This window comes from Candidatus Filomicrobium marinum (assembly GCF_000981545.1).
In the GTDB taxonomy this organism is placed as follows: Bacteria; Pseudomonadota; Alphaproteobacteria; order Rhizobiales; family Hyphomicrobiaceae; genus Filomicrobium; species Filomicrobium insigne.
Genome location: NZ_LN829119.1, coordinates 3376775 through 3432042, shown reverse-complemented (window position 1 = coordinate 3432042; position 55268 = coordinate 3376775). Strand labels below are relative to the sequence as shown.

At 58.1% G+C, this 55268-nt stretch carries 59 protein-coding genes (2 of these 59 running past the window's edge); 43 read left to right on the top strand and 16 right to left on the bottom strand.

Annotation, left to right across the window (positions count from 1 at the left end):
- A protein-coding gene (metC, locus tag YBN1229_RS16065) for a cystathionine beta-lyase (protein ID WP_046480294.1) crosses the window boundary here: on the bottom strand, positions 1 to 551 show its beginning. It extends 643 nt beyond the left edge of the window; only the first 551 of its 1194 coding nucleotides appear in the window; its start codon is at positions 549 to 551; the stop codon falls past the left edge of the window.
- Between the two features lie 311 nt (positions 552 to 862).
- Here metC and YBN1229_RS16060 point away from each other — a divergent pair, with 311 nt between their 5' ends.
- Both YBN1229_RS16060 and YBN1229_RS16055 read left to right on the top strand, forming a co-directional pair.
- Complete coding sequence (locus YBN1229_RS16060) at positions 863 to 1909, top strand: amino acid ABC transporter substrate-binding protein (RefSeq protein ID WP_244464901.1); 1047 nt, start codon at positions 863 to 865, stop codon at positions 1907 to 1909.
- Positions 1910 to 1927: 18 nt separating this feature from the next.
- On the top strand, positions 1928 to 2614 hold the full coding sequence (locus YBN1229_RS16055; RefSeq protein ID WP_052744012.1) for a hypothetical protein: 687 nt from the start codon (positions 1928 to 1930) through the stop codon (positions 2612 to 2614).
- Between the two features lie 46 nt (positions 2615 to 2660).
- Here the strand turns inward: YBN1229_RS16055 and YBN1229_RS16050 are convergent, their stop codons facing one another.
- Together YBN1229_RS16050 and YBN1229_RS16045 are read right to left on the bottom strand one after the other, a co-directional pair.
- Positions 2661 to 3677 carry a hypothetical protein gene (locus tag YBN1229_RS16050; RefSeq protein WP_052744011.1) on the bottom strand — a complete coding sequence of 339 codons (1017 nt, stop codon included), beginning with the start codon at positions 3675 to 3677 and terminating at the stop codon, positions 2661 to 2663.
- 99 nt (positions 3678 to 3776) lie between these two features.
- Positions 3777 to 5780 (bottom strand): vWA domain-containing protein, encoded by a 2004-nt coding sequence (locus tag YBN1229_RS16045; RefSeq protein WP_082101176.1) that lies wholly within the window; start codon positions 5778 to 5780, stop codon positions 3777 to 3779.
- Between the two features lie 107 nt (positions 5781 to 5887).
- Here YBN1229_RS16045 and YBN1229_RS16040 point away from each other — a divergent pair, with 107 nt between their 5' ends.
- The gene (locus YBN1229_RS16040; RefSeq protein WP_046480298.1) at positions 5888 to 6475 is read left to right on the top strand and encodes a nitroreductase family protein; all 588 of its coding nucleotides are present in this window, start codon (positions 5888 to 5890) and stop codon (positions 6473 to 6475) included.
- A gap of 48 nt (positions 6476 to 6523) precedes the next feature.
- Here the strand turns inward: YBN1229_RS16040 and YBN1229_RS16035 are convergent, their stop codons facing one another.
- A complete protein-coding gene (locus YBN1229_RS16035) occupies positions 6524 to 7306 on the bottom strand; it encodes an NAD kinase (RefSeq protein WP_046478334.1) in 783 nt (260 codons plus the stop codon).
- Positions 7307 to 7365: 59 nt separating this feature from the next.
- On the opposite strand from YBN1229_RS16035, the gene cutA reads away from it, so the two are divergent.
- On the top strand, positions 7366 to 7695 hold the full coding sequence (gene cutA, locus YBN1229_RS16030; protein WP_046478335.1) for a divalent-cation tolerance protein CutA: 330 nt from the start codon (positions 7366 to 7368) through the stop codon (positions 7693 to 7695).
- 34 nt (positions 7696 to 7729) lie between these two features.
- Here the strand turns inward: cutA and YBN1229_RS16025 are convergent, their stop codons facing one another.
- Complete coding sequence (locus tag YBN1229_RS16025) at positions 7730 to 8791, bottom strand: trypsin inhibitor-like cysteine-rich domain-containing protein (RefSeq protein ID WP_046478336.1); 1062 nt, start codon at positions 8789 to 8791, stop codon at positions 7730 to 7732.
- A gap of 796 nt (positions 8792 to 9587) precedes the next feature.
- Between YBN1229_RS16025 and YBN1229_RS16020 the strand changes: the two genes are divergently transcribed.
- Positions 9588 to 10808 (top strand): hypothetical protein, encoded by a 1221-nt coding sequence (locus tag YBN1229_RS16020; protein WP_046478337.1) that lies wholly within the window; start codon positions 9588 to 9590, stop codon positions 10806 to 10808.
- A 142-nt stretch (positions 10809 to 10950) separates the two neighbouring features.
- On the opposite strand, the gene YBN1229_RS16015 is transcribed toward YBN1229_RS16020, so the two are convergent.
- The gene (locus tag YBN1229_RS16015) at positions 10951 to 13068 is read right to left on the bottom strand and encodes a S9 family peptidase (RefSeq protein WP_046478338.1); all 2118 of its coding nucleotides are present in this window, start codon (positions 13066 to 13068) and stop codon (positions 10951 to 10953) included.
- A gap of 510 nt (positions 13069 to 13578) precedes the next feature.
- Here YBN1229_RS16015 and YBN1229_RS16010 point away from each other — a divergent pair.
- Positions 13579 to 13986, top strand: coding sequence for a MucR family transcriptional regulator (locus YBN1229_RS16010; RefSeq protein WP_046478339.1), 408 nt, complete (start codon positions 13579 to 13581; stop codon positions 13984 to 13986).
- Positions 13987 to 14026: 40 nt separating this feature from the next.
- Here the strand turns inward: YBN1229_RS16010 and YBN1229_RS18760 are convergent, their stop codons facing one another.
- Positions 14027 to 14383, bottom strand: coding sequence for a hypothetical protein (locus YBN1229_RS18760; protein ID WP_046478340.1), 357 nt, complete (start codon positions 14381 to 14383; stop codon positions 14027 to 14029).
- A gap of 219 nt (positions 14384 to 14602) precedes the next feature.
- On the opposite strand from YBN1229_RS18760, the gene YBN1229_RS16000 reads away from it, so the two are divergent.
- Together YBN1229_RS16000 and YBN1229_RS15995 are read left to right on the top strand one after the other, a co-directional pair.
- Entirely contained in the window at positions 14603 to 15028 is a 426-nt protein-coding gene (locus YBN1229_RS16000) for a helix-turn-helix domain-containing protein (RefSeq protein WP_244464902.1), read from the top strand.
- A gap of 29 nt (positions 15029 to 15057) precedes the next feature.
- Entirely contained in the window at positions 15058 to 15909 is an 852-nt protein-coding gene (locus YBN1229_RS15995; protein WP_244464903.1) for a DUF6456 domain-containing protein, read from the top strand.
- 22 nt (positions 15910 to 15931) lie between these two features.
- Here YBN1229_RS15995 and YBN1229_RS15990 read toward each other — a convergent pair whose 3' ends face one another.
- Positions 15932 to 16342, bottom strand: coding sequence for a SufE family protein (locus YBN1229_RS15990; RefSeq protein ID WP_046478341.1), 411 nt, complete (start codon positions 16340 to 16342; stop codon positions 15932 to 15934).
- Between the two features lie 302 nt (positions 16343 to 16644).
- On the opposite strand from YBN1229_RS15990, the gene YBN1229_RS15985 reads away from it, so the two are divergent.
- The 6 genes from YBN1229_RS15985 to YBN1229_RS19200 all read left to right on the top strand — a co-directional run bounded on the left by YBN1229_RS15985 (position 16645) and on the right by YBN1229_RS19200 (position 21233).
- Positions 16645 to 17067, top strand: a complete 423-nt coding sequence (locus YBN1229_RS15985; protein WP_046478342.1) for a YciI family protein — start codon at positions 16645 to 16647, stop codon at positions 17065 to 17067.
- Between the two features lie 77 nt (positions 17068 to 17144).
- Positions 17145 to 17552 (top strand): VOC family protein, encoded by a 408-nt coding sequence (locus YBN1229_RS15980; protein ID WP_046480301.1) that lies wholly within the window; start codon positions 17145 to 17147, stop codon positions 17550 to 17552.
- A gap of 296 nt (positions 17553 to 17848) precedes the next feature.
- The gene (locus YBN1229_RS15975; RefSeq protein WP_046478343.1) at positions 17849 to 18814 is read left to right on the top strand and encodes an ABC-three component system protein; all 966 of its coding nucleotides are present in this window, start codon (positions 17849 to 17851) and stop codon (positions 18812 to 18814) included.
- Positions 18798 to 19046, top strand: coding sequence for an ABC-three component system middle component 8 (locus YBN1229_RS15970; RefSeq protein WP_046478344.1), 249 nt, complete (start codon positions 18798 to 18800; stop codon positions 19044 to 19046). Before YBN1229_RS15975 ends, YBN1229_RS15970 begins: the two co-directional genes overlap by 17 nt.
- Before the next feature lie 148 nt (positions 19047 to 19194).
- On the top strand, positions 19195 to 20823 hold the full coding sequence (locus YBN1229_RS15965) for a DUF2326 domain-containing protein (protein WP_244464904.1): 1629 nt from the start codon (positions 19195 to 19197) through the stop codon (positions 20821 to 20823).
- 125 nt (positions 20824 to 20948) lie between these two features.
- The gene (locus YBN1229_RS19200) at positions 20949 to 21233 is read left to right on the top strand and encodes a DoxX family protein (RefSeq protein ID WP_244464905.1); all 285 of its coding nucleotides are present in this window, start codon (positions 20949 to 20951) and stop codon (positions 21231 to 21233) included.
- Positions 21234 to 21978: 745 nt separating this feature from the next.
- Here the strand turns inward: YBN1229_RS19200 and YBN1229_RS15955 are convergent.
- The 4 genes from YBN1229_RS15955 to YBN1229_RS15940 form a co-directional block, all read right to left on the bottom strand.
- Positions 21979 to 22263, bottom strand: a complete 285-nt coding sequence (locus tag YBN1229_RS15955; protein WP_046478346.1) for a SelT/SelW/SelH family protein — start codon at positions 22261 to 22263, stop codon at positions 21979 to 21981.
- 9 nt (positions 22264 to 22272) lie between these two features.
- The gene (locus YBN1229_RS15950) at positions 22273 to 22767 is read right to left on the bottom strand and encodes an AAC(3)-I family aminoglycoside N-acetyltransferase (RefSeq protein ID WP_046478347.1); all 495 of its coding nucleotides are present in this window, start codon (positions 22765 to 22767) and stop codon (positions 22273 to 22275) included.
- A 41-nt stretch (positions 22768 to 22808) separates the two neighbouring features.
- Positions 22809 to 23099 (bottom strand): hypothetical protein, encoded by a 291-nt coding sequence (locus YBN1229_RS15945; protein ID WP_046478348.1) that lies wholly within the window; start codon positions 23097 to 23099, stop codon positions 22809 to 22811.
- 255 nt (positions 23100 to 23354) lie between these two features.
- Entirely contained in the window at positions 23355 to 23984 is a 630-nt protein-coding gene (locus tag YBN1229_RS15940) for a TetR/AcrR family transcriptional regulator (RefSeq protein ID WP_046478349.1), read from the bottom strand.
- Positions 23985 to 24112: 128 nt separating this feature from the next.
- Here YBN1229_RS15940 and YBN1229_RS15935 point away from each other — a divergent pair, with 128 nt between their 5' ends.
- The 4 genes from YBN1229_RS15935 (at position 24113) to YBN1229_RS15920 (ending at position 28862) form a co-directional block, all read left to right on the top strand.
- A complete protein-coding gene (locus YBN1229_RS15935) occupies positions 24113 to 25411 on the top strand; it encodes an HlyD family secretion protein (protein WP_082101175.1) in 1299 nt (432 codons plus the stop codon).
- Positions 25412 to 25436: 25 nt separating this feature from the next.
- The gene (locus YBN1229_RS15930) at positions 25437 to 27008 is read left to right on the top strand and encodes a DHA2 family efflux MFS transporter permease subunit (RefSeq protein WP_046478350.1); all 1572 of its coding nucleotides are present in this window, start codon (positions 25437 to 25439) and stop codon (positions 27006 to 27008) included.
- Positions 27009 to 27179: 171 nt separating this feature from the next.
- Positions 27180 to 27533 carry a YciI family protein gene (locus YBN1229_RS15925; RefSeq protein WP_046478351.1) on the top strand — a complete coding sequence of 118 codons (354 nt, stop codon included), beginning with the start codon at positions 27180 to 27182 and terminating at the stop codon, positions 27531 to 27533.
- Positions 27534 to 27599: 66 nt separating this feature from the next.
- The gene (locus YBN1229_RS15920; protein WP_046478352.1) at positions 27600 to 28862 is read left to right on the top strand and encodes an RNA polymerase sigma factor; all 1263 of its coding nucleotides are present in this window, start codon (positions 27600 to 27602) and stop codon (positions 28860 to 28862) included.
- A gap of 13 nt (positions 28863 to 28875) precedes the next feature.
- Here YBN1229_RS15920 and YBN1229_RS15915 read toward each other — a convergent pair whose 3' ends face one another.
- Entirely contained in the window at positions 28876 to 29232 is a 357-nt protein-coding gene (locus tag YBN1229_RS15915) for a hypothetical protein (protein WP_046478353.1), read from the bottom strand.
- A gap of 322 nt (positions 29233 to 29554) precedes the next feature.
- On the opposite strand from YBN1229_RS15915, the gene YBN1229_RS15910 reads away from it, so the two are divergent.
- Together YBN1229_RS15910 and YBN1229_RS15905 are read left to right on the top strand one after the other, a co-directional pair.
- Entirely contained in the window at positions 29555 to 30238 is a 684-nt protein-coding gene (locus YBN1229_RS15910; RefSeq protein WP_152024989.1) for a peptidoglycan-binding domain-containing protein, read from the top strand.
- Between the two features lie 26 nt (positions 30239 to 30264).
- Positions 30265 to 30612, top strand: a complete 348-nt coding sequence (locus YBN1229_RS15905) for a DUF1491 family protein (protein WP_046478355.1) — start codon at positions 30265 to 30267, stop codon at positions 30610 to 30612.
- A 380-nt stretch (positions 30613 to 30992) separates the two neighbouring features.
- Here the strand turns inward: YBN1229_RS15905 and YBN1229_RS15895 are convergent, their stop codons facing one another.
- The 3 genes from YBN1229_RS15895 to YBN1229_RS15885 all read right to left on the bottom strand — a co-directional run bounded on the left by YBN1229_RS15895 (position 30993) and on the right by YBN1229_RS15885 (position 34532).
- Positions 30993 to 31577, bottom strand: coding sequence for a DUF1254 domain-containing protein (locus YBN1229_RS15895; RefSeq protein ID WP_046478357.1), 585 nt, complete (start codon positions 31575 to 31577; stop codon positions 30993 to 30995).
- Between the two features lie 2 nt (positions 31578 to 31579).
- The gene (locus tag YBN1229_RS15890) at positions 31580 to 32203 is read right to left on the bottom strand and encodes a DUF1214 domain-containing protein (RefSeq protein ID WP_052744009.1); all 624 of its coding nucleotides are present in this window, start codon (positions 32201 to 32203) and stop codon (positions 31580 to 31582) included.
- 106 nt (positions 32204 to 32309) lie between these two features.
- Positions 32310 to 34532, bottom strand: a complete 2223-nt coding sequence (locus YBN1229_RS15885) for a transglycosylase domain-containing protein (protein ID WP_076605318.1) — start codon at positions 34530 to 34532, stop codon at positions 32310 to 32312.
- 180 nt (positions 34533 to 34712) lie between these two features.
- Here YBN1229_RS15885 and YBN1229_RS15880 point away from each other — a divergent pair, with 180 nt between their 5' ends.
- From YBN1229_RS15880 to ccmE, 23 genes are all read left to right on the top strand, one after another.
- Positions 34713 to 35159, top strand: a complete 447-nt coding sequence (locus YBN1229_RS15880) for a YcgN family cysteine cluster protein (RefSeq protein WP_046478358.1) — start codon at positions 34713 to 34715, stop codon at positions 35157 to 35159.
- Between the two features lie 139 nt (positions 35160 to 35298).
- Positions 35299 to 35850, top strand: a complete 552-nt coding sequence (locus YBN1229_RS15875; protein ID WP_046478359.1) for a hypothetical protein — start codon at positions 35299 to 35301, stop codon at positions 35848 to 35850.
- The gene (locus tag YBN1229_RS15870) at positions 35804 to 37108 is read left to right on the top strand and encodes a DNA-packaging protein (protein WP_046478360.1); all 1305 of its coding nucleotides are present in this window, start codon (positions 35804 to 35806) and stop codon (positions 37106 to 37108) included. The genes YBN1229_RS15875 and YBN1229_RS15870 overlap by 47 nt, the downstream gene beginning before the upstream one ends.
- Before the next feature lie 48 nt (positions 37109 to 37156).
- Complete coding sequence (locus YBN1229_RS15865) at positions 37157 to 38353, top strand: phage portal protein (RefSeq protein ID WP_244465067.1); 1197 nt, start codon at positions 37157 to 37159, stop codon at positions 38351 to 38353.
- Complete coding sequence (locus tag YBN1229_RS15860) at positions 38331 to 39044, top strand: HK97 family phage prohead protease (protein ID WP_244464906.1); 714 nt, start codon at positions 38331 to 38333, stop codon at positions 39042 to 39044. Before YBN1229_RS15865 ends, YBN1229_RS15860 begins: the two co-directional genes overlap by 23 nt.
- A 26-nt stretch (positions 39045 to 39070) precedes the next feature.
- On the top strand, positions 39071 to 40294 hold the full coding sequence (locus YBN1229_RS15855) for a phage major capsid protein (RefSeq protein ID WP_046478361.1): 1224 nt from the start codon (positions 39071 to 39073) through the stop codon (positions 40292 to 40294).
- Positions 40295 to 40516: 222 nt separating this feature from the next.
- The gene (locus YBN1229_RS15850) at positions 40517 to 41092 is read left to right on the top strand and encodes a head-tail connector protein (RefSeq protein ID WP_046478362.1); all 576 of its coding nucleotides are present in this window, start codon (positions 40517 to 40519) and stop codon (positions 41090 to 41092) included.
- A complete protein-coding gene (locus YBN1229_RS15845) occupies positions 41089 to 41427 on the top strand; it encodes a phage head closure protein (protein WP_046478363.1) in 339 nt (112 codons plus the stop codon). Before YBN1229_RS15850 ends, YBN1229_RS15845 begins: the two co-directional genes overlap by 4 nt.
- A 151-nt stretch (positions 41428 to 41578) precedes the next feature.
- On the top strand, positions 41579 to 41989 hold the full coding sequence (locus tag YBN1229_RS15840) for a DUF3168 domain-containing protein (protein ID WP_046478364.1): 411 nt from the start codon (positions 41579 to 41581) through the stop codon (positions 41987 to 41989).
- A 118-nt stretch (positions 41990 to 42107) separates the two neighbouring features.
- Positions 42108 to 42521, top strand: a complete 414-nt coding sequence (locus YBN1229_RS15835; RefSeq protein WP_046478365.1) for a phage major tail protein, TP901-1 family — start codon at positions 42108 to 42110, stop codon at positions 42519 to 42521.
- Between the two features lie 19 nt (positions 42522 to 42540).
- Positions 42541 to 42933: a gene transfer agent family protein gene (locus YBN1229_RS15830; RefSeq protein ID WP_046478366.1), complete on the top strand. Its 393-nt coding sequence runs from the start codon at positions 42541 to 42543 to the stop codon at positions 42931 to 42933.
- Positions 42933 to 43106 carry a phage tail assembly chaperone gene (locus tag YBN1229_RS15825; RefSeq protein ID WP_076605319.1) on the top strand — a complete coding sequence of 58 codons (174 nt, stop codon included), beginning with the start codon at positions 42933 to 42935 and terminating at the stop codon, positions 43104 to 43106. The genes YBN1229_RS15830 and YBN1229_RS15825 overlap by 1 nt, the downstream gene beginning before the upstream one ends.
- 3 nt (positions 43107 to 43109) lie before the next feature.
- Entirely contained in the window at positions 43110 to 43694 is a 585-nt protein-coding gene (locus YBN1229_RS15820; RefSeq protein ID WP_046478367.1) for a phage tail tape measure protein, read from the top strand.
- Positions 43695 to 43713: 19 nt separating this feature from the next.
- Positions 43714 to 44352: a DUF2460 domain-containing protein gene (locus YBN1229_RS15815; RefSeq protein ID WP_046478368.1), complete on the top strand. Its 639-nt coding sequence runs from the start codon at positions 43714 to 43716 to the stop codon at positions 44350 to 44352.
- Complete coding sequence (locus tag YBN1229_RS15810) at positions 44349 to 45221, top strand: DUF2163 domain-containing protein (protein WP_046478369.1); 873 nt, start codon at positions 44349 to 44351, stop codon at positions 45219 to 45221. Before YBN1229_RS15815 ends, YBN1229_RS15810 begins: the two co-directional genes overlap by 4 nt.
- A 14-nt stretch (positions 45222 to 45235) precedes the next feature.
- Positions 45236 to 45712 (top strand): peptidase P60, encoded by a 477-nt coding sequence (locus YBN1229_RS15805; protein ID WP_244464907.1) that lies wholly within the window; start codon positions 45236 to 45238, stop codon positions 45710 to 45712.
- 2 nt (positions 45713 to 45714) lie between these two features.
- Positions 45715 to 49614, top strand: coding sequence for a baseplate multidomain protein megatron (locus YBN1229_RS15800; protein WP_046478370.1), 3900 nt, complete (start codon positions 45715 to 45717; stop codon positions 49612 to 49614).
- A 29-nt stretch (positions 49615 to 49643) separates the two neighbouring features.
- Positions 49644 to 50972 (top strand): TIGR02594 family protein, encoded by a 1329-nt coding sequence (locus tag YBN1229_RS15795; RefSeq protein WP_046478371.1) that lies wholly within the window; start codon positions 49644 to 49646, stop codon positions 50970 to 50972.
- A 121-nt stretch (positions 50973 to 51093) separates the two neighbouring features.
- Positions 51094 to 51768: a response regulator transcription factor gene (locus tag YBN1229_RS15790; RefSeq protein WP_046478372.1), complete on the top strand. Its 675-nt coding sequence runs from the start codon at positions 51094 to 51096 to the stop codon at positions 51766 to 51768.
- Complete coding sequence (locus YBN1229_RS15785) at positions 51758 to 53143, top strand: sensor histidine kinase (protein WP_046478373.1); 1386 nt, start codon at positions 51758 to 51760, stop codon at positions 53141 to 53143. Before YBN1229_RS15790 ends, YBN1229_RS15785 begins: the two co-directional genes overlap by 11 nt.
- Positions 53144 to 53331: 188 nt before the next feature.
- Positions 53332 to 53841, top strand: coding sequence for an RT0821/Lpp0805 family surface protein (locus YBN1229_RS15780; protein WP_082101174.1), 510 nt, complete (start codon positions 53332 to 53334; stop codon positions 53839 to 53841).
- 108 nt (positions 53842 to 53949) lie between these two features.
- Positions 53950 to 55149 (top strand): c-type cytochrome biogenesis protein CcmI, encoded by a 1200-nt coding sequence (ccmI, locus tag YBN1229_RS15775; protein WP_046478374.1) that lies wholly within the window; start codon positions 53950 to 53952, stop codon positions 55147 to 55149.
- Positions 55150 to 55167: 18 nt separating this feature from the next.
- Positions 55168 to 55268 carry the beginning of a cytochrome c maturation protein CcmE gene (gene ccmE, locus YBN1229_RS15770; RefSeq protein WP_046478375.1) on the top strand. 358 nt of this gene lie beyond the right edge of the window, so only the first 101 of its 459 coding nucleotides appear in the window; the start codon lies at positions 55168 to 55170; its stop codon lies beyond the right edge, outside the window.

Here is a 55268-nt window from a genome sequence, read left to right as displayed (position 1 = left end):
ACGTGCCAAAGGTTGTGCGTGCGCGCTATTTCGGAGATTGCCGGGATGTCCTGAACCTCGAAGGTTTGCGATCCTGGGCTTTCCGTGAAAACGACGCGGGTCTGCGGGGTGATGAGCGCAGCAAGGTCGGATCCAATGCACGGATCGTAGTAGGTTGTTGTCACTCCCAGGCGGGCCAGAACCGTGTCACAGAAATGGCGCGTGGGTTGGTAGACACTATCCGTTATAAGGACGTGGTCACCGGCTTCGACAAAAGCCAACAGACTGGTGGTGACAGCCTGAAGCCCCGACGCGGTAAGAAAGGTCGCATCCCCGCCTTCAAGCTTGCAGATAGCCTCTTGAAGTGCGGACACTGTCGGCGTGCCACGGCGACCGTAGGTGTAAGGCTGATCGCGCGCCGTCAAAGCATCCAGCGTTGGAAAGACCACGGTGGAGCCCCGATACACGGGCGGATTCACAAAGCCGTAGCTGGCAGATGGATCGCGTCCGGAATGTACTGCCTCGGTTGACGATTTGTGACGCGTGGATGCAGGTTTGGTTGGTTTTGACATGGGCTCTTCGATCATGAGGTATGTCCAGCCAGTGAACCAGCACGCGTCAAAGGTCAAGGCTTGACCTTAGCTGGGCAACGGTAGAAGACGTTGACGGGGGAGAGCCCGTGAGGTGCGGGCTTGGGACGTTTGGTTTGAGGTGCGAAGCAATTCTGCATTTTCACCCGAGGGTCCGAATTGAAGTTTGAACCGGCTCACCTTAGTGCGCGGGGGGCGCATTGAGGGGATGCGGAGACGTTTGAGTGCACGTGCCACGGGTAGGTGCTGTTCGCGTCTGTCGTAGCGCCGGTGATGTTCTGGGGAACTTGCATTTGACAAGTTGGGTATTGGCTCAGTTGTCCCGCGCCTTTTACGCGGCCTTGACGTTGGGAGTGCTTGCGGCTTCGCCAGGCGCTGTGGTGAACGCGGCGACGACGCTCGATGCCGTCAAGGCGCGTGGTCACGTTGTCTGCGGCGTGCGCGCTGATGTGGTTGGATTTTCGCAAGTCGACGCCCGCGGCAGATGGTCTGGGTTAGAGGTTGATTTCTGTCGCGCGCTTGCTGCCGCGGCGCTGGGCTCGAAGGATGCCATCGAATTTTGGGCTGTTTCCAATTCTGAGCGCTATCGTCTGTTGTCCCGAGGGGAGATAGATGTGCTGGCGGGCGGTGCTGATTTTACGCTGAGCCGGGACACGGAACTGGGTGTACGCTTTGTCGATACGCTCTTTCATGACGGCACCATGTTTATGGTGCGCCGCTCGCAAAATATCTTCAGCGCTCTTGAGTTATCAGGTGCATCCGTCTGTGTGCTTGAAGGAGCTCGCGGGAAAGCAGAGGTCGCTGAATTTTTCGAGATGCGCGGCATGCGCTATCAACCCGTTGCTTCAAACAGTTGGACGGATGTCGTCAACGCTTACCTTTCTGGTTCGTGCAACGCGATTGCTGGCGAAATGTCCATCTTGGCTGCGGCTCGGATGAAGTTTCCAGTCCCACAAGAGCACGCGATCCTGCCAGACTCCATTTCCAAGGAGCCGATTGGGCCAGCGGTGCGACAGGGAGATGAAAGATGGTTCAGTATCGTGCGCTGGACCTTAATGGCATTGATCCGCGCGGAAGAATTGGGCGTTACAAGCAAGAACGCAGAAGCTAAGCTTTCCAGTACGCGTCCAAGCGTGCGACGTTTGCTGGGGGTGAACTTCAATTTCGGCCAGGCGATGGGGCTTAACGCGGACTGGGCCTATCAAGCTATCCTGCAGGTCGGGAACTACGGGGAATTGTTTGAGCGTAATCTCGGGAGCCGGTCGCCTCTGCGTTTGGAGCGTGGACTTAACAAGCTCTGGGCAGAGGGCGGTCTTATGTATGCTATGCCGTTGAGGTAGGCGTTTGGGAGACGAGGGATGAACCCTCTTGTGTCGATCGACGGGCCCGTCGGATGGGCAATTGTCGCATCGCCGCTCGCCGTATTGGCGATCATTGCGCTCACCTCCCTATGGGCAGGTTGGAGCGGACGAAAGGACGCTTCTATCGATTTTGATTCACACGAACGACACGCTGTCGCGCCGTTGACCTCGCCCGTTGCGGAGACAGTTAAGCGGGTTGCGGACTTTGCTCCTAAGCCGGGCGCAGCTTCCGCAGGGACAGACGCTGTCGTGTTTGAGCCCGAGGCGTCCGATGTGGCGGATGTGGGCGGCGCAGCTGTTGATCATGCCGCGCCTCAGCGTAACCAAGTTCAAGCTGATATTGCCGCGGCTGGGCGCGTCGGTGATCCGGGGCCGTTGGCAGCGCTTTATCTCTCCCTCGCTCTGTTGGATCGGGAGGCAGGAGATGAAGCGGGTGCAGCGGCTTCTTTGCGGCAATCAGTCGTTTTTGCAAGCCAAGCCAACAATCCAGAGGTCCACGCACGGGCACGTTTGGAGCTTGGCGATATTGCGCACCGTGCCGGGGATCTGACCATGGCGTGTGAGCATTGGCAAATGGCGCGCAGCCTTTTTGAGCTTGCCGAGTTGGCCGATGAGAAGGTGGACGTGGATGCGCGCATGCAGCGGAATGGCTGCCCTACAGATTGGGTCCTGACTGACTTCTGAGAGGGTGCTGTGGGCCCTAGGGTAAGCTGGTAGAGCGGCTTTCCGGTTACTGCATCAGGACTTCGATGCGCGCCATCTGTCCATCTTCGACCTGAAATTGTTGCTCGAAGATACGGCCGGCGTGATTTGCCGTAACTTTATAGGTTCCAGGCGCAAGGATATGGGTTGGAAGAGCGCCGACGCTGCGCTTGATGACTTCGCCTTCCGGGGTTGCGATCGTCCATTGTGTGGCAGGCTGAGCTTCGCCGCCTGGACGCGTTACCAGACCTAGCGTCACCTTTGCTGCGGCGTGGGATAGGGTGGCTTCCGTCAGTTTTCCCGCCTCCACGGTCACATCTGTTGCGATAACGGCGTTGCTGTCTCCGTACGTCGAAATAATGTGATAAATGCCGGCATTGAGACGGATGATGACGTTGGGTGTTGCTCCGCTCATGACGAGGTTTCGTTCGCCAAGCTGGTTTCGTTCGCCCTCATATATATCGAAGGACACAGTATTTTCCGTGGCGTTTTTGTCGGCGACGCGCGCTTGAACTCGCAGTCCACCTGCGTTGATGATGAACCTCTCAGTGGCGGTATCGCCTCCTTTGAAGGTCAGATTCCGAGTTAAATTCGCTCGACCGAAGGCTGCATTTACGATGTACTTGCCAGGTTTGAGCTGAAGCGACGGTCTGGCGGTGCGGTGCGTTTCAATCAGTTTCGGAGACACTTGCCAGTCGCCCGGGTCTTCGAATATGCGCCACGTTACGCCTTTGTCGATGTACTGCCCGTCGGCCGTTAACATCGCGACGAAGCGGACCTGTGCGACGTTATCTAAAGCATCGTTTTCGTCGTTCGAGGCTTCCGCCGGCGCCGGTGCGCTGCGCTTGATGATCGTTGTGTTTGTCGAAGATTGATCGGCCGGATCTGGTTGGTCGACGCTGATACCTGCGCCCCATTCATTGGGCTGCTCCATGGAAGGAGCGTTTTGCGCCAACGCCTGTGAACTGGCGGCGATGGCGCTGATAACGGCAGCGCCGCCCCACTTGCGGGCGGTGAGGAGGATGTGGCGGAGAGAGTTCGTCATAACGGTGGTCCGGGTTCGTCCGCGGATAAGCTGTTGCGGCTATAATAGTGCATACAGGCGGAAATCGGGACGCGGCAACTTTCGACAGTGGGGTCTTTGTTATTGCTCACTTAGTTTCGCGATAAGCGATTGGCCGTTGGCCAGTTCCACTGTGCCCTTCAATGTGCGGTCCCGGAGTTCGCAGCGTACCTCGTAGCGGCCCGGTGCCAAAAGCGCGCGTGGCGTATGTTGACTAGTGCGCCAGACGATCTGGCCGGAGGCTGAGCGGATTTCCCAGAAACGGTTTGTTGCTACGACTCCGGCGCCTTCAGCTATACGGAGCCGCAACTCGGCAGCTTGTGCCGCCAATGTGACGGATTTGTTCGTTCCGGGGGCGAGTTCGATGTCCTGCGTTACACTGACGTTGCGTGCGCCAATTTCAGCGACAATCCGGTAGCGTCCGGGCGGAAGGGTGAACTGTGGTGTCCGTTCCCAGCTCATTGCGACCTCTTGTGCGTAAGGTCCCTGCGAGAGAACTCGGTATACGATTGGGAATTCGCCGTTGCTAGGTCCCAGCGAGACATTTGCGACAACCTGCAAGCGTGCAGCATCTAAGATAATTGCGCGCTCCACAGTGCTCCCCGCACCAACGGCGATCTGGTCATACTTCTCGTAGAGACCGGAGCGGACCTTGACGTAATACGTCCCTGCCGGAACGGCCAGGATCGGTGAACTTGCCGCCGTGCGCAGCACCTCGCGACGGCCGCCGGGTGTATTGGGGTCATCGACGGATAAGTAATACGTCAAGTTGTCCGTTACCGGGGCCCCGCTGGCAGAAACCGCGCTTAGATGAAGCTGGCCTGCGCTTAGGTCCAGATTCACCGCTTCTATCTCGGCAGTTTTAATGGCGATGTCCCGTGTCACCCGACTTAATCCGCTCTCTGCCGTGATGCGATAATTGCCTGCGGGCAGCACAAATTCGCTCGATGGAGAAGGAATGACCATCAGCGGAGATGGTTTTGCTGCGCCGTTTGCTGCCGGCTCTGAGAGCCCCGCGACGCTTACGAGCACTGGAATCTTGGAAGTTTGATTGTTGCCAATTCGGGTTGCGACACGGGCGATACCTGCGGAAAAGCTGATCGTTACAGCTGTTGGTCCCTTTTCAGCGACTTCAGCGGTTTGGGTTGCCTTTGCCCGACCGAGGGCGGCTTCTACGATATATTTGCCTGCTGGTAACGGCACCGCGAATTGCGTTTCCAAAATGTCGAGAACGGGCTTCGATTTGTCATCTTCGCGAAAAATGCGCCAGTGGACGGGCTTGTCGACAGCTTGCGTGTCACCCAAAGTGGCTGAGACGACCAAATGCGGCGGGGCATCGGCGGGTATTTCCGGCAGCTTTTGCTTGGGTGTTTCTGGCTCTGCCCCCTTGCGTCGTGCGGGCGAGGGCGCGGGAACTCCGCTCGTCATAGCTAACGCTATGGCCTGATCAATCGCGCCACGCACTTCGGACAACGAGCGTACCGGGAAAACTTTGCCGCCCGTTGCTTCTGGAATACATGAAACTGCCGCCGTTTCGGTCGCATCGAGACCGAGAGAGACGAGATGAATGGGCATGCCGGGGTGGGCCGCCGCAATTCTTTGTGCAATCGTACAAGTATCCTGGCGGCAGTTGTCCGGACCGTCGTGTATCACGACCAGACTGGCACGGCGTCCAGGTTCAACTTCCTCTGCAGCACGCGACAGGGCATCGGCCAGAGGGCCCTTGCCACGCGGATTGAGACTGTTGATAGGTGCGATTGTCCGGTCTCTCGGACGAACGTCGGGCGGCAAAACCACATCGACCCCGTTACAGCCCCGGCCGAAGGTAACGAGCCCGGTTCGGGCGTTGAGATCCAGGGCCGGCAGCGCTTGGAGGAGAGCGTCACGTGCAGCGGCGTATTTGGCCTGCGATCCGCCAGGCAGCTGTCCCCACATTGATCCGGAACTGTCGAAAAGGATGATCAGCGTCGGGCCCGCGTCCGTTGTCTCGGCTGCGGTGACGGTTTGCCGAGCTGCAAATACTGCCAGAAGCAGCATGAGCAGGATGGAACGCCCTAGGGCTATGGAGAATCGCGCAGGTCTCATGGCGGAGATTGTAGCGGTTCGCGTTTGCGGAAGCGAGACAGCCCATTTAGGAGAGCATGCTCAAGGTAGAGCTTTGTCGCATCGATACGTTCAAGGACAAATACACAATGACGATAACACCGGATGCCGAGTTGCTGAATTTTTTGCGGACGCGCCGTTCAGCGAAGCCGGCAATGTTGATGGAACCCGGCCCCAGTGATGCGCAGCTTACGCAGATTCTGGAAATTGGCGCGCGGGTGCCGGATCACAAGAAATTGGCACCATGGCGTTTTATCGTTTTTGCCGGTGGTGCGCGCGGACAGGCGGGAGATGTGTTCGCGCAAGCATGTGTCGCGGAAGAAAGCGAGCCGCCGAGCGAAACTCGTATTATCTTTGAGCGGCAGCGCTTTGAACGGGCGCCCGTCGTGATTGCCGTCGTGTCCCGAGCCCAGAATATACCTGCTGTGCCGGAATGGGAGCAGGTTCTGTCGGCTGGAGCTTCCGCCTACAACTTATGCCTTGCCGCAAATGCCATGGGATTTGCGACAGCATGGATTACGGAGTGGGTTGCTTACAGCCCCATGGTCCGTGAGGCTTTTGGCATCGGGGCGGATGAGCGGATCGCCGGCTTCGTCTATATCGGCACCGCACAAGAGCGTCAGGCAGATCGTGATCGCCCGCTGCTGAGCGAACACGTTACGTACTGGCGCGCCTGATGGTGAGATGGGACGGGCCTCGTCGGGAATGAGCGAGGCCTCCTGTCGTCAATATCGGAATTGTTCAGCCAGAATTCGTTCGTCGAGGTCGTGGCCGGGATCGAACATCATCAGCAACTCGACATGATGCGCTTGTTCGATCTCGACGCGTTGGACGTCGCGAGTTTCGAAATGGTCGGCGACCGCACTGACCGGGCGTTTGTTTGGCTCAACAACTTCGATGACGATACGGGCGCTATTGGGCAGAAGGGCCCCGCGCCAGCGACGCGGTCGGAACGGACTGATCGGCGTTAACGCCAGCAAAGGCGCATTGATCGGCAAGATCGGGCCATAGGCTGACAGGTTGTAGGCTGTCGATCCGGCTGGCGTTGCAATCAGTACGCCATCACAGATCAATTCCTGCATGCGTACTTTACCGTCGACCGAAATGCGCAACTTGGCGGCCTGGTGTGTTTGACGGAAGAGGGAGACCTCATTGATTGCTAAGCTTTTGTGAGCTTTGCCGTTGCAATCGTAGGCGTGCATTGCGAGTGGGTGAATGCGTGAAATGCGCGCCGTGCGCAGCCGATCGGGAAGGTCGTCTTCCTGATATTCGTTCATCAGGAAACCAACCGAACCGCGATTCATACCGTAGATTGGAATGCGGCTGTTCATGTAGCGGTGCAGCGTTTGTAGCATCAAGCCGTCGCCTCCGAGGGCGACGATGGCGTCTGCGTCAGTCGGCGGCGAGTTGCCGTAGCGGTGAGCGAGCCGACGTAACGCATCGCGGGCCTCCGGCACACCAGAGGCGACGAAGGCAATACGTTCGAAGGTTTTGGCAGATTTGGACATCAGTCTGCTCGCGTAGGCCCCGATCAGATGGTTAAAAGAGGCAAGGAGGCTCGGTTGAGATGAGCGAGGTTGAAAAGATGGTCATGATCTACTCGACCTTTCCCGATACGGCTACCGCGAAGGACGTTGGCGGAAAGCTCGTCGATCATGGACTAGCGGCCTGCGTCAACATAATACCGCAGATGACGTCTATTTATCGTTGGGAGGGGGCGCTTACGACCGATTCCGAAGCGATTATGCTGATAAAAACACGGGCAGCATTGGCGGCGAAGGTGATTGCGGCTGTTGAGGTCGAGCATCCTTATGACACCCCCGCACTCCTGGTGTTCGAAGTCACGCATGGTGCACAGGGATATTTGGATTGGCTTGCGTCGCAGACGCAAGCCTAGTTGATGCTTGTTGCTGGGAAACCACACGCGAGTTTTAGAAAACGTCGCCGAAGGCTTGACGCATCAGCCGCTTTTGGCGGGTCTCCTTACTATAGCGCCGTCGGCTCGAGTGTTTTTTCGTGACGGTCACCGGCCGCTCGATCTCCACCGGCTGGTCGACGGGGTCTGCTACTGCGACTGCTGTCGCGGTACGTAGCTCAGGCCCACTGTCTTTTGGTGCCGGCATGATCTGGGGGAGTGCTGCACCACCGTCTGCCACTCCCTGCGTGACTGTTCCGCTGATTGGTCCTCCGACTGACATACGACCAGGAGGAGCTTCACGTGCTTCTGAGACGGATATCAGAGGTGGCAAATTGTTATAGCCGCTTGTCTCCACGTCGGCCTGCCATCCTGTTGTTGTCGAACGCTGCGCTAAACGTGGCGGGGCGAAAAGATTCGGACTGCTGTGCGACGTGTCCTGAGCGAATACCGTGTTGGGGACGCACTGGCCGTTCGCATTTTCAACCAGACCAGGGTCGCAACCTTCAGCGCATGTGTTTGCTGGATGGGCCTTTAACAGCGCGAGAAGTATTTCGTTGGGTTCTTCGATCGGGAGGGACGCGTTCACCTTGCGGACGAAGGCTTGCATGGCTCGTTTCGATGCTGGGCCCCAATCGCCGTCGAGATAGCCGTAATAACATCCGACACGCTTTAGTTCTTCTTGTACTTCGACAATACGCGTGAAACGCGCGTGCGGCGATGAATGGATTGCGTATGTCGTTCCGGTTTCTATCAATGTCGCCGGCGTAGTGGCCGCGATTCCTGTTGCGGGGCGGACAAGATTGCGGCGTGCGACCACAGTCGGTGGACCGTTATTTTCTGCAGAGATTACGCCGTTCTCTGCTGCGTCGTTCGAGCTTTGCGCAAACAAGGGCGAAGACGGCGAAAAGGAGCGCAGTTGGCGTTGAGCAGGCGCGCCCGTGCTGGAGGAGACGGGCGTTATAATTCTCGAGAGCTGACCGAGACGGACGTGGTCTTCCATCGCGTCAGGGAAAAATGAGTAGGCGCCAATGCCTAGCCCCGCTGCCAGCAAGAATAACCCAAACAGACTACGCATAACTAAGAACCCTGTACTGTGCGCCCGGTCGCTCCAGGTGAACGTGCGCGCGCCGTCGCGGTTCCGAATCCAACCGCTGCCTAAACCTCCTCAAATTCCCCGGACGTGATCCGCTTCAGAATAGTGCGTTCCCTGCCTGTTCGCTAGTCCTGATTGACTGGGCGGGGCGCAGATTGGGTCACGAATTGCTGAGCGATTGAGGCAGATGAAATTGCAGGCGGGGGGATTGCGTACCGAGATCAGCCCTCTTGTTGCATGCTTGCTACATTGGGGCCTTGTGGGCAGTGTGCTTCACCAAGTGTGGATGAATGGTGAGTCTTTTGGTGCTCTGTTGTTGATAGTTTGCTGGTGGGCCAGAGAATTGCGAAATTGGTGAATTTTGCGTGGTCGTTTGGCTCGCCATCTACGAAGCTGATTCTCTTAACAATAAGCTACGAATCGCGTAGTCCTCGGCGGAGAGGGGCATTCGTATTGCGTTAATTTCAAGTATCTCCCGCTCAGTTGAAAAACGTTCCACAGGTTGAATCAAGCGGCGATCGCTCCTGTGGATTGATGATCAAGAGAGGGAGTGTCCAGGTTCTAGTGCGTCTGCAAAGTCACGCTTCGATCTGCCTGCCGGTCACTATTTGGGGATGGTGCCGGGCGCTCACGGAAAGATCTGATGCGCGGTGATGTTTTTGACGCCGGTTCCGCGTGTTTCTGGATTGCCTGCAAGCCTCTTCTGCAGGACGCGTGCACGAGGCTGGATAGTTATTGTTTCGCGTCACACGCCAGCCCTACTGAGGGAAAGAGGGCTATGAGGCATGCTCTAGGGGTATTAGGAATTCTTGCCGCCGGTGTATTGTTGGCGGTATCAGCCGCCATGAATTGGCGGTTTGGCTTGAGTCTCGGTAGGACCGAGCTTGATGGCCAGATATATGGAGCGGCCAGCGCCGCCGCAGACTGTCTAAAGGCGCTGGTGCCATTTTTTCTGTTCGCCGCAATAAAAAACAAGGCGTGGAGCCAGGCGGCCGCGTCGCTCGTCGTGTGGACTGTCGTCACGGCGTATTCGCTCACTTCGGCGTTTGGTCATGCTGCTCTTAACCGCTTCGATGTTGCGGGTGAGCGCGCTCACGAGAAAACGCTGTATGAAAATTTGAGCGCTGATCTCGCGCGTGCCAAGGAGCAGCTCGGCTGGGTGCCGCAGCATCGCCCCGCTGGAACGGTTCAGGCCGAGATTGATGCTGCGAAGAATGAGCGACGTTGGGCTTCGACCAGCGGCTGTACGGATGTTACGGCTTCTAAGAGTCGAACCTTCTGTGAAGGCTATCACGCTCTTGTCTCGGAGTTGGCTTCAGCCGAGCAGGCATCTGTGCTTGAGACTCGCATTGCTGAAGTGCAAACCCAGCTTGGGAAGGTAGATAGCTCAAAGGCAATGACAGAGGCGGATCCGCAGGCTGCGGTGATTGCTAAGATTACGGGTTTCGATGTCGATAAGATCCAGCTTGCGATGACCTTGTTCATTGCTCTGCTGCTCGAGATCGGTTCCGGTTTCGGTATGTACATTGCCTTTAGTCAGTGGCGTCTCTACGAACGCCAAAGCCCGGCCGCGCCAATCTTGGCATCGGCCAGCACCGCCGCGGCAGCGGTGGCGGTCCCGAACCCAGCTGTGGTTCCGGTGCCCGTTGCGATTGAAAAGCCGCGTTCCGGCGCAAACGACAACATCAACAAGTCGATTGTGCCTCAGAGACTCGTTGCTCCAGAAAACGATGTGGAGCGCTTTTATAAGGAACGGATAGAAACACAGGATGGATCGAGCCTTACTGCAACTGCACTTTATGAAGACTACTGTGCTTGGTGTGAAGAACAGCAAAAGGAGCCTCTAGCACTTCCAACTTTCGGCCGAGATTTTGGAGAGTTGGGTATTCAGAAAGCGAAGATTGCAGGACGAGTCCGGTATATTGGTATCGCGTTACGCTCCGGAGCAGCGCTCGAGGAGGTTAAGAATACGCCGGCCTTCAAGGTACAGGCAGCCTGAGATCCAGGCATTCGGAGGGGCCCCGCAAGGGGCCTTTTCTTTTTTTACGAACGATCTTCAAGTTGCGAAAAAAGGGCAGTCCTGGGACTGCCCTTTTTTGTGGTTTGGATGGCTGCCGCTTTCGCGCATGAGCGCCTGAAATTTAGCTGACGGCGGTTTCGGTTTTGCCGGCGATCAACAATGCGAACGCATAATCGTGGGCTGTTTCTTTGAGTGCCGTGAAACGACCTGATGCTCCACTATGGCCAGCCTCCATGTTGATACGTAATAGGACCAGCTTGTCGGATGTATTGTGTTCCCGCAGCCTTGCGATCCATTTGGCAGGCTCCCAGTACGTGACGCGAGGATCTGTCAGTCCGGTATAGGCGAGGATGTGTGGATAGGGCTGGTCCTTCACGTTGTCGTAGGGGCTGTAGGAGCGGATGATTTCGAACTGCTCAGGGCTTTTCAGCGGATTGCCCCATTCCAGCCATTCAGGCGGGGTGAGCGGAAGTGTTGCGTCGAGCATCGTGTTTAGAACGTCGACAAAGGGCACGTCGGCGATAATGCCGAGAAACAGGTCTGGTGCCATGTTTGCGACGGCTCCCATGAGCATGCCTCCGGCGGACCCGCCGTTGGCAACTATGCGTCCGCGTTTGGTGAAGCCCTCACTGACCAAATGCTCTCCGGCCGCGATGAAATCCTTGAAGGTATTTGTCTTCTTTTCGAGCTTTCCGTCCGTGTACCAGCGATAGCCTTTTTCCTTGCCCCCACGAATATGGGCGATGGCATAGACAAAGCCTCGATCAACAAGTGACAAGCGCGTCGTGGAGAACGACGCCGGGATCGAAATCCCGTAAGAGCCATAGCCGTACAGAAGTGCGGGCGCGGAGCCGTCAAGCGGGGTGTCCTTGTGATACAGGAGGGAGACTGGAACTGTTTCCCCATTGGCAGTTGGCGCTTGCAGGCGTCGTGTCACGTAGTTGGCAGGGTTGTGGCCGCTGGGCACTTCCTGGCGTTTGCGCAATGTGCGTGCGCGGCTTTCCATATCGTAGTCATAGACCTCGGCGGGGGTGGTCATGGAGGAATACGTAAAGCGGATTGCCGTTGTGTCGTATTCGTAGCCGTGTGACAGGCCGAGCGCGTAGGCTTCTTCATCGAACGATATTTCATGCTCTGAGCTATCGTCGAATTTGGAGATGACGATACGCGGCAGGCCGTCTTCCCGTTCAAGCCGGACCAGATGATTTTTGTAGGCAACGGCCTCGATGATAAGGCGCCCAGGGCGATGCGGGATGATTTCGCGCCAGTTCTCTTGCCCAGGATTGTTGACGGGAGCCTCAACGATCCGGAAGTCTACCGCGTCGCCCGAATTGGTCAGGATTACAAGCGCATCATTGTGGTGCTCGATGCTATATTCATGGCCGGCTTGACGGGGAGCAACCAAGCGCGGTTCTGTGCTGGGATTGTCGGCGTCGATTAGGTAGACTTCGCTCGTTTGGTGATCGTGTGCGTCGATCAGAATGAAACGGGAAGACTGGGTCTTGCCGATTCCGACATAAAAGGCGCTGTCTGGCTCATGGTAGACTCGTACGTCGTCCGCGTGGGGTGTCCCTATAACGTGGCGGTAGACGGACAACGGACGGTGATTTTCATCAAGGCGCACATAGACGATCGTGTTGGAGTCGTTTGTCCAAACGAAATCGCCTCGCGTGTCGGGAATCACGTCTTCAAGATCTTGGCCCGTATCGAGGTCGCGAATACGGATCGTGTAAAGTTCCGAGCCCTTCTCGTCGACAGCATAGGCAAGGCGTTTGTGATCGGGGCTATGCTGGCTTCCGCCTAAACTCCAGTACGGCTTATCTTTCGCGAGCTCGTTTCCATCCAGCAGGATAGTGACGTCGCCGCCCTCACGGGGCTGGCGGCAAAGTTGCGGATATTGTCCCCCTGTGACGAAACGGTATGAGTAAGCCCATGATCCGTCGGGTGTGGGAACAGTGCTGTCATCCTCCTTGATCCGAGCCTTCATTTCGTCAAACAGCTCGGATTGTAACGTAGCGGTACTCGCAAGCGCGGCGTTGGTGTATTCGTTTTCGGCTTCGAGATGAGCTCGAATGGCGGAATCGAGCCTATCTGGTGCCCGCATCACTTCCTGCCAGTTTTCTGCCCGCAACCACGAATACTCGTCCTCGATCGTGATCCCGTGATGGGTAGCGGCAGTTGATTTGCGTGTGGCGCGCGGCGGCTTAATGCCGGTGGGCCGGAGGGAGTGAGCGGTCATGTTGGATGGCTCCGGTACGTGCTTTGTCGGATGCGGGTTAGCCGGTTGTTGTAACGGGGCGTAGCGGTTTGGGCCAGGGTGGGCGACGGAATTGAGCGAGTTGATATCCAACCACGAGGGTTTCGAAAGAGGGAAATTAAGTTTTCGACGATTGTGGCTAAGTATTTGATGTTAACTTGGTGGCGCAATGTCGCGCCTGGCTGAGGGCAACGTCAGTCATGAAAAACGGGGCAGTGTTGATGAATTCGTGAGGGGAGATTCACTGGTTTTGTAGTTCTCAGGTCATCGACGACTTGGTTTTTAGTTGACAATGGGGTTCCGCTATGACCAAGAAGGTGGCTCTTGGGATCTGTCGCGGAGACGCTCCAATTCTAGAACTCTTATAGAGTCTGTTTAGGCATTGCTAGCGTCTTAACGACAAAGACTGGCGAGATTTGTGGTATTGACTTGAAGTAAATTGCCGGGACGGCGCGCGAACTGTTCGCCTAACCCGCAATAGAGAGGACTGTTATGGAGAACTCTTCGCAGCCGGAACTCGTCGAACTGACCGCAAGAATCGTTTCGGCGTTCGTGAGCAACAATACCGTGGTCGCCACCGATGTCCCGCATTTGATCAGCGAGACGCACTTGGCTTTGAGCCGTGCTTCGGGTGGCGTGACCCCTCCGGAGCGGGAAGAGCTGCGACCCAAGGTGCCGGTCAAGAAGTCTGTTATGCCGGATCACATCATTTGTTTGGAAGACGGCAAGAAATTCAAATCCCTCAAGCGGCATTTGCGAACCCACTACAATCTGTCGCCGGAGGAATATCGCGAGAAGTGGGGTTTGCCGCACGATTATCCGATGGTCGCGCCGAACTACGCAAAGGCGCGCTCGGATCTGGCCAAGAAGATGGGTCTGGGCACGCGTCGCGAGAAGTAAACTGCAATATTGCGCGGGCCTTTAGAGTCCGCGATGCAAGTTAACGATCAGGAAGCGGTCTCGTGTTGAAGCGGGGCCGTTTTTCTTTGGTCTGAGGTCGTTGCCTGAGGTTGGCCGCATTATGCGCGGCGGCGAGGGTGCGATAGGCCGCGAGTAGTTCGGCATGCCGCGCTAAGTCATAAGCCCAGTGGCCGGCTATCCCGCGCTGCCGTTCAGCCCGAAGTGCTTTGCGAAGCTGGCGAAGCAATCGATCCATTGCCGCTGGGTCGTCGCCACTTGCGACGTCATAAGGCCAGACGGCGATGAGGCGCCGTAAACTCTCAAGAGTGCCCTGGACGATAGACGGGTTAGCTCGAGGGTGGACGGCGTGGATCGGGGGCGCTGTGTTGGGTGGCATTTTCAACTTTTCGGCTTTTGGAGCAGAGCTGAAATTGTCACCGATCCGTTGATGAGTGTGGACTAATATAACGGAATTACATGCGCTCCTGTGCATAGATTATGTTTTCTTATGTGAATACATGTGATTTTTCGACTTATCCCCATCACCTAGATATCCTCTAGGCTGTATATATCACATCAATTGGCCCGATTACTTCAAGGTTTCCGAGTCATTACCATGGTGATGAACAGTATGATGGATGTTGGGTTTCATTACTTGCCGTCACTTGTTGAGAGCGGAGCTCCCCCGCCGGGGCCAGCGCCTTACTGCGAGGCTGTCATGAAGACCCGGCGATGCGTCATCGAAGTCGCGGTGAGCCAAGTGTTCGGCGTTGCGCTTTCCGATCTGCGAGGGGTTACGCGTGGCCGCGCGAAAGTGGCGTTGGCGCGTCAGGTGGCGATGTATCTGGCTCACGTGGTTTGCGGCATGAGCCTCACGCAGGTGGGGCGAACTTTTGAGCGCGACCGCACGACCGTTGCCCATGCGTGCGGGCTGGTTGAGGATCGCCGTGACGATCCGAGCTTCGATCGCATCCTGGAGCTTCTGGAGCGTGTCACCGTTGCCGTGACGTCGCCGCGATTTGATCCTGCCGTGAATCTTTGACCTCCTTTCGTCAGTAAAAAGAGGTGCTGATGGCTGAGAATGCCAGAGAGCTTCCGCGTGATGCCTCGACGCGCCGAGCGCTGAAAAAGCTTTCATTGCGGACTGCGCTCGCAGAGGAAACGGATGATGGGGGCGTCACCATCCTCGCGGAGCGGGACGGTCAGGATGGTCTGACGGCTTGCGGCGAGATCCAACCGGATCTGTGGGCGAACTTCGTCCGTCGCGGCTGGGTTGTCCGCGAGACGGAGGGACGATGGCGCCTTGCCAATGCCGGCCGAATTCATCTCAAGAGACTTATGAGCAGGGGAGAGGGGCTCTCTGATCTGACAGCTGCTTCGCATCCACCTAAGACTTCGGGGGGAGGGCGTGCCCGGCCGGAGATGAACTTGGCGGAAAGTCCGCTGGCGTGGCTGCGCCGGCGCACCGACCGGCACGGGCAACCGTTGATTTCTCAGGCGCAGTTTGAAGCGGGTGAGCGTCTGCGGGCAGATTTTGAACGTGGGAGTATGGGCGCTCGGGTTACGGCCAACTGGAGCAGTACCGGTGGTGTGACGCCGGGTTCGGTTGGGCCTGACCGAGAGATCGCGCTGCGCGGGCATGCGCTTGCCGCGCGCGAGCGTGTTCGGGCGGCGTTATCGGCAACAGGGCCGGAGCTTTCTGGAATTCTGGTTGACGTTTGTTGTCACCTGAAGGGGCTTGCCGATGTCGAGCGTGGTGCGGGGTGGCCGCAACGCACGGCCAAGGTTGTGCTGCTGCTCGCACTGACGACGCTTGCCCGGCATTACGGAATGATCGGCCAAGCGGACGGGCATATGGGCGGCGACCGCATCCGGCACTGGGGTGCCGCTGACTTCCGACCCGAGGGTGATGTTGCGGGTTAGCTCGACAAGACGCGTGCCGCTATTACGTGCTGGCGGCGGCGAGTTGAGCGTCGGCGCGGATGCGCTCCACCATGGATGAGAACCCGTTGGAGCGCTGCGGGGTGAGGTGTTCTTTCAGCCCTAAGTCGGCGAAGACCGCGCGGGCATCGGTTTTCAGAATGTGGTCCGGCGTCTGGTTCTGATAGATGGCGAACAGGATTGCGATGAGGCCGCGCACGATGTGGGCATCGCTATCGCCGATGATCTGCAGGCGGCCATCTTCCGTCGTGGTTGCGAGCCAGACCTGGCTGGCGCAGCCGCGGACCTTGTTTGTGTCCGTCTTCAGCTCCGGGCTCATTTCCGGCAGCGCCTTGCCCAGCTCGATGACGTAGCGGTAGCGGTCTTCCCAATCGTCGAGAAGGGCAAAGTCGTCACTGATTTCGGCAAGGGTCATGGGCTGCAATCAAATTTTTCGGGATTTCAGGACTACGGCGCGACGCTGCTCGATGCGCGGTGCGCCGTACGGTGTTCACGCTTTAGATAATGTGTTTGGGCGTGCGGAGCAATGAATCGCCCATTTTGCCTTCTCTCCGGCGTGCCAGGCCGCCGCTTCAGCCCCGATTTTACGGGGCGAAGTCCCACTCTCGACCTCTTTTTCAAAAAAAATTCCACCGGGATGTCGATTTGGTCGTTTCCCGTTCGTCGTATGAGCAGGACGGCCAGTGGGGCTGCCTTGGATCATAAGGAGACGAGACAATGCGTGTGATGGTTTTTGTGAAGGCGACGACGGACAGCGAAGAAGGCGTCATGCCGCCGGCGGAATTGCTCGTCGAGATGGGCAAGTACAACGAAGAGCTGGTCAATGCCGGCATTATGCTGGCGGGCGATGGTCTCAAGCCCTCATCGCAAGGAAAGCGGGTCGCGTTTGACGGGCCGGGGCGCACCGTGATCGACGGGCCGTTCGCGGAGACGCGCGAGTTGGTCGCCGGGTACTGGATGTGGGACGTCAAGGACATGGCCGAGGCCGTGGAGTGGGTGAAGCGCTGCCCCAATCCGATGATGGGCCCGAGCGAGATCGAGATCCGCCCGGTTTACGAGATGGCCGACTTCAACGAGATCATGACGCCCGAAGCGGAGGCGGTGCACGACCGGGTTCGAGACAAGCTGGAGGGCAAGTGAGACGGATCTGATCCAGGAGCGCGGCCTCTCCGGCCGCGCTCGCTACGAGATGAACCCATAACGAAGGGATGCCCGAAATGCCCAAGATGATCTTCCTCAATCTGCCGGTGAAAGACCTCGCCGCCGCGACCCGCTTTTATGAAGCGATCGGATGCACGAAGAACGACCAGTTCAGCGATGAGAACGCGTCGTCCATGATGTGGTCGGACGCAATCGTGTTTCATCTGCTGACGCACGACTATTTCTCGACGTTCGCGCATAAGCCGATTGCCGATGCGCACAGAAGTGTCGGCATGCTGATCGCCTTGTCGTGTGGCCGGCGCTCGGATGTGGACGAGATGGTGGACGCTGCCGCGGCGGCGGGTGGCACGGCCGATCCGCGTGAACCTCAAGACATGGGCTTCATGTACGTGCGCAGCTTTGTCGATCTCGACGGGCACGTGTTCGAGCCGGCGTGGATGGATATGTCGGCGATGGGTCAGTGAAGGGAGTGCGCGGAGCGGGTGCGGTTGAGATGGCCGCGCCGCTCGGAAGATTGGTGGTGGGAAGGGGTGAGCGTATCAGACAAGAGCATTGTGTGGCAAAACCGCACCGTTTCAATTAGCAATATCGATGCCACGATGCCTGTCCCGTTGGTGAAAAGCCGTTGTGGGTTGAGGTTCTAGATCCCCGCTTCGATAACTCTCCATACCCAAAAGGCCATTGTTCCGTAAACGTACAGGCATGGGCCAGTTTGCGCTTGTACGTTAGACTTCGGCCGGGACCGACGGGGGGAGGCTTTATGAAATACGCCTACGAGGATCTTAGTGATAAGCAGTTTGAACAACTTGTCCTGTTCATATGCCAAAGCCTCCTTGGCGTGGGAGTTCAAGGCTTCTCGGATGGTCGTGATGGCGGACGTGATGCCAAATTCGTCGGTACGGCTGAACGCCATCCAAGCAAAAGTTCACCTTGGACCGGAACAACGATCATTCAGGCGAAACACACTAACGGATATAATCGCCATTTTGCTGAAACCGATTTCTTTAATCCAAAATCCGAGAAAACTATCCTGGGCAAGGAAATTCTCAGAATTCGTACCCTGCGCAATTCTAATGAGCTGGACAACTACATGCTGTTCGCAAATCGGCGCCTCGCAGGCGGAATAGAAGCAAAAATCAGGGGCCACATCTCCAACTCTTGCGATATGTCGGTTGAATGTATTGCACTTTACGGAGTCGAACAGCTTGAGATTTTTCTGAGGACTTTCCCCGAAATTCCAGAAAAGGTTCAACTCGATCCAATCGACTCTCCGTTGATTGTAAGTCCCAATGATCTTGCGGAGGTTGTGCAGGCTATCGCCCAGTCCCAGCATGAGCTTGCCAAGGCGGTGGATGACCCGCCAACCGAGCGGGTTTCGTATGCCGACAAGAACGCTGTTAACGACATGACGGCTGACTATGCCAAATTCCAACAGAGAAAGTATCTCAAAGAGACTCAGCAGATTGCTACCTTCTTGGCGGCTCCAGAAAATGTCGAATTGTTGGAGTTGTACAATTCCGTTGTTGATGAGTTCCAGTCGAAGATAATAGCGAAACGCAAGGACTACCAGAACTTCGATGAAGTGATGGAGTACTTGATAGATCTCTTGTACGCTCGCGATCCTATTCTGCGACAGAAGCACCACAAGCGGATCACCAGGGCCGTTCTTTTTTACATGTACTGGAACTGCGACATTGGGAAGGTGCCTGATGTTGCGGCCAACTAAGCACTCCCATCCGGATCGCACGGTGCTCAACGTAGCGCTGGTTCTCCTGGCGCGTCTACGCAGCAAGAGGGTGGAGGATTATGATGCGCTTCGTACATACGCCAAAGCAAAGGTTCTGGGCGGTGAGGTGCTCTTTCTCCCGGCACTGAACTTTCTCTACGTCATGGGTGTTGTCGAATACAGACCTAAGACTGATGCGTTCGAGTATGTAGGTCCCAATGAAGCTGTCTAAGCTCTACTCGAACAAGCCCGTGGTATTCCGGCCGATCACCTTTGTGACCGGCGTTAATGTCGTGCTCGGCGAAATCCGTCTGCCAGAGAACCAAAACAAGGACACCCACAACCTCGGCAAGAGCACTGTCGGGCGTCTCCTTGACTTTATGCTGCTCGCGGGCCGTGACCCGAAGTTTTTCCTCTTAAAGCACTCTAATCTATTCAACGACTTCGTGTTTTTCCTAGAGATCCAACTATTCGATGGTACATTCGTTACTATCCGGAGATCCGTTGCAGAAGTTACGAAGATTAGCTTCAAGAAGCATGAAACTGCTGGGCAAGACTACAATAGGCTTCCGGAGTCGGGCTGGGATCACAGCAGCGTGGCCTTCGACCGATCAAAGGAAATTCTTGATGGGTTGCTAGATTGGAGATCGTTGAAGCCATACGATTTTCGCAAAGGATTGGGCTATCAGCTACGCTCTCAGGACGATTACCGAGACGTATTTCAGCTTAGGCGCTTTGCTGGCGGTCACGCGGACTGGAAGCCTTACCTTGCTCATGTTCTTGGCTTCAACTCAGAGCTAATCTCCAAGCGCTATGAGAAGGAGAAGCGGCTTAAAGAAAGAAAAGCCACGGCTCAGACGTTGAAACATGAGCTAGGCGACTCGGTCGATGACATCAGTAAGGTAGATGGCCTTTTGCTGCTTAAGCGCCAGGAGGTCGAGAAGAAGCAGATCTTGCTTGATGCGTTTGATTTTCGGAATCGCGATAGGCAGGCGAACAAACAGCTGGTCGATGAGCTTGATGAACAGATCGCGGCGCTAAACAGCAAGCGCTATTCCCTTACTCAGAGCCGAAAGAAGATTGTTGCGTCGCTCGAAGAAGACGCGATCATGTTCAATCCGGATGAAGCAGCCAAGTTGTTCCAGGAAGCGGGCATTCTGTTTCATGGGCAGATTAAGAGGGATTATGAGCAGCTAATTGCATTTAACCGAGCTATCACCGACGAACGCCGTCAATACCTTATCGAGGAAAGGAATGATATCGATACCGACTTAAAGCGGATCACTGCCGAACTAAATTCTCTTGGTAAACTGCGATCTGAAACGCTGTCATTCTTAACCAGCGCAGATGTCTTCGCCAAGTATAAGCGGGCCTCGGACGAATTGGCCACTCTCAAGGCAGAAATTCTCGATCTCAATCGTCAGAGAGATCTATTGCTGCGCCTGCAGCTCCTGGCCACCGAAATCAGAAGGCTCAGCGATGAAATTGCGCAACTGCGACAGGAAATTGACGCAGACGTAAACAATCAGCACAATCCGGATACTCTGTTCTCGCGTATTCGTCTGCTTTTTAACGAAATTGTTGAAGAGGTTATCGACCGCAAGGCGATCCTCAGCGTTCATACGAACAAAGAGGGGCACCTCGAATTCAAAGCGGAAATCCTGGATGAATCGGGAAACTCGAGCAGTGCCGACGCAGGCTTCACCTACAGGAAACTCCTATGCATCGCGTTCGACCTTGCCGTGCTCCGCTGCCATCTCGAAGACAAGTTTCCGCGATTCGTCTTTCACGACGGGGTGTTCGAGTCCTTGGATCCGCGTAAAAAGGTCAAGCTTCTCGGGGAGATTCGACGATTAGCAAATGAGGGCCTACAGCCTGTTATCACCTTGATTGACGCAGAGTTGCCCTCTGGAGATGCAGAAACGGTGAAGTTGGAAGACGCAGAAATCATCCTCACCCTTCATGACGAGGGTGATGATGGACGCCTATTTCGTATGCCCCCGTGGTAGCGGGGCCCGATTGAGTTCAGCCGTCCTCCGTTACTGTTCCACGATCACCCCAAATCTTCAGTGTGCAACTCCCCCCCACAATCCGTATACATCTCGGCCGCTAGCCATATTACCAGGAGACCACGATGCGTACGCGCGCGATGCTTTGGGTGGGGTGGGGGCTGTCCGGTCTATTTGCTCTGTTTATGCTTGGTGCGTCCGTGACGCCGAAGCTGGCGCAGATGCCGATTGCGGAAGAGACGATGGCGCAGCTCGGCTGGCCGCCGGGCTATGCGTTCATGATCGGGATCATCGAGCTGGTTTGCGTCGTGCTCTTTCTGATCCCACGGACCAGTTTTTTCCGTGCTTCTTATCGGAAAACCGGTTCCCACTTTTCCGGAAGCATTCTCGTGTGCTCGGCGCGGTGCTGATGATGGTGCTGGTCGGCGGCGCGATGGCGACGCAGATCCGCGCGGAGAGCCCGCTCTTCAGCCACTTTTTTAGTGTTTAACTGGCTGTTCAGCCTGTCTATCTGGGGCTTGTCATGTGGGGCGGGCTGTGGCTGCGCGATGCGCGGGTACGGGCGGTGTTTCCGTTTATGCGGTAGGCGTGCCTTCTCGTGTCGTCCCGGCACTTGTTGCCGGGACCCAAGGTGCTACTGGGGCTTCCGTTCGCCGGTTGTGCTCCACTGCTGCCGCCGCGCACGCTGAACCTTGGATCCCGTGGACAAGCCACGGGATGACATGTTGTCGGGGTTCCGAGTGCAACATCCGCGAGACCCTCTACCGTCGTCCCGGCACAGGTCACGGGATGACACATTCCCTACCGTCATCCCGGCATTTATTGCCGGGATCCAACTCTCGGCCGGGGAGGCTGCTGTGCGGTTGTGCTTCACCCTTTGCGTCGGCGACTGCTGGGCCTTGGATCCCGCGAATACTTGTTTGCCGCGCCTCCGGCACGAGTCGCGGGATGACATGTTGTCGGGGTTCGGAGCGCAACTGCCGTACATCCCCTACCGTCGTCCCGGCACTTGTTGCCGGTGGCGTGGCTGGAAGGAAGTTACCGGGACCCAACTCTCGGCTGGGGTGTCCGTTCGCTGGTTGTGCTCCACCGCTACCACGGAGCCTGCTGGACCTTGGATACCGGGGACGAGCCCCGGTATGACATATGGTTCGGTTAGGGCGTATCGGAATGGCCGAGGCTGCGGTCGGGGGCGATCAGATCGCGGACGCGCTGCTTCAATTCCTTCGTCTCCGGGAAGCGGCCTTCCGCCTTGCGCGACCAGATGACGTCGCCGTCAAGACGCACCTCGAAGACGCCGCCGGTCGTGTCCGGCGTGAGGGTCACGGAGCCCAGGTCTTCGGCAAAGGTGGTCAAAAGCTCCTGCGCCATCCAGGAGGCGCGCAGGCCCCAGCCGCATAACCGGCAGTAGGTGATTTCAACGTGTGGGCTCACGGGCATGGTGACACCTCATTCGGACCCGGCTGTTCCCGGGCTTGGCCTTTTCTCCACCGCGATGTCGAAGTGCAGGACGTCTTCGCGGAGCCCGAGTTTTGTGTAAAGCGCGATGGCCGGGTCGTCGACATGGTCGGCCTGGACGTAGATGACCCATGCGGCGCGTTCGGCGGCGTGGGCGCGCAGGTGTTCGATGAGGGCGGTGGCGATGCCCTGTCGGCGATGGGCTTCATGGACGGCGAGGTCGTAGATGTAGACTTCGCGGCGCGCCTGCTCGAACTTTTCGAGTTCGTAGGCGACGAGGGCGCCGACGACGTCTTCGCCGGAGAGTGCGACGAGGGCCACGACATGCTCCTTGGCGAGCAGAGTTGTGACGTAGGCATCGTCTGGCGGCGCGGCGCCATAGGTGTCGGGCTCCGCGAAGACCTCGCCGAACAAGGCGTTCATCTTGCGGAAAAGGGGGAGATCGGCAGGGCCGAGGCGGCGGATGGCGGCGGGCTCAGATGACATGCGCCTAGCTGTAACACGGCGGCGCGGGAGGGCAACGCGGATCAGAAGACCGGCTTGATCTTGTCCAGGGCGGCGATGCCGGTGTCGGCATCTGCCTTCCTCACCCAGCGGTGGGTGATGACGTGGTAGCCGTCCTGGTGGATCGAGAGATACTGGGTCGCGCCCGGACGGAAGATCTGTGGCCGTGAAGTCCCGTCCCGATTAAAGACCGCGTTGGGGTTGCTGATTACCAGTTGACGCTGGCCGGAGTCGACGGTGAAGCGTGTGTGCGCGCAGTATTCGATTTTGCCGACTTCCTTGCCATCGACCCTGATCGTCGACGTGTAGGTCATGATCTTGCCGCCGGTGAGGTAGTTGATCGGCGCGCATTGGAAGTAGGCGACGACCGTCGTCCGCCCGCCTTGCAGTTTTGCGAGTTCATGCCCGCGCCAAAACTCTTTCGGAAAAGCATAACCTGGAAATCCTCCGGACGCTGACGAACATATCTTCCTTGGGCGGAGGACTTGCTTCCGGCAATAGGATCTGTGCCAGGTTGCCGTTTCTGACTGTGGGCAAGTGGCTGGGGCGCAACGTGATGCGTTGAGCTTTTACCGCTTGCCGTAGGATGCCATGAACGTGCGCACGGCGATGCCGATCACGTGGGCGATGCGTTCGTCGCTTGGTGCGGGGGCGGCGGCGAACAGGACCGGCTTGAACATCGTCGACTGACATGAGTCGAGGAACTGCGCGGCGGCAACCTCGCAGTCGTCAATGGCGACGACACCGGCTTTCACCTGAGCCTCAAGGTATTGCGAGAGGCGCTGGATCCCATATTGGGGGCCGAACTCGTAGAACTTGCGGCCGATTTCCGGCATGCGCTCGGCGATGCCGATGACAGTGCGCAGTGCTGACATGGCGGAGGGCTGGCAGAGGAAGCGGACGTAGGCGTCGCCGAGGCGCGTGAGAACGGCTTCGACGTTGTGATCGCTGGCATCCAGGGCGAAGACCTGCTGCGCCTGGCCAGCGCGCTCGTCCTCGACGATGGCTTCGAACAAGCTCTCCTTATTTTCGAAGTAGACATAGAGCGTGCCCTTCGACACGCCCGCGACGCGCGCGATTTCGCCCATGCTGGCCGCATCGAAGCCGTGGGTCAGGAAGAGCTGTCGCGCGCCTTCCATGATCTGCCGTCGCTTGGCGCTTTCTTCGACGGCCGGTGCGTCGGTGACCTTGCTCGACATTTTGTGATCGCTCCGGAGGTGAGTGTGATGACCGAACCGTTCAGTCAGTATTGACGTAGGCGTATAAGATGGCTAAGTCAAGCCATGACTGAACGGTTCGGTCAATCATGATTTAAGCAGGCGAATACATGCTAAAGGTTCGTGATAACAATGAGCTAAAGTCTTTCGAGGACGGCGATGTGCCGGTCTCGGAGCCGGATTTCACGCCTTCGTCCCTGACTGTCGAAGCGAAGGGGCCGCGTGTTGTGCCCCCGCCTGCAGACCCTGAGAGCCGCGAGGCGGAGAAGGCGCCTCAAGATGCGCCGGGGGCGAAGCCCGACGCGGAGGCTTCTCCGCCTGCGCCAGCCAAGCGGCATCGGCTGCGGCGGCTTGTGATTGTTGCGGTTGCGTTGATCGCGCTGGGCGCTGGCGGCTGGTATGGACATTACTGGTGGACGACGGGCCGTTTCCTCGTTTCGACCGATGACGCTTATGTGGGCGCGCACACGGCGACGCTGGCGGCCAAGGTTTCAGGCTACATTTCTTCCATTGATGTTCGCGATAACCAGGAGGTGCATCCGGGTGAGGTGATCGCGCGTATCGATGACGGTGACTACAAGCTGGCGGTTCAGTCCGCCCGCGATAACGTGGCGATCCAGCAAGCTGCGATCGCGCGGATCGGCAAGCAAGTGGACGCCCAGGACGCAGCAGTTTCACAGGCCAAGGCTCAGCTTATTTCCGCCAACGCCGCAGCCAAACAAGCCGAACTTGAATTGGTGCGTCAGCAGCAACTCGCAAATCGTGATTATGCCAGCCGGCAGGCGCTGGAGCAGGCGCAGGCGAACCGTGATCAGACGGCGGCGGCTGTGGAAGGGGCGAAGGCCGGTGTGACGGCGGCGGAGACCAATGTGGCTGTGCTCAAGGCGCAGCAGCAGGAAGCCGAGCGGACACTCAAGCAACAGCAGACCGCACTGGCCAAGGCTGAGCGGGATCTGTCCTTCACTGTAATTCGCGCGCCGATTGATGGCGTGATCGGAAACCGCGCCATGCAGGTGGGCGACTACGTGCAGCCGGGGCAGCGTCTCGCGGCGCTGGTGCCACTGGATGACGTCTATATCGATGCGAATTTCAAGGAGACGCAGCTTGCCGATCTGCGTCCGGGGCAGCCGGTCACCGTGTCAGTGGACGCGCTTCCTGATCATGACCTCAAGGGCAGCGTTGTGAGTGTGGCGCCGGCTTCAGGCTCGGTCTTCTCCCTACTGCCGCCGGATAATGCGACAGGCAACTTCACCAAAATCGTACAGCGCATCCCGGTGCGGATCCGTGTGCCGGTCTCGGACAAGAAGCATGAGCTTTTGCGGCCCGGTATGTCGGTCGTCGTAACGGTGGATGCGAAGCCAGGCGCGACCGAGGGGGCCTCTGTCGCTGCAGTTCAAAGCGTCAAGTAAGTGTGAGAGATAAGCGAGCCATGCCATGGCCGATACGAACGGAATATCTTCAGAGATTGCTGACGATCGCATAGATCCGCGCCGGCTCATCGCGTTCCTGACAATGGTATTCGGGATGTTCATGGCGATCCTGGACATCCAGATCGTTTCGGCGTCGCTGACGGAGATCCAGGCTGGTCTCGCAGCGAGCAGTAATGAGATCACCTGGGTTCAGACAGCGTACCTCATCGCCGAAGTGGTGATGATCCCGTTGTCGGGGTTCCTGTCTCGCGCGCTGGGGACGCGCATCCTGTTCGCCGTTTCTGCGGGAGGCTTTGCGGCTGCTAGCCTCATGTGCGGGCTTTCGACCTCTATCAACGAGATGATCATATGGCGCGCCATTCAGGGGTTCATCGGCGGCGGTATGATCCCGACGGTTTTCGCCTCAGCCTACCTGATTTTTCCGCGGTCGCGCATGAATGTGATTGTACCGTTGATCGGGTTGGTTGCGACATTGGCACCGACGATCGGTCCGACGGTGGGAGGTTACCTCACCAATATCCTGTCATGGCACTGGTTGTTCTTCATCAACGTTATTCCGGGTATCTGTGTGGCGATCGCCGCATTGGCTCTCATTGATTTCGATGAGCCCGATTTCAGTCTCTTCAATACTTTCGACTGGTTTGGCTTGTTGTTTATGGCTGGGTTCCTAGGCGGCCTCCAATATGTTCTGGAAGAGGGGCCGCGCAATGACTGGTTCGGTGACGATGCCGTTCTCGTTATGGCGTGGGTTTCCGGGCTTTCGGCGATTGCGTTCTTTGTGCGGGTTTTGACAGCGCGCACGCCCATTGTCGATCTGTCGTCCTTCCAAAACCGCAACTTCGCAGTGGGCTCGCTCTTCTCGTTTGTGCTTGGCATCGGTCTTTATGGGTTGACGTATCTCTATCCCATCTACCTCGGCCAGATCCGTGGGTATGACGCACTCATGATTGGCGAGACGATGTTTGTGTCCGGTTTGGCCATGTTCCTCACTGCTCCGGTGGCCGGGCGGTTGATGCCGGTAGTCGACAAGCGCTTGATGCTGATGGTGGGCTTTCTGTTTTTCGCGGTTGGCACGTGGTGGATGACGTATCTGACCAGCGATTGGGATTTCTATGAGCTTTTATGGCCGCAGATCTTCCGTGGCGTTGGGCTGATGCTGTCAATCATTCCGATCAACGACATCGCGCTTGGCACTCTGCCGCCTGAGCGGGTGAAGAATGCTTCGGGCCTGTTCAACTTGATGCGCAACCTTGGTGGTGCCGTAGGTCTTGCGGGACTGACGACGGTCTTGAATGATCGCACGGATCTCCACTTGGCGCGTTTGCACGAGTCGATCACCTGGTCGCGGCCAGTCGTAGAAGAGACGCTCAACATGCTGACGGAGCGTTTTCACTCTTTCGGTAGCGATGCGCATGCCATGGCGCTCAAGCAGCTGATGCAGATCACGCATCAGCAAGGTGTCGTCATGGCCTTTTCCGATGTGTTTTTGCTGCTGACGCTGCTCTTTGCCGGCCTCGCGTTGCTTTCGCTTCTGGTCAGCAAGCCGAAGGCGGCTGCCGGTGGCGCGGCACATTAAGCACGGTGGGTGGGCACTCCACCGTCGGAAAAAAAATCGCTCGAGGAAAAAAAACATCCATCGTGCCGATCCGGGTGTTGCTCGTTCGACGTTAGGGCAGCGCCGGCCTAATTCTCCCGCGTTAAAACCGCAAATGTCGGTTCATAACCGGATGCAGAAGGATGAGTGACGATGAAATTCCTATCGATGGTCAAGTCTGCGGAGCACCAAGGGCCGCCGCCCATGGTGCTGATGGAAGCGGTCGGTGGTCTCGTAGAGGAGGCGACGAAGGCGGGTATCGTCATCAATGTGGGTGGGCTAATGCCGAGCCAGATGGGCGCTCGTGTCCGTCTCTCCAATGGCAAATTGAGTGTGACCGATGGCCCATTTGTAGAGGCCAGAGAGGTTATTGGGGGATGTACCATGTTTGAGTTGAAGAGCAAGGAAGAGGCGATTGATTGGGCTAAACGTCTTCTGGCTCTGCATCTGGAGCATTGGCCGGAACGGGAAGGTGAGTGTGAAATTCGCCAAATTGCCTCGGAATAGGGAAACCTCTTCAGTCCATTAGGCGAAAAGTTGCCTGGATGCGGTGAGTTGCGATAGTCGGTAGCCATGACTGCTACCGACGTTCAAGCGAGCATTGACGCCATCTGGCGTATCGAGCAGGCCCGGCTTATTGCCGGGCTCGTGCGGATTGTGCGCGATGTGGATCGTGCAGAAGAGCTGGCTCAGGAAGCGCTTGTGGCCGCGCTGGTGGAATGGCCGAAAACCGGTGTGCCCGTAAAGCCCGGAGCGTGGTTGATGGCTGCAGCGAAACGCCGAGCCATCGACGGGTTTCGCCGCGACAAGATGCTGGAGCGCAAACATGCGGAGATTGGACGAGATCAGGAGAACGTTCGCGACACGAGCATAGAAAAGATCGAGACCGCCATGGACGATGATCTTGGCGATGAACTCTTAGGGCTGATCTTCACCGCATGCCACCCGATTTTATCGGCTCAGGCGCGCGCGGCTCTCACGCTGCGGCTGATCGGCGGGCTTTCGACGGATGAGATTGCCCGTGCCTTCCTTTCGAGTGAAGCGACTGTGGCGCAGCGGATCGTCCGGGCGAAGAAGACGATCGGGAAGGCGGGTCTAACTTTTGAGGTGCCGCGCGGGGCGGCCCTTCAGGAACGATTGGCTTCGGTCTTGGAGGTTATCTACCTCATTTTCAATGAGGGTTATGCGGCGACCGCCGGGGAGGATTTGATCCGTCCGGCCTTGTGTACGGAGGCTCAGCGTCTTGGCCGTATCCTTGCCGCCGCTCTTTCAGATGAGGCGGAAGTCTTCGGTCTGCTTGCGCTTATGGAAATTCAGGCATCGCGCCTGGGAGCCCGCACAGCGACGGATGGTTCGCTTCTGACACTGAACGAACAGAACCGCGCGCGCTGGGATCAACTTTTGATCCGGCGAGGGCTCGCCGCATTGGAGCGCGCTCAGGCGCTTGGAGGTGCACATTCGCCCTATACGCTGCAGGCAGCGCTTGCCGCTTGTCATGCGCGGGCTCGTCGGGTTGAGGAGACCGACTGGGAGCGGATTTGCTCACTTTACGACACGCTGCGTGAGGTCATGCCATCACCCGTGGTCGATCTGAATAGGGCGGTTGCGCATAGCATGGCGTTTGGCCCTGAGGCCGGATTGGTGCTGCTGGATGCGATTGAACAGGCGGAGGCGTTGGGTGGCTATGCCCCTTTGCCGGCGGCCCGGGGTGACTTTCTCTTCCGTGCGGGGCGGTTAGGAGAGGCCAAGACCGAATTTGAGCGCGCTGCGGTTCTGACCCGCAATTCCCGCGAGAAGGCGTTCCTTCTCGCGCGTGCGCGCTCTTGCGAGCGGTGACCTCTCTCGGCGTCTAGTTTGTGAGCTCGTGGCCCCGCCAGGCCGGAAGGCGGTCGCTGGGGGTCAGCGTGCCTCGCTCAAGAGAAGATATAGCGTAGTGATCAAGCTGGCCATCTTCCGGCATACGGCCCAGGTTGCTGGCGGCAAGATTGCGGCGAACCGCGCCTTCCATCATGGCCAAGGCCTGCCCGCCTTTAACGTACACGTTATCCCACGTGGACATGGCCTGATCGCACAGATGCGGGTCGCGCACGCAAGTCTGTGACGTCCAATCGTAAGCCTCACCGACGCGCTCCAATAGCCGTTCGCGATCAATGCCGTCGCGCGGCACGAAGATCACGATCAGAGCCAGGATCAGCAGTAGTCTCATGGGGAACTCCCCCTCCAGTCTACAAATTTACTCGTCTCGAACGCCGCGAAATCCGGTCAGGGTCTCAAGGCTCCCCTGGTGAGGGCGGCAGTGAGATGCGGGCGTCGTTCGTCAGCTTGTACAATAGCGGAGGAAAGCTGCAGAACCGCTCGCGAGGGCGATGCAATTTGTGTTGAATTGCAAAGCTTTGATTATGCTTCTGTTAACGGATATGCGTTCGCGATCTAGCTCAGCAGCTCGCTGGTTAACGTCGCCTTCACAGGCTCCCCAATAGTCTGCCGTGAAAGAGATTTGAGCGTAGAATTGATCGCTGGAGGGGGTAGTGCCGGCAAATATGGTCAAGATTGGGTTACTCGTGTTTGTCGTGTTGGCCGCGACGGTGACCGCCAACGTGATGGCGTTGCAACCTATTGGCCGGCGAGCAATCGGTCCGGCTACCAAAGCAGCTGCCCCTGTTGAGACGGCTACGGTGCCGGAGAAGGCTGATGTGTCCAAGGCGGGACCGGCGGTATTGAACGGCGAGAAAGCACCGGATCTTGAAGGTGCGGTACGCCGCGAATTGGGACTGCGTGGGTATGCGCCTGGTGAGGGGGATTTTTCCGGCCTTGAAGCACGTGCAGCTATCTTGGCCTTTGAGAGCGATGCGGGGTTGCCTCTGACCGGACGTGTACGTTCGGAGCTTCTGCAGCAGCTCTTGTTCGGTGTCGCGAGAAACGCTCCTATGGTAGATGCGATGCCTGCCTCTGCCGAGGTCTCGCGAGATGCGCGCGAGGTTATCGCGGCGGCGCAGCGGTCGCTTGCGTTACTCGGTTATAAGCTCGAAGCAAACGGTCTTCCCAGCCTTGAGACCCAAAAAGCTATCCGTGAATTTGAGGCCTACTATAAGCTCCCTGTAACGGGCCGAGTTTCGGGACGGCTTATGGCGCAACTTGCTCAGGTTAGTAAGCTCGATCACGGATCGGTGGCTGTAGACAAGCTGCGGGCTCGTGTCGCCTCGCAGCACTAGCGCGGGGGGCCTAGTTTGGCGGCGCGATGCGATTAAAATCTGAAATCTGGGTGAAGGCCTATATCCGGCGCTGCGGAGCTTCCGGGGGGGCGGCATTTGTCGTCCGGCGGGGTGATGACGCTGCAGGGAGTATTTTTATTCGCATCAATCGTCTCGACGGGACATCGACGTTATTTGGTCCGGCTGCTGCAGGGTTAGAGACAGCAGAGATCGAACGCCGATGGTCCCTCCGGCTGGGTCAGGATCCCAAACCAGACGAGGATATCGACGCGTACGTAGCACGTGAAATCAGCTTCGATCCGGACATTTGGGTTATTGAGGTTGAGGATCGTGAGGGGCGACATTTTCTCGAAGATTGGCTTGCTGAAGATTGATTGTCGTCGGTGTGTGTTCCGCTTAAGCTTCGGTTAAGGGAATCATTGCCCTAATCTTCGAAAGTGGGAGCATCCTGGTGGTGCGACAAGCCCGGAAGCACCCTGTGCGACGTAGCGATGGCGTGTTCTATCGCTCGTGTGGCGACTAATTCCGGGGGGTGCTATGGGCACCGTGATCGAGTTTCCAAAGGCGAGGACTGTACGAACCGACAGCATAGATCTGGATGATTTATGCACGACCGGTGAAGTAGTGCTCTTCACAGGCGTTAGATACGCAGAGTTGGAAGCACAGAATAAAGCTGTCCATGAGGACGGTTCCAACGCTTGTAGTAATGAGAAAGACGCGACGGCCTAAACCGGGGCCGTTTGCTTGGCTGATTTTAGAACGGCTCCCAGCTGCAGCGGGCGCGACGTAGGTCGGCTTCGATAAGGTGGTTGTAAGCCTCACCTTTATCCGGCGCTCTGATGATGGCTATTCCGCGCGAGCTTTCCACGGTTTGCGTGCGCGCTGTAGGGCGAGGTCTGCCAAGGGCCTCGGGAGACATTCCAAAAAAGCGGTCTTCAGTGGGCACGATACGAAGGCGCAGCGTGGTGCTGCGGTCATCTCGGCCCGTGGCAGAATAGACGTTGTCACCGTCGGGTGTGTGCAAAGCGAGGGACCACCCGCGCCCAGGTAGCACGGCTGTAACCGTGACCGGACCCGCCGTGGCATCGTAGCGGCACATGGCGTAACGAACGTCGGGCGTCAGGAACGGCAGCGGCTGCGCTTCAGGTGTTACAGGTGGAAGTATCTTTATCTTGTTGACTGGTAGAACGGGCTCCAGCCGGGCGTAGGCTGTCGAGACGTTGAAGAGAGGTGCCGTCAAGGTTGCGATGATGTGCAGAATGCCTATGGCGCACAGAGCGGCCAAAATCACGCGCAGATTGGGGCGCCCGAGCTTTGCCAATCTTTTCAGAATGCGCATGATCATCGGCAGGCCATGCGCTTAATTGAGGGAAGGGTAAGGTCGGCGGCTTCTCCGTCTACAATGGACGTGGCGCCTTCCACGACAGCCAGAATAAGTGTCAGGCGGCCACCGCCACCGGTTGGAAGCCAGTTTCCTGGCCGTGCATCACGGGCCAATGTTACGGTGAAGGTATTGTCAGGCCCCACGGCTACGGTATCGCTTGTGAAGGAATAACGCGCTGCGGGGTTCGGGATCAGGCGGCCGTTATCGTCGAAGACAGTGATACTCCACCAGCGGGCGTCTATCTCTTGTCCCTTGATGCTGTATTCGCATGAAGAATGCAGGCGCATCCCGTCACTGTCATGGCTGGCGACGTAGGTGCCTGCGAGTTCGGTCGACAAGTTTAGCGTGCCGGATCGTGCGAAGTGGGCTCGTGTGTACGGATCTGCATCAGCGCGGCCTTCAGCCGTCCACGTGACCCAGGGCCCTACGCTTCGCGTGGTCAGGTTCGAGCCGGCGCTCACCATGTACCAGCTCGACGTCAGCCCACCGATCAGGACTATGCCGATGAACATCGCCCAGTCCGACAGTTTGTTGATGACTGTCAGCGTGGTCTTCTTGATCTTGTGAAGGGCGAACGGCATGTGGGCTCGGAGGTGGGGCTAAGCGTTGTGTGCGTGGCTCGAAGTGTGACGCGGGTTGCTCGTGAAGTGTTTTATCAGGCCTCTCTGGCTCGTTCGATTTTATATTTCATGGCCGGGACCTCAACGGAGCCCCCGCCTCGGCGCGTCGCCCGAGGTCAGATTTTGGCTGGGCTTCTTTTTCGCCGGGAGGACCCTCCGCAGGCTCCTGGCCACTGGCTTTGCGCATTGCTGTGCTTACCTGCTTCAGTACGTCCCGTGTTTTGCCCGGCATGAGGCTCGCCGTGTTGGACGGCTTCTGGGCATCACTGTTTGCAAAGCTGCCCTCAGCGCTGGCGAGTTCAGCCAAACGTTGGCGTTCAGCCACTTGAACTGGGTGGGGCCGCAGACCAGGAATTGTCGGGATATTCATGTCTGTATGGGCCACCGACATGTAGGCGTGCCACGTTTCTGCAGGAAGGCTGCCGCCGGTGACGCGGTTTGTCGGGCGGAAATCGTCGTTACCCAGCCATACACCGGTGACGTATTTTCCGGTGAAGCCCATGAACCAAGCATCGCGATAGCTTGAGCTCGTGCCCGTCTTACCGACCGCGTTTGTGAAATCGAGGCGTGCGCGTCCACCGGTTCCGGCTTCGACGACCTCTTGCAACATTCGATTCAAGTCTTCCGCAACTGACTGTTCAATGACGCGCGGCGGTTCGGGTTCGTCGCGTTCGCGCGAGTAAACGAGTTCGCCGCGTGAGTTGACGATTTCTAAAATACCGTAGGGCCGGACTAAGCGTCCGCCATTGGCAAAAGTGGCGTAGCCGCCCGTGTGTTCTAGTACCGTTACGCCGCCATCGCCGAGCGCCATCGAGCAACTTTTGGTAACGCCCGTAACACCGAGGCGGTTTACAACTTCAAGAAGATTGTCGCGGCCGAACTTCAGCGACAGATCGACGGCGGTGGTGTTGTAAGATTTTGCCAGGGCGTAGGACAGGGGAACGCGCCGACCGCTACCATATCCGCCGCTGTAGTTTTTCGGTGTCCAGTTTCCGCAGCTGCGGGAGCTGTCGCGAACCATTGTGTTGGGTTTGTAGCCGTTTTCCAGTGCTAGCAAATAGACATAAGGCTTGAAGGATGAGCCGGGTTGGCGACGTGCGGCTGTTGCACGATTGAACTGGCTTGCGCCGTAATCTACGCCACCAACAATGGCGCGGACTGCTCCATCCGTTTCCATCGAGACTAGGGCGCCGGACTTGACCCGATTGTGCCTGCCTTCGCGGCGGATCGTGGAGGTCAGAGCCTCTTCCGCAGCGCGTTGCAAATTGAGATCCACTGTCGTGCGGGCCGTCAGGACAAATTCACCTTTGCCCTTGGCTATGCGCTGAACTTCTTCGAAGGCCCAGTCGAGGAACCAGTCCGGGCTCGAAGGATCGTTGTGTTCAACGATCTTCGCAGGATGAAGCCGAGCATCGTAAACTTGGCCCGCCGTGTAGAAGCCGGCTTCCACCAAGTTTGAAAGGACCTCGTTGGTGCGCGCGCGCGATGCAGCCAGGTTGATGTGTGGCGCGTAGCTGGTCGGAGCTTTGAACAGCCCACCGAGGAGAGCAGCCTCGGCCAAGTTTACGTCACGGACGGATTTGCCGAAGTAAAATTGCGAGGCGGCTTCCACGCCGAAAGCACCACCGCCCATGTAAGCTCGATCGAGATAGAGCTTGAGAATTTCGCGTTTGGTGAAGCGGGATTCCAATAGGAACGCGAGGAACACTTCCTTCAGTTTGCGCTGGATTGAGCGTTCCGGCGAAAGAAAGAGGTTTTTGGCGAGCTGCTGCGTAAGCGTCGAACCGCCCTGTACGACGGCGTCCGCACGCAGGTTTTCGATCAGCGCGCGGAGAGTGCCCTGGAAGTCGACACCGAAATGCTCGAAGAAGCGCCGGTCTTCCGTCGCCAAGGTTGCCTTGATGACCGGGTCTGGGATTTCTTCGAGTGGAACTGCGTCATTGTGCAGGATGCCGCGCTTGCCGATTTCGTTGCCATCTCGGTCGAGGAACTTTACGGAGTATTGGCCGGTGAGGAAGCTTTCCTCACTAAATTCCATGAAGGCCGGGAGAGCCAGAGCGTAAAGTAGAATAAAACCGCCGGTTGCCAGGGTCAGGCACTCGCAGGCCAATTCGTTGAAGAGGCGTTTCCATCCCGTGAGCCGGAAGCGCGCAAAGAAGCTCGACGCCGAATTCCAGGAATCGCAAATGCGGACCCAGGTTTCGGACATCATCGAATCGATCTTCGAATCGATGCTGAGCCAATCTATGATGCGGTCGCGTCCGCCCTGCTTGAAAAACCAGTCGCTCACGGCATGTTGCCCTGTCGATTTGACGGTGCGTAGTTTGGTACTGATCGCACTGAATTAACTCAGCTCGACGCAAGGTGCCAGAGCCAGCTATCAAGTTTGCGCAATAAGAGGTCGCAAATATGGTTCGGCACCCGGTATGCCAGGCGAGCATAGCGGATGCTGAGGCAATAAGGAGACAAGATGTCAGAGCCGTTCTGGCGCACGAAATCGCTTGAAGAATTGTCTCAGGACGAATGGGAGGCTTTGTGCGATGGCTGTGGACGCTGCTGCCTTCTTAAGCTTGAGGACGAGGATACCGGCGAGGTACACCTCACGCGATTGTCATGCCGCCTGCTTGATGTCGGCAACTGCAGGTGTGCGGATTATGAGCGTCGACATGACGCCGTGCACGATTGCATTTCGATTTCACCGGAAATGATCCGCAAGCTGGATTGGCTTCCGGGAAGTTGCGCCTATCGGCGGGTTGCGGAGGGACGCGACTTGGCTTGGTGGCATCCCTTGGTTTCGGGGACGATTGAGACGGTGCATCAGGCTGGAATTTCGGTGCGCGGTTGGGCGCGCCCAGAAGGTACGGTCAACGCCTACAGCATGCACAGGTATATTATCGCGGATTTTGAAGAAGAATGAATTTCGATACTTATCCCCACCGTCGCGCTGCTCGAATAGTATTTGGGTATGGCTGGTAAAGGGTCTCGAGATCCTTACGGCGATCATAGAAAGATCGTTCCGGCCGAAATATAATATCACTGACCATTGAAGAGGCTCGATGCCCATCGCAGACGCGAATTGGGCCGAGATCAGGCGTGCCTACGAGGCTGGACTGGAAACAGTGGCGGCGCTCGCGACACGGTGTGCGGTTTCGGCAGATAGGATCTACAGACGCGCCCGGAAGGAAGGCTGGACGCGCCGGTCATCGCGGCGTGTGAAACAGGCCAAGGGCAAACGCGCTGCGGGCAAAGTTTGTGGAGCTAAGCCGCGCGGCCGTGACGATCGCAAAATCAGTCACGTGGCAATGATCCAGCGGCTTTATCGGGCCATTGACGAAAACCTTAAACGATTGGAGGCCCGGATGGGCTCTGGACGAGAAGTCTCCGCGGCGGAAAGCGCGCGAGAGACGCGGGAACTTGGGGTGATGATTCGAAGCTTCGAAAAGGTGACGGCGTTTGCAACCGACATCGAACGTAGCCGTAAACCCGCCGCACCGGAGCGTATCAGTTCCGCCGATGCGGAGCGCATGCGCGAAGAGATTGCGAAGCGCCTTGAACGCCTCAATGGAGCGGGGAACCCTGGAGCGGGATCTCGGCCTCCTAAGCGATGATCAGGTCGCGGTACTCCACCGCGATTGGCAAGTCTGGGCGCGTGATGATCAACTTCCACCTGTAGTTGGGGAAGATGGAGTGCCTTGGCGCGTCTGGCTTATTCTTGGTGGGCGCGGGGCGGGCAAGACGCGAGCAGGTGCTGAGTGGGTGAGGGCAAAAGCGCTGGGGCTTGGTCCGGTGGGATCGAAGCCTGCGCAACGCATTGCTTTGGTCGGTGAGACAATCGGCGAAGTTCGCAATGTCATGGTCGAAGGCGTTTCGGGAATACTTTCGGTTCATGGGGCCGGGGAGCGGCCAAGTTTTGAAACGTCGAGGCTACAACTTACTTGGTCGAACGGTGCTGTGGCGCAGATGTTTTCGGCCGAAAATCCTGAGGGGCTACGTGGGCCGCAGTTCGATGCGGCGTGGTGTGACGAAATCGCGAAGTGGCGGACTGCGGACGAAACCTGGGACATGCTGCAATTCGGCCTACGTCTTGGTGAGCGACCACAGGTGGTGGCGACCACGACGCCGCGGCGTGTGCCAATTTTGGAACGGCTGATGGAGGATGCGTCGACAGTTGTCAGCCGCTCGACCACTGCGGACAACGCGGGCAATCTCGCGCCCTCGTTTGTTGCAGAGATGATGCGTCGCTACGGCGGAAGCGTTCTCGGGCGGCAGGAGCTGTTTGGAGAGATCATCGCGGACGACGGCGGAGGACTATGGCGCCGCGATTGGATTGAGGAACAGAGAGTTGCCAGTCCGCCACCGTTGAAAAGGATCGTCGTCGCGGTTGATCCGCCGGTTACGGCGACCGTTCAGTCGGATGCCTGCGGAATCGTGGTTGCGGGAGAAGGATTGGATCGGCGCTATTACGTGCTTGCCGATCGCAGTATTCAAGGACGCGAGCCTGCGGTCTGGGCACGGGCAGCAATTGCCGCGAAGAAGGACTTCGACGCAGATCGCGTGGTGGCGGAGGTCAATCAGGGCGGGGATTTGGTGGCGAGCGTACTCCGTCACGTTGATCCGCAATGCCCTGTCCGCAAGGTGCGTGCGACGCGCGGCAAATGGCTTCGCGCTGAGCCCGTGGCTGCTCTTTATGCCGAAGGCCGCGTTGCCCACGTTGGGGCGTTGACTGCGTTGGAAGACGAAATGTGTCTGTTTGGGACGAATGCCTGGGGGCGTGGTCGCAGTCCTGATCGGCTTGATGCCCTGGTGTGGGCGTTGAGCGACCTGATGGAACCTGAGACAGCAGGGCCAGCGGTTCGACTGCTTTGACGTTCTAATTTTCGAAACACAAACCGATGGATGGTTCGCATGGCGCGCATGATGCAGGCGCTGGCGAGATGGCTGTTGCCCAGTCTGCGGTCAGATCCTGGCGCGGCGAAGGCTAGTGCGACTGGTGCGCTGATCGCGGTTGGCGGCCCGGGGCGTGCCGTGTGGAGTCCGCGGGATTATGCAACCTTTGCTCGCGAGGGCTATGGACAGAACGCGATCGTCTATCGATCGGTCCGCATGATCGCCGAAGCTGCTGCCTCCGTTCCGTTGCTGCTTTACGACGGCGACATCGAGCTTAGCGAACATCCGCTGCTGGATTTGATTGCGAGACCGGGGCTTGAGCAGACCGGTGTCGATTTGTTCGAGTCCTGGTACGGACACTTGTTGGTGGCCGGCAACGTGTATGCCGAAGCGGTCGCGGTCGGGCGTGAGATCCGCGAGCTGTTTGTGTTGCGGCCTGATCGCATGAAGGTCGTGCCCGGTAGTGATGGGTGGCCGGAAGCCTATGAATACACTGCGGACGGGCGAACGGTTCGATTTCAGCAGGATTTGGAGGGCGGCATACGTCCCATTCTGCATGTCAGGTTGTTCCATCCGACGAACGATCATTATGGGATGAGCCCAATTGAGGCGGCTGCCTCCGCGATCGATATTCATAACGAGGCGGCAAAGTGGAACAAGGCGCTCTTGGACAATGCCGCACGACCTTCCGGTGCGCTCATCTACGCGGCGCGCGACGGTCATCTGACGGGCGAACAATATGATCGTCTCAAGGCTGAGTTCGAGGGTGGGTTTCAAGGCGCCAGCCATGCCGGGCGGCCTCTGCTACTCGAGGGCGGACTTGACTGGAAACAGCTCAGCCTTAGCCCGAAGGAGATGGATTTCATCGAGGCGAAGAACGCGGCTGCGCGTGAAATCGCCCTTGCGCTGGGTGTGCCGCCGATGCTGCTCGGTATTCCTGGCGACAATACCTACTCAAACTATCAGGAAGCCAACCGGTCGTTCTGGCGGCAGACGGTGTTGCCCATGGTGCACCGGACCGCGAAGGCCATGTCGGCGTGGTTAGGTCCTTCCTTCGGAGGCGGGCTCGAGTTGCGCCCTGATCTCGATCAGATCGAAGCATTGTCGACTGAGCGTGAAGCTCTGTGGTCACGCGTGGAGGGAGCAAGTTTCCTCACGCGTGACGAAAAGCGCGCAGCGGTTGGCTACGGGACGGCCCCTGATGGTGACGGCGCGTATGAGTGAAGCTGGACAAGTTCGGGAGGCTGGCTTGGAAGCGAAATTCTTGTCGCTCGATTTCAAGGGCGTCGATGCCCAAGGGTGTTTTTCCGGATATGCGAGCCTATTCGAGCGGGAGGATCTCGGTCGCGATGTGATTGCCGTCGGCGCCTTTGCGGAGAGCTTGCGTCAGAAGGGGGCGGGGGGCGTCAAGCTGCTGTTTCAGCACGATGCTAATCAACCCATCGGGATCTGGACAGAGCTGCGCGAGGATGCCCGTGGGCTTTTTGCCAAAGGGCAGCTCACGGACGAGGTCGCGCGGGCGCGCGAGGTCGCGTCGTTGATGCGTGCGGGTGCACTGGACGGCTTGTCTATTGGGTTTCGTGCACTCAAGGCACGTCGTGATCCACGCAATGGGATACGCCGTATCGAGAAGGTCGACCTTTGGGAGATATCGGTGGTCACGTTTCCGATGCTTCCGGAGGCGCGGGTTTCACGCGTTAAAGCCGGATCGCTACCGGTGGGTGATCCTACGGAACGAGATTTCGAACGTTGGCTCACGCGGGATGCTGGGCTCACGCGTTCAGAAGCGCGCGCGCTCATGCGTAGCGGCTTCACAGGTTTCCGATCCTTGCGGGATGCGGGCGGAGGCTGTCGCGAAGGCCAGCGGCTCACTGAACGGATCAGTGCTGCCGCGCGTCTTTTGAGGACCAACTGACCGGATCGAGCAGGAAGAAAGTAACCATGTTTACGACACATGATATTGAACGGAAGGGAACGGATGACATCTCCATTGCTTTCGATGACTTTATGCAGGCGTTTGAAGCTTTCAAGGCTGCCAACGATGAGCGTCTGGAGAGCATCGAGAAACGCGTTTCGGCGGATGTCGTCACCACTGACAAGCTTGAACGCATCAACCGTGCGCTCGATGATTTGACGCTGAAGTCGCGACGTCCTCTGCTCGGTGCATCGGGTGGCGTTGCCCGTTCGGCGCTCTCCATCGAGCACCGGAACGCTTTCGATACCTATGTACGGAAGGGGGAAAGCGGCACACTTCGAGAGCTTGAAGGCAAGGCGCTTTCCGTGGGGTCTGATCCGGATGGTGGGTATCTTGTGCCGGAGGAAACGGAAGCGGCGGTCAACTGCGCGCTGAAAGATATCTCTCCTATCCGGGCGATCTCCGGTGTGAGGCAGGTTTCCGGCTCCATTTACAAGCGACCGTTTGCTGTATCGGGTCCGGATACGGGCTGGATCGGGGAGACCGCAGCGCGCGTTGAGACGGCGACGCCAACGCTTGCAGAGCTGTCGTTTCCCACGATGGAACTTTACGCAATGCCTGCGGCGACTTCGAGCTTGCTCGATGACAGTGCCGTCGACATCGATGCCTGGCTGGCGGAAGAAGTGCGTATCGCCTTTGCGGAACAGGAGGGCCAAGCCTTTGTCGCCGGCGATGGTGTGAATAAGCCGAAAGGATTTCTCAGCTATACGACCGTCGACAACGCTGCGTGGGAATGGGGCAAGGTCGGTGTTTTGACGTCGGGTGTTGCCGGAGACTTTGCTGCGTCTAATCCTGGCGACATTCTGATTGATCTCATTTACGCGGTGCGTTCGGGTTATCGGGCGAATGCTCACTTCGTCATGAACCGGTCAACGCAGGCGGAGATCCGAAAGCTCAAAGACAACGATGGTCATTACCTATGGCAGCCGGGCGCGCGACCTGGTGAAGCTCCTTCCTTGTTGGGCTTCCCCGTGGCGGAGGCGGAGGACATGCCGGATATCGCGGCGGATGCGCTTGCCGTGGCCTTCGGCGATTTCAGGCGCGGCTATCTGATCGTGGACCGACTGGGTATTCGCGTGCTGCGAGACCCTTATTCCGCGAAGCCCTACGTGTTGTTTTATACGACGAAGCGTGTGGGCGGTGGCATCCAAGATTTCGATGCGATCAAGCTTTTGCAGTTCAGCGCCTAGTCGCTGAATTCCGCGACACGACGATTCATTGGGATGGGCGCTGGCCGTTGGGGTCGCGCCCTTTTTTGTTTCCGCCAGCGGGTCTCCTCTGCCGCTGCCGGAGAGTGCAGGGCCGCCTGACACGCCACATACGGCGGTCCTGCCGCTTTCTTTTTAAAGACGGCTGTCAGGCTGTTCGTTGAACTGGAATGGCAAAACCGGTTGTCGAGAATAGGTGACCTAATGGCTCTCGTCCTGCAAAGCGGCCCGGCTTCCGAACCCGTTTCGGTTGAGGAGGCGAAGGGATATCTGCGCATTGACGGAAATAGCGAGGATGCCCTCGTCTCCAGTCTAATCCTGACGTCGCGCCTGCATGTCGAGGCGGCTCTTGGGGTGGCGTTGATAACGCAGGATTGGCGGTTGGTTCTGGATCACTGGCCGCGTTCGGGAGCGGTGCGGTTGCCGCTTCGCCCTCTACAGTCAGTGAACGCAGTGCGTGTGTTCGATGCCGATGGAGGGCACGCCACGGTCGATCCCGCCCGCTACGTGGTCGACACTGCGGGAACGCCAGCGCGTTTGATCGCGACGGTTGCTGGCTGGCCTAAGCCGACCCGCGTCGGCAACGGGATAGAGATCGATCTGACAGCCGGCTATGGAGGTGCGCTTGAGGATGTGCCTGAACCCATCCGCCAAGCGCTGCTGTTACTCGTCGCCCATTGGTATGAGCACCGCGACCCGATCGAAATCGGATCGGATGGGGTGGCTATTCCGGCTAGTGTTTCCCGGTTGTTGAAGCCCTATCGAATGGTGCGCGTATGACCCGAGGTGGGGATGTTCGCATTGGCGACCTGCGGCAACGTGTTGGTATTGAACGTGTTGTGCGCGTCACGGATGGTGGCGGCGGTGCGGAAGAAGAATGGGACATGGTGGCTGAAGTCTGGGCGGCCGTGATGCCGTTGACAGGCACCGAACGCGTCGAAGCCGATGCCGTTAATGGGAACGTCTCCCACGAGATCTGGATGCGTTATCGCCCGGATGTCGCTCCTGATATGCGGCTGCGCCTTGGGCCTCGGCTGTTCGACGTACGGGCCGTCATGGATGTCGAAGAACGTCGCCGGTTTCTGCGGTGCTTATGCGAGGAGCGGGATCTGTGAAGGTGGGCGTGACGCTGCGTGGATTAAGCAGCAAAGCACGCTCGTCACGCAGACGTCTGGTGGAAGAGCGGATTGCCAGGCTCATTGCAAAGCGTGGACGGCGTGTTCGTCGGTTCTCCCTCAACCTTCGTGAGATGCGGGTGAGGACCTAATGGCGAGTGCTGGATGGGCATTGCAAAAGGCTGTTTACGCCGCCCTGTCGGGTGACGCGGCTCTTACGGCGCGGCTCGGGTCGAACCAAGTTTTCGATGACGTGCCGCGCGAAGCCGAGTTTCCTTACGTCGCGTTCGGCCCAACGGTTGAGCGGGACTGGAGCACCGGGTCTGAGGTGGGGCGTGAACATGTATTCGTTTTGCATGTGTGGTCGCGGCATAGCGGACGACGAGAGACGGTTGAAGTGATGGATGTCGTGCGAGCCGCACTGCATGAGCGGCCTCTTACTCTCGACGGACACCGACTCATAAACCTCCGGCATGAGATGTCGGAGGTACGACGCGATGAGGATGGCGAGACCTATCAAGGGATCGTGCGGTTCCGGGCTGTCACGGAGCCTGAGGTTTAAACAGCATTGGCCCGCACGCATTCCTGCGTCATGACGCGGTGATGACGCCGGTTGGGATGAAGGTGCGTTGCGGGCCAGTTGGTTGTGCCGAGTGCGACTTTAAAAAAGGACGATCCGAATGGCGGCTCAAAAGGGCAAAGACCTGTTGCTGAAGGTCGATAGCGATGGGTTGGGCAGCTTTGTTACGGTTGCGGGATTGCGAACGCGAAGTCTCGTTTTCAACGCGGAGACGGTGGACGTCACGCATCAGGAGTCGGCTGGGCATTGGCGTGAGTTGCTCGCAGGTGCGGGTGTTAAAAGTGCCCGGCTGACGGGCGCTGGGATTTTTAAAGACGAAGCCTCAGACGAGACGGTGCGGGCGTATTTTTTTAACGGCTCGATTCGCTCCTGGCAGGTGGTGATTCCGGATTTGGGCACGATGACCGGACTGTTCCAGATCACCTCATTTGAGTTCAACGGTCGCCACGATGGGGAAGTCAATTTTGAGCTGTCGCTGGAAAGCGCCGGCGAAATCGATTTTGCGGCGGCTTGAGACAACAGGAGCAGTTGGAATGGCGAACCGGCATCGCGGTGAGATCGAGGCGCAACTGGATGGCAAGGCTTTCACGCTGTGTCTGACGTTGGGCGCGCTTGCGGAATTGGAAGCGGTTTTCGGGCATGATGACATGGTGGGGCTGGCATCGCGTTTTGAACGCGGGCGGATTTCGGCAAGAGACGCCCAGCGTGTGATCGGGGCCGGGCTCCGAGGGGCGGGTTACGATATTTCCGATGCGGTGGTTGCCTCTATGCAAGCGGAGGGCGGTGCGGCGGTGTTCGTAGACATCGTCGCTCGGCTGCTTTCAGTGACGTTCGGAGGTTCTGAAGGGACTTCTTCCAGTGGAGAGCCGGAGCCTCAGCGGGAGGCGGAGGGGATTGCGGGTGTCCCTTTCCCTGGGACGAGGTGATGGCCGTGGGCTTAGGCCTGCTTGGGTTGGCGCCTGCTGAGCTCTGGGCAATGACGCCGCGTGAGTTCGAAGCTGCGCTGCGTGGCCGTCTGGGCCGTGGCTCAAGATTATCGGCGCTCTCGCGAGAAGATCTGGGCCACCTGATGCGCGCATATCCAGATCGAAAGGACTGATCCATGGGTGACTTCGATGAAGGGCTCGAGACGTGGACGGTTGTAGTGGATGCGGACACGCGGGCGTTGCGTCAGGAGTTGGACGTTGCGTCAACGCTCGGGCGGCGGTTTTCGAATTCTCTGGTCAAGGCTTTTGAGGGGATTGCGGTCAAGGGGCGTAGCCTGGGGGAGGTGTTGCGGGGGCTGACGGCTGATCTCTCAGGCATCGTTCTCAAAGCTGCTTTCAAACCGCTCGAACAGGGATTTGGATCACTTGTTTCGGGATTGTTTGCGGGCGGACTTGGTGTTGCCCGGGGTGCACCAACCCCTTTGCCGGTTCCCTTTGCCAAGGGCGGCGTCGTGCAAAGCCCTTTCACATTTCCGGTGAAAGGTGGCGTTGGCTTGGCTGGCGAAGCCGGCGCCGAAGCCATTATGCCGTTGGCCAGGGGGCGGGACGGTCGACTCGGTGTTGTGGCACAGGGTGACCGCGCGGGAATCAATGTTGTGGTCAATGTCACGACACCGAACGCGGAAAGTTTTCAGCGCGCGCAGACACAGGTGGCGGCTGCAATGGCGCGCGCGATCTCTATGGGGCAGCGCAATCTCTAGGTGGGCGGGCTAACTGGCTATGTCGTTTCATGAGGTGCGCTTTCCCAGCGGGATTTCCCGGGGAGCGCAAGGTGGACCGGAACGCCGGACGGATGTCGTGGTGCTGGGTTCCGGCTTCGAAGAGCGCAACAGCCGGTGGGCGGATTCGCGGCGCAGTTTTAATGCGGGATACGGCGTACGTTCCTTGGATGATCTGCACGCGGTGATCACCTTCTTCGAAGAGCGGCGTGGGCGGCTTTACGGGTTTCGTTGGCGAGATCATAGCGACTGGAAGTCGTGTACGCCCGGACAGGTGCCGAGCGCTGAGGACCAGGTGATTGGTGTGGGGGACGGTGCCCGCGCCGTATTTCCGCTGACCAAGACTTATGGTGGCGCGGATGCGCCGTGGGTTCGGGAGATCAAGAAGCCGGTGGCTGAGAGCGTGCTCGTTGCGATCGATGGAACGCCGGTGGCTGAGGGTGAGGTGTTCTCGGCTGATACGACGCGTGGGCTCGTGACGTTTTTGCCTGGTTATGAACCGGAGGCAGGTGCGGTTGTGTCGGCTGGGTTCGCGTTTGATGTCCCGGTCCGTTTCGATACCGACAAGCTTGAAGTCAACGTACAGGGATTTACGCACGGAGCCCTCCCTAACATTCCCGTTGTTGAGATCCGCCTATGAAGCAACTGCCCGAGGGATTGGCTGCAAAGCTTACCAGCGGTGTGACGACGCTGTGTTGGTGTTGGCGATTGAAACGGCATGATGGTGTGACGCAAGGCTTCACAGATCATGATCGAAACGTTCTTTTCGACGAGACCGTATTTGAGGCGGCTACGGGCTTCACGGCTAGTGAAATACGGGACTCCGTCGGGCTGAGCGTCGATAACTTGGAGGTGACGGGTGCGCTAACGTCAGAACGGCTGACGGAGACTGATCTGGCGGCTGGCCTCTACGATGATGCGCAGGTCGAGATTTTCCGGGTCGATTGGGAGGCTCCGGAAAATCGTGTGCTGATGCGCTCGGGAAGCCTCGGAGAGGTGCGCCGCGCGGGCATAGGTTTTGCGGCCGAAGTTCGTGGGCTTGCGCATTACCTGCAGCAGACCAAAGGCAGGGTTTTCCAATACACGTGTGGGGCCGATCTTGGAGATCATCGCTGCAAGGTTGCTCTGGACACAGCGGAATACACTTCTGCGGGTGAGGTCGTCACGGTCATCAGCCCTCGCCGCTTCAGCGTTAGCGGGCTCGAACTTTTCGCAAACGGTTGGTTTACTCGCGGGCTTCTGACTTTCTCGAGTGGAGCTGCGAGCGGTCAGTCGATAGAAGTAAAATCGCACTCCAAGCCGGGAAGCGGCATTCAGATCGAGTTGTGGACTGCGGCACGGGCACCGCTCGAACCGGGGCACACGTTTCTCATCCGCGCGGGCTGCGACAAGACACTCGTTACGTGCCGGGAGAAGTTTTTCAACGCCGCGAATTTTCGTGGCTTCCCGCATATGCCCGGCAACGACTTCGTGGCGGCGTACGCGCCGAGCCGGACTAACAAAAGCTGACCGGATTGAACTCAATGGCAACCGTGGACGTCTCGCCAACTGAAGCGTGCGGCGCGTGGATGGCTTCCTCTGATGACGTGGTGCGTCTGGCGCGTGCGTGGATTGGGACACCTTACCATCACCAAGCCAGCCGTTGCGGGGTGGGGACCGATTGCCTGGGGCTCATACGCGGAGTTTGGAGGGAGCTCTACGGATCTGAGGTGCAGCAGCCCATAGCCTATACGCGTGACTGGTCTTCGCGAGCGGGAGAGGAACTGCTTCTAAGAGCGGCTCGCACGTATCTCGTGGAGCTGCCACCAGATGTGATCGCGGCGGGGCAGGTCCTGGTGTTTCGCTACCGCTGCGGCTTTGCGGCAAAGCACTGCGGACTTGCGACGAGCCCGGTGGCGTTTGTGCACGCCATGGAGGGCGTTGCGGTTAGCGAGGTTGCGTTGACCTCTTGGTGGCGTCGACGCATTGCTGGCGTGTTTTCGTTTCCTGGGATCAATTGAGAATGGCAACACTGGCCTTGGCCGCTGCAGGCGCCGCTGTCGGCAGCGCGGTTCTGCCTGCCGGCATGAGTGTGCTCGGGGTAACGATCTCGGGCGCGACCATCGGGTCGCAGATTGGAGCGCTTGCCGGAGCCTACGTCGCATCGTCCACTGAAGGCGCGGCGATCCCACGGATCTATGGCCGTGTGCGGCTCGGGGGCCAAGTGATTTGGGCAACGGATTTTGAAGAAGAGGTCCGCACGACAACCGAGACGTCCGGTGGCGGGAAGGGTGTTTCCAGCGGTGGAGGCGGCATCGAACGTGTTGAGTATCGGTATTATGCCAACTTCGCGGTGGCGATCTGCGAAGGCGAGATTAGCGGTTTAAGACGCGTATGGGCCGACGGTGCCGAGATTGATCTGTCACGCTATGTGACGCGGTTTTATCGTGGTTCTGAGACGCAGCCCGTTGATTCACTCATCTCCGCGCGGGAGGGGAGAGATCAGGCTCCGGCCTATCGGGGAACGGCGTATGTTGTGTTTGAGCGTCTGCCTTTGGCGCGGTTCGGCAATCGGCTGCCACAGCTGTCGTTTGAGGTTTATCGCTCGGTCGAACCGTTTGCCGAGGAGATCCGCGGGGTTGTGCTGATACCGGGATCGGGCGAATTTGTCTATGCGCCCGAGCCGGTGGTGCGGACGTTCGGATACGGTGGAACCAGAGCTGAAAACGTCCACACCCTGCAAGGTGCCAGCGACTGGCAGGTGGCGCTCGATCAGCTTGAAGATGAGCTGCCGAACGCGAAGAATGTTTCGCTCATTGTGAGTTGGTTCGGAACGGATCTGCGTGCTGGTCACTGCGCGATACGCCCGGGTGTTGATATTGCGGAGAAGACGACCGAACCCTTTACGTGGCGCGCCGGTGGCGCGATGCGGGCTCAGGCACATCTTATCAGTACGCATGATAGCGCGGCGGCCTATGGAGGGACGCCAGCCGATAGAACGGTGGTCGATGCCATCCGCGATCTCAAGCAGCGCGGCATCGGCGTTACGCTAACGCCATTCCTTTTAATGGACGTGCCCGATGGGAACGCGTTGGCCAATCCCTACGGTGGGGCTTCGCAACCTGCTTACCCGTGGCGTGGCCGTATTACATGCCATCCCGCTCCAGGTCAGCCGGGGAGCCCTGATAAGACGGCGACGGCAGCCACGCAGATTGCAGCCTTTGTCGGAACGGCGGAGGCGGCTGACTTCGATATTTCTGGTCGGACCGTTTCCTATTCGGGGCCCTCGGAGTGGTCCTATCGACGGATGGTGCTGCATCTGGCGCATCTCGCGAAGGCCGGGGGTGGGGTTGATACCTTCGTAATTGGAACCGAGCTGCGCGGGTTAACCTGGGTGCGAGACGGGGAGGGGAGCTATCCCTTCGTGGCTGCGCTTTGTGCGTTGGCGGATGACGTCAAAGCCGTGCTTGGTGCAGGCTGCAAGATTACGTATGCAGCGGATTGGTCTGAGTACTTCGGACATCAACCGCAGGATGGCTCCGGAGACGTGTGCTTTCATCTCGATCCCTTATGGGCGTCAGAGTCGATCGATGCCATTGGGATTGACTGTTATTGGCCGCTGGCGGATTGGCGCGATGGGCGAGAACACCTCGACTACGTCGGGGGGCATCGTTCGATTTACGACCTCGCATATCTGCGCAGCAATCTCGTCGGGGGCGAAGGGTTCGACTGGTATTATGCGAGCCCGACGGATCGTGATGTGCAGGCGCGTACGCCGATCACCGACGGAGCGGGAAAGCCCTGGGTGTTCCGTTACAAGGATGTCCGAAGCTGGTGGATCAACGCTCATTTCAATCGGCCCGGCGGTGTTGAGGACGTGGCCGCAACGGAATGGGTGCCTCAGTCCAAGCCTATCTGGTTCATGGAGATTGGTTGTCCGGCAGCGGACAAAGGCGCGAACCAACCTAACGTTTTTGTCGATCCGAAAAGTTCGGAGACGGCGTTGCCGTACTACTCGAACGGTGCGCGCGATGACCTTATGCAACGTTGCTACATCCGTGCCTTCGTCAGCGGTTTTGACCCAGATGCGGATGGATACGTCGCTGGGCTCAATCCCGTCTCCGAGGTTTATGGCGGGCGGATGGTCGATTGCGAGAGGATCTACGCCTACTGCTGGGATGCTCGTCCGTATCCGGCTTTTCCTCAGAACCTCGAAGCCTGGGGAGATGGAGCGAACTGGCGTCTTGGGCATTGGTTGAGCGGACGGCTTGCGAGTGTACCGTTGTCGGAGCTTGTTGAGGCGATCTTGCGGGACTTCGATTTCGATCGCTTCGAAGCGGAAAGCTTGCAGGGAATGGTGCCGGGTTACATCGTCGATCGCGCGATGAGTGCGCGAGATGCGCTGCAGCCGTTGGGGCTCGCGTATTTCTTCGATGCTGTCGAGAGTCAAGGCGCGATTGCTTTCCGGCATCGCGGTGCCAGTGGTCTTGCTGCTGATTTCGTTGAGGCCGATCTTGTTGAGGGCGACCCAGACACGCCGCTGGCAACGGTTGTGCGTGGGCAAGAGACTGACCTGCCTGCGTCGGCAAAACTCAACTATATCTCTAGTCTGTCGGACTATCAGCAAGCGGTGGTGGATGCACGGCGGCTTGTCGGAGCAAGTGGCCGTTTAGGCCGGGCGGATTTGCCTATCGTACTTGAGGCGGACCAAGCGACGCGTATTGCGGAGAGCTGGCTGTTTGAGACGTGGGCGTCGCGGGAGCGTGCGAGTTTCATTCTGCCGCCGAGCCAGATCGGGCTCGAGCCTGGGGACGTCGTGCGTCTGACCCGCCTTGGGAACGAACAACTTTTTCGTATCACGGAGATAGGAGACCACGGCGCCCGCGAAATCGAGGCGCGGAGCATCGATCCGGATATCTACGTGGGCGGTTCAGCTCCCGATAGAGAAGCAAGTGGGGTCGGACCGATCGATGTCGGACGCCCAAAAGTGGAACTTCTTGATCTTCCGTTGCTCACCTCAGATGAGGACACTCATGCCGCCTGCGGAGCCTATTTTGCGGCTTTGAAGTCACCTTGGCCGGGAGCAATCGCTCTTTATGGATCGCCTGAAGAGGCGGGCTATCGGCTTCGGTCTACGGCTGCTGCGCCAGCGATTTTGGGCGAGACGATCGAATCGCTACCGCCGGGACCGATTGCCCGGATTGATCATGCGCACCGGCTTCAGGTGTCTGTTTCTGGTGGTGAGCTGTATTCGGTTTCTCGACTTCAATTGTTGGCTGGGGCCAATGCCGCGGCCGTGCGTACCGGCGCCGGTGATTGGGAGATCCTGCAATTTGAAATGGCCGAATTGATCGGATCGGGGACCTATCTTCTGTCGGACTTATTGCGCGGGCAAGCAGGCAGCGAAGGCGCGATGCAAGCAGGTGAGCCCATCGCAGCGGGTGCGCCATTCGTGATGCTCAATGGCGCGATTGCACGCGTTGATCTCAGTCCAGAAGAGCTGGGGCTGCCCTATTTCTGGCGCTATGGCCCGGCGAACCGGGATCTCGCCGACGCTTCCTACGATCAACAGCAATATGCGTTTCGCGGCATTGGTCTCAGGCCCTATGCGCCGGTTCATTTGCGGGGGAGGCGTGCGGGCGGTGAGCTTGAGGTGACGTGGGTACGTCGCACGCGGGTTGGGGGCGACAGTTGGGGGACGTCAGTCGTGCCGTTGGCCGAAGAATTCGAACGCTATGAGATCGATATTCTTCGGCCGGATGGTTCGGTGGCGCGGACGCTGACGTCTGACACTTCGTCGGTAACGTATACGATCAGTGCCCAGATGGAAGATTTCGGCGGCGCACAGGAGCAGGTTCGTGTGCGCATTGCTCAGCTAAGCGCGGTTTTCGGCCGTGGGGCTTCAGCGACCGCGGTCCTCTGACTGGATAAACCACGACAAGGATATGTGTGATGGCAGCAAGCGAGCAGCCTGGCTGGCTTACGCAGGCATGGGAGGAGTTTGGCCAACGCGAAGTTAGTGGAGCTCGTCACAACGATCGTATTCTTGAGTTCTTTCGGGAGCTTGGACACGAGAGTGTTCGCCGGGATGAGGTGGCGTGGTGCGCTGTATTCCTGGGGGCAAGTTTGGAACGTTCGGGTGTTGCAAGTACGCGGTCGCTCATGGCGCGGTCTTACGTGGAGTGGGGAGTTCCCTTAGCGGCAGAGCGTTTTGGTGCTGTTGTTGTTCTCAGTCGAGGTCGTGATACGGCGCTGGGCCATGTCGGGTTTCTAGTCGGATGGACGGAGACGCGCCTGTGGCTGTTGGGCGGTAACCAAGCAAATGAAGTCAACGTTACGGCTTTTAATCGCGCGCGGCTTGTGGCGCTGCGATGGCCCAAACGCGAAACTGGCGTTTCAAGTCCTCGCTCAGACGACTTCTTTGAGTTGTCGCTTGCGCATGTCCTAGAGATGGAGGGCGGATATACCGACGATCCGCATGATCCTGGTGGTCCGACGAACAAGGGGATCACGTTGGCGACGTTCGCGGCTTGGCGTGGGCTCAAAGTTACATCTGAGCGCAGAGATGATCTGATCACCGGCTTGCGGCGTATTTCCGAATCCGAAGTCACCGAAATTTACCGGCAACGTTATTGGCGTCCCGCGGGCTGCTCGAGTTTGGCCCCGGCGCTCGCGTTCATGCATTTCGATGCCGCGGTCAACCACGGTGTGGGTACTGCAATTCGTATTTTGCAGGAAGCGAGTGGGGCTGCCGTCGACGGGGAGATCGGAGCAGAAACGCGCGGGAGGATTGCTGCCATGCCGATTATTGATCTTATTCGGACGTACGCTGAGATCCGCCGGCGCCGATATCGGTCGTTGCCGCATTTCTGGCGGTTCGGACGCGGCTGGCTGTCGCGGGTTGAAAAGACATTGGAGGGGGCGAAAACATTGCCGCCTCTTGGCCAAGTTTCGGCAAGCAAACCAAACCTGTCTATCGAGCAGCGAAATGGAGATGCAAGTATGAGTTCTCAGCAACCATCCTCAGACGTCACGCCAAAGTGGTGGGGTGAGTCCATGACCGTGTGGGGCGCTTTGATCGCTGCGGCGGCCAGCGTTTTGCCAGCCATCGCGCCGATTGTGGGGCTGGATATTACGGCTGATCTGGTGCGGCAGGTGGGGGAAGAGGTCCTACAAGTCGGACAGGCTCTTACGGCTCTCGTGGGAACCTTGATGGCAATTTATGGGCGTACTCAAGCAAAACGGCCGCTTATGCGGAAAGCTATGAGCTTGAAGCTATAGGCGTTTGAGGCGTTTCACACGCTGGTGCCAAATGGGGATGCGCAAAGCCCATTCAACGGCTAGGATTTCTCTTACGCTTCCTTAATAAGGGGGGTCGGGAAACAAATCGGGGCACATTCCATTGCGCGTTCTTGTCGTTGAAGATGATCAGGATCTCAATCGTCAACTTGTCGACGCCTTAAGTGGTGCTGGATACGCTGTTGACTCCGCCAGTGATGGGGAGGAGGGCTACTTTCTTGGTGATACCGAGCCCTATGATCTTGTGATCCTCGATATTGGCCTGCCCAAGATGGACGGCATCTCGATCCTTGAGCAATGGCGGCGCTCTGACCGGAAGATGCCGGTGATCATTCTTACTGCGCGCGACCGCTGGAGCGACAAGGTGCAGGGCATCGATGCGGGTGCCGACGACTATCTGGCGAAGCCGTTCCACATGGAAGAGTTGCTCGCGCGTGCTCGTGCACAGATGCGGCGCGCATCAGGACATGCTTCTAGCGAGATTGAATGTGGGAGTGTCCGGCTCGATACCAAATCGGCCCGGGTTACGTGTGACGGGACGCAGATTAAGCTGACGTCTCACGAATATCGTCTACTTGCGTATTTGATGCACCATAACGGACGCGTTGTTTCGCGGACGGAACTCGTTGAGCATCTGTATGATCAGGACTTTGATCGAGATTCAAACACGATCGAAGTGTTTATTGGGCGGCTTCGCAAGAAAATTCCGACGGATGTGATTGAGACCGTGAGGGGGCTGGGCTACCGCATGAGTTGCGGCGGCGGCGATGAAGCTTAACTCTCTCGCTTTTCGTATGTTTGCTACGTCAGCAGTGTGGACACTGCTGGCGCTACCTCTCGCTGGCTTGCTCATTTACTCGCTCTATCGCGAGGATGTTCAGACCAGTTTTGATGGCCAACTACAGAAGCTCGTGATCGCGATGGATGTGGATAGTATGGCCGCGACCGGTAATGAGCCTGTGGCACCTACGAACCGCTATGAACCTCTATTTGAGGTCAGCAAGTCGGGCTGGTACTGGCAGATTTCGCCGGTCGGGGATGCGGCGGGGCCTGTTCTTGCATCTGTTTCCCTGGGTAACGCGCGCCTCACGTCCCCATATGCGCTTGGGTATCCAGTGGACCCGGAGACGAATACCCGTTGGCGCAATGATGTGGGTCCCAGTGGCGAGCGTGTTCGGATCGTCGAAATTCTCGATACATTGCGAAATGACCCGGACGGTCAGCAGTATTCGATTATCGTTGCTGGGCCGCTTGAATGGTTTGAAACGTCGATCGTGAATTTCCGTAACCGGCTTACGATAGCCTTGGCCTTGGTAGGGCTTGGCTTGATGCTGGTTACGTTGTTCCAGATCCGATTCGGCCTAGCGCCACTGAAGCGGGTGCAACGCGCCCTGGCAGAGATACGATCGGGCCGGGCGACATGCCTTGAAGGCCAGGTCCCAACAGAGATTGAACCGCTACAAGAAGAGCTTAACGCGCTGATCCAGTCAAATCTCGATATCGTGGAACGGGCGCGTACGCAGGTTGGCAATCTCGCACACGCCTTGAAGACACCGCTGGCGGTAGTGACCAACGAAGCGCGCGAGCACAAGGGACCGCTCGGCGAAAAGGTGGCCGAACAGGCTAAAATCATGGGTGATCAAATCACTCATTACCTTGATCGTGCGCGGATGGCGGCCCGGGTGAGCGTTATCGGCCGTTCAACGCCCGTTTTACCTGTCGTCGAACCGTTGGCCCGCGCTCTTGAGCGGATATACCGCGATAAGGGTGTCAGCATTACCGTGACGTGTCCCGAGGATGCGAAGTTCCAAGGAGAGAAGCAGGATTTAGAGGAGATGCTTGGCAACCTGCTCGACAATGCGGCTAAGTGGTCGCGTGGGAGCGTCTACCTCAGCGTGGCGGTACCACGTCGGACTGCGCGGCCTCAGCAGCGTCGGCTTAAGATTGTTGTGGAGGATGATGGGCCGGGGCTGACGAGTGAGCAACGAGCTCGTATTGGTCAGCGCGGACTAAGGTTGGATGAAACCAAGCCTGGGTCGGGTTTGGGGTTGTCGATTGTGATCGAGTTGGCTCAGTCCTACCGAGGCAGCCTCGGGCTCGATGAATCGGCGAAGGGTGGATTGCTCATCCGTTTGGATCTTCCGGCCGTGTAGTTCGGTGTTACGGGCTTGTGATGGGGCTTCGGTGGCTGTTCGGCCACAGCGGCGTCGAACTTTTGCCCGAATCCAAAGTGTTATCGGCAATACAATGCTGCCATTGTTATGAAGCTCCCTAACGCAATGCGCGGCTCAGTATTTGTCCAGGCGCGGTTATCCGCACCTGAACCAGCAGGAAACGTACGATGGGCAAATTGCCGTTCTCCGTAACGGGTGTTGCAACCGGTTCGGTTTTAAAGTGCCTTGTTGTTGCAGGAGCTGCGCTTGTGCTGGCTGGTTGCGGTCCTGAAGGGCCGACGAAGGCTGATACCGGTACGGTGGTCGGCGCTGTTGCCGGCGGCATCATTGGCAACCAAGTTGGCAACGGCACGGGGCGTGTTCTTGCGACGGTAGCGGGTGCGTTCGTCGGCGGTATCGTCGGTCATTCCATCGGTCAGTCGCTTGATGAGCAGGATCGGATGTTGGCGCAGGAAGCCGAATATGCGGCTCTAGAGACTGGCCAGTCAGGTGTCGCCCGGCCTTGGCGGAACCCCGATAATGGACACTATGGCGAGGTCGTACCGACCCGTACTTATCGGCGTGGTGAATACGATTGTCGTGACTTTAAGCATACCGTTTATATTGACGGGCGGCCGCAGACGATGAGCGGAACGGCCTGCCGTAATCCGGATGGAACTTGGCGCAACGTGGGTTGATCCGTGGCGTGATTGGGTTGCGACCTATAGAGCCGGTTCAGCCTACGGGCCTTGTGTTATTGGGTTCATCACCTTAATCCAAATCCGAGGCTCGGATTTGGATGGCAAATGGTTCTCTGGATAGGGTTTGCGGCATTAACTGCAGCCGTAATTGCGGTTATTACTCGGCCCCTGCTGAGTGCGCGTGTGCAGGCGGCTGCATCGCGTCAAGCGGATTTGGCCGTTTATCGAGACCAAATGGCTGAAATTGAAGCCGAGCGTGCGCGTGGTCTTATCGAAGCAGCGGAAGCAGAAAGCGCCCGCGCGGAGCTCGGCCGCCGTGTGTTGGCAGTTGCTGGTTCCGGTCAGGGCGATGATACCGGAACGACTGGGATCGGAGAGCGGTATCGCTCATGGGTGTCTGTGGCCTCTGCAGTGCTCATCGCCTTAGCTGGTGCGGGTGTTTATCTAAGTCTCGGTGCTCCCGATCTGCCCAGCAAGCCCCATGCAGCGCGTCTCACCACTCCTAACCAAAATGCAACTGTCGCCGATCTTATCGGCAGGGTCGAGGCTGAGCTGCGCGCACATCCCGAAGACGGCCGGGGTTGGGATGTTCTTGCTCCGGTTTATCTCCGACTGCAGCGCTTTGCTGAAGCGGCCAATGCCTACGCGCAGGCCATTCGCTTGCAGGGCGAAAGCCCAAAGCGACTTGCAGGCTTCGCTGAAGCGACCATTCTCGACAACGACGGGATTGTGACGGAACCTGCACGCAAAGCTTATCAGCGTCTGTTGGAGAGCCAGCCCGATTTTGCTGAAGCACGTTTCTGGCTAGCTGTAGCGCTGGAACAGGATGGCAAAGGCGATGCTGCAGCGGACGCGTATCGCGCGTTGCTGGCATCCGCACCTGAAGATGCCCGATGGAAAGAAGTCGTTGCTCAGCGCTTAGCCACCGTCACAGGGCAACCGGTAGAGGCAGGCAACGAGAATAAGGCAGAAGACAAGACAGCTGCGGTTCAGCCGAATGGTTCGCCGGAAAGCTCAGAGACTCCGCGAGGTCCATCTGCGGCCGATATCGCTGCAGCGCAATCGATGACAGCGGAGCAGCGGAGTCAGTTCATCAGTCAAATGGTCACTCAGCTTGCGGCCCGACTTGAGCAAAAGCCTGATGATCTTGCGGGGTGGATACGGTTGGTACGTGCCTATACGGTGTTGGGCCGGAAGGACGACGCGTTGGCGGCGCTTGATCGCGCGAGAAAGACATTTCCTGACGGCAGCGAGAATAGGGCGGCGCTCGACGGCTTGGCTGTCGAACTCGGTCTTGGAACGTGACGGATCTTAAGGAACATCATGACGCGTAAGCAGAAAAGAGGGGTTCTTATCGGCGGCGGGGTTGCTCTGCTGGCCGTTGCAGCCATCCTGGTTATGTTTGCGCTGCGTGATACGATCGT

Coding starts and splice junctions, on each gene's coding strand:
- YBN1229_RS16055 (WP_052744012.1), top strand. CDS start 1,928: ATGAACCCTCTTGTGTCGATCGACGGGCCCGTCGGATGGGCAATTGTC.
- YBN1229_RS16050 (WP_052744011.1), bottom strand. CDS start 3,677: ATGACGAACTCTCTCCGCCACATCCTCCTCACCGCCCGCAAGTGGGGC.
- YBN1229_RS16045 (WP_082101176.1), bottom strand. CDS start 5,780: ATGAGACCTGCGCGATTCTCCATAGCCCTAGGGCGTTCCATCCTGCTC.
- YBN1229_RS16040 (WP_046480298.1), top strand. CDS start 5,888: ATGACGATAACACCGGATGCCGAGTTGCTGAATTTTTTGCGGACGCGC.
- YBN1229_RS16035 (WP_046478334.1), bottom strand. CDS start 7,306: ATGTCCAAATCTGCCAAAACCTTCGAACGTATTGCCTTCGTCGCCTCT.
- cutA (WP_046478335.1), top strand. CDS start 7,366: ATGAGCGAGGTTGAAAAGATGGTCATGATCTACTCGACCTTTCCCGAT.
- YBN1229_RS16025 (WP_046478336.1), bottom strand. CDS start 8,791: ATGCGTAGTCTGTTTGGGTTATTCTTGCTGGCAGCGGGGCTAGGCATT.
- YBN1229_RS16020 (WP_046478337.1), top strand. CDS start 9,588: ATGAGGCATGCTCTAGGGGTATTAGGAATTCTTGCCGCCGGTGTATTG.
- YBN1229_RS16015 (WP_046478338.1), bottom strand. CDS start 13,068: ATGACCGCTCACTCCCTCCGGCCCACCGGCATTAAGCCGCCGCGCGCC.
- YBN1229_RS16010 (WP_046478339.1), top strand. CDS start 13,579: ATGGAGAACTCTTCGCAGCCGGAACTCGTCGAACTGACCGCAAGAATC.
- YBN1229_RS18760 (WP_046478340.1), bottom strand. CDS start 14,383: ATGCCACCCAACACAGCGCCCCCGATCCACGCCGTCCACCCTCGAGCT.
- YBN1229_RS16000 (WP_244464902.1), top strand. CDS start 14,603: ATGGTGATGAACAGTATGATGGATGTTGGGTTTCATTACTTGCCGTCA.
- YBN1229_RS15995 (WP_244464903.1), top strand. CDS start 15,058: ATGGCTGAGAATGCCAGAGAGCTTCCGCGTGATGCCTCGACGCGCCGA.
- YBN1229_RS15990 (WP_046478341.1), bottom strand. CDS start 16,342: ATGACCCTTGCCGAAATCAGTGACGACTTTGCCCTTCTCGACGATTGG.
- YBN1229_RS15985 (WP_046478342.1), top strand. CDS start 16,645: ATGCGTGTGATGGTTTTTGTGAAGGCGACGACGGACAGCGAAGAAGGC.
- YBN1229_RS15980 (WP_046480301.1), top strand. CDS start 17,145: ATGCCCAAGATGATCTTCCTCAATCTGCCGGTGAAAGACCTCGCCGCC.
- YBN1229_RS15975 (WP_046478343.1), top strand. CDS start 17,849: ATGAAATACGCCTACGAGGATCTTAGTGATAAGCAGTTTGAACAACTT.
- YBN1229_RS15970 (WP_046478344.1), top strand. CDS start 18,798: ATGTTGCGGCCAACTAAGCACTCCCATCCGGATCGCACGGTGCTCAAC.
- YBN1229_RS15965 (WP_244464904.1), top strand. CDS start 19,195: ATGCTGCTCGCGGGCCGTGACCCGAAGTTTTTCCTCTTAAAGCACTCT.
- YBN1229_RS19200 (WP_244464905.1), top strand. CDS start 20,949: ATGCGTACGCGCGCGATGCTTTGGGTGGGGTGGGGGCTGTCCGGTCTA.
- YBN1229_RS15955 (WP_046478346.1), bottom strand. CDS start 22,263: ATGCCCGTGAGCCCACACGTTGAAATCACCTACTGCCGGTTATGCGGC.
- YBN1229_RS15950 (WP_046478347.1), bottom strand. CDS start 22,767: ATGTCATCTGAGCCCGCCGCCATCCGCCGCCTCGGCCCTGCCGATCTC.
- YBN1229_RS15945 (WP_046478348.1), bottom strand. CDS start 23,099: ATGACCTACACGTCGACGATCAGGGTCGATGGCAAGGAAGTCGGCAAA.
- YBN1229_RS15940 (WP_046478349.1), bottom strand. CDS start 23,984: ATGTCGAGCAAGGTCACCGACGCACCGGCCGTCGAAGAAAGCGCCAAG.
- YBN1229_RS15935 (WP_082101175.1), top strand. CDS start 24,113: ATGCTAAAGGTTCGTGATAACAATGAGCTAAAGTCTTTCGAGGACGGC.
- YBN1229_RS15930 (WP_046478350.1), top strand. CDS start 25,437: ATGGCCGATACGAACGGAATATCTTCAGAGATTGCTGACGATCGCATA.
- YBN1229_RS15925 (WP_046478351.1), top strand. CDS start 27,180: ATGAAATTCCTATCGATGGTCAAGTCTGCGGAGCACCAAGGGCCGCCG.
- YBN1229_RS15920 (WP_046478352.1), top strand. CDS start 27,600: ATGACTGCTACCGACGTTCAAGCGAGCATTGACGCCATCTGGCGTATC.
- YBN1229_RS15915 (WP_046478353.1), bottom strand. CDS start 29,232: ATGAGACTACTGCTGATCCTGGCTCTGATCGTGATCTTCGTGCCGCGC.
- YBN1229_RS15905 (WP_046478355.1), top strand. CDS start 30,265: ATGCGATTAAAATCTGAAATCTGGGTGAAGGCCTATATCCGGCGCTGC.
- YBN1229_RS15895 (WP_046478357.1), bottom strand. CDS start 31,577: ATGCGCATTCTGAAAAGATTGGCAAAGCTCGGGCGCCCCAATCTGCGC.
- YBN1229_RS15890 (WP_052744009.1), bottom strand. CDS start 32,203: ATGCCGTTCGCCCTTCACAAGATCAAGAAGACCACGCTGACAGTCATC.
- YBN1229_RS15880 (WP_046478358.1), top strand. CDS start 34,713: ATGTCAGAGCCGTTCTGGCGCACGAAATCGCTTGAAGAATTGTCTCAG.
- YBN1229_RS15875 (WP_046478359.1), top strand. CDS start 35,299: ATGCCCATCGCAGACGCGAATTGGGCCGAGATCAGGCGTGCCTACGAG.
- YBN1229_RS15870 (WP_046478360.1), top strand. CDS start 35,804: ATGGAGCGGGGAACCCTGGAGCGGGATCTCGGCCTCCTAAGCGATGAT.
- YBN1229_RS15865 (WP_244465067.1), top strand. CDS start 37,157: ATGATGCAGGCGCTGGCGAGATGGCTGTTGCCCAGTCTGCGGTCAGAT.
- YBN1229_RS15860 (WP_244464906.1), top strand. CDS start 38,331: ATGGTGACGGCGCGTATGAGTGAAGCTGGACAAGTTCGGGAGGCTGGC.
- YBN1229_RS15855 (WP_046478361.1), top strand. CDS start 39,071: ATGTTTACGACACATGATATTGAACGGAAGGGAACGGATGACATCTCC.
- YBN1229_RS15850 (WP_046478362.1), top strand. CDS start 40,517: ATGGCTCTCGTCCTGCAAAGCGGCCCGGCTTCCGAACCCGTTTCGGTT.
- YBN1229_RS15845 (WP_046478363.1), top strand. CDS start 41,089: ATGACCCGAGGTGGGGATGTTCGCATTGGCGACCTGCGGCAACGTGTT.
- YBN1229_RS15840 (WP_046478364.1), top strand. CDS start 41,579: ATGGCGAGTGCTGGATGGGCATTGCAAAAGGCTGTTTACGCCGCCCTG.
- YBN1229_RS15835 (WP_046478365.1), top strand. CDS start 42,108: ATGGCGGCTCAAAAGGGCAAAGACCTGTTGCTGAAGGTCGATAGCGAT.
- YBN1229_RS15830 (WP_046478366.1), top strand. CDS start 42,541: ATGGCGAACCGGCATCGCGGTGAGATCGAGGCGCAACTGGATGGCAAG.
- YBN1229_RS15825 (WP_076605319.1), top strand. CDS start 42,933: ATGGCCGTGGGCTTAGGCCTGCTTGGGTTGGCGCCTGCTGAGCTCTGG.
- YBN1229_RS15820 (WP_046478367.1), top strand. CDS start 43,110: ATGGGTGACTTCGATGAAGGGCTCGAGACGTGGACGGTTGTAGTGGAT.
- YBN1229_RS15815 (WP_046478368.1), top strand. CDS start 43,714: ATGTCGTTTCATGAGGTGCGCTTTCCCAGCGGGATTTCCCGGGGAGCG.
- YBN1229_RS15810 (WP_046478369.1), top strand. CDS start 44,349: ATGAAGCAACTGCCCGAGGGATTGGCTGCAAAGCTTACCAGCGGTGTG.
- YBN1229_RS15805 (WP_244464907.1), top strand. CDS start 45,236: ATGGCAACCGTGGACGTCTCGCCAACTGAAGCGTGCGGCGCGTGGATG.
- YBN1229_RS15800 (WP_046478370.1), top strand. CDS start 45,715: ATGGCAACACTGGCCTTGGCCGCTGCAGGCGCCGCTGTCGGCAGCGCG.
- YBN1229_RS15795 (WP_046478371.1), top strand. CDS start 49,644: ATGGCAGCAAGCGAGCAGCCTGGCTGGCTTACGCAGGCATGGGAGGAG.
- YBN1229_RS15785 (WP_046478373.1), top strand. CDS start 51,758: ATGAAGCTTAACTCTCTCGCTTTTCGTATGTTTGCTACGTCAGCAGTG.
- YBN1229_RS15780 (WP_082101174.1), top strand. CDS start 53,332: ATGGGCAAATTGCCGTTCTCCGTAACGGGTGTTGCAACCGGTTCGGTT.
- ccmI (WP_046478374.1), top strand. CDS start 53,950: ATGGTTCTCTGGATAGGGTTTGCGGCATTAACTGCAGCCGTAATTGCG.